The sequence below is a fragment of the Lysobacter spongiicola DSM 21749 genome, from assembly GCF_900167055.1.
In the GTDB taxonomy this organism is placed as follows: domain Bacteria; phylum Pseudomonadota; class Gammaproteobacteria; order Xanthomonadales; family Xanthomonadaceae; genus Novilysobacter; species Novilysobacter spongiicola.
Map to the genome: position 1 here is coordinate 1 of NZ_FUXP01000017.1, position 41,752 is coordinate 41,752.

Genomic DNA, 41,752 nt, shown 5'->3' on the forward strand with positions numbered 1-41,752 from the left:
ATACCCCGCGTACCAACGGCAAGGCCGAGCGGCTGGTCCAGACCTGCCTGCGCGAATGGGCCTACGCACGCTCCTATGCCAACTCCGAACAGCGCGCAGGCGCCCTCCCGGGCTGGCTGCACCACTACAACTGGCATCGGCTACACGCCAGTCTTGGCTACAAGCCGCCCATTACCCGCATCCCGCTGAACAACGTGCTGGGTTTACACAACTAGCCGTCTCGCACGGGAGCCTGTTGCTCCCGTGCGTCGCTCCAGCTTGATGCTTTGCCTATGCATGACCGTGGCTCTCGCGGCCTGCGACGCTTCGGAGGGCCCGACGGGCGTGGCAGCGAGCCCCGAGATATCCGACGAGGGCCCGGGTACTGCGGAACCGCCGGCCGCGCCGATTGCGGAGCAGGCCACGGCGCCGGCCACACCCACCAGCGCCGCTGGCGACACCGTCGGCGGTGACGGATCGCAGATCGTGCTGGAAGGCCTGGCGCCGGAGCACCTGGAGAGCGTGGAGCTCGCGGGCGAGTTGGCCTGCGGCTTCGCCGATACGGAAGGCAGGTCGCTGCTGGTGGCGAAAGCCGATGTGGTGCCGGACGGCGCGGTGCGGGCCGTGGTGAACCACAACGGCTATGTCGAACTGCTGGGCAACGGGCGTGCCGGCGGCTTCAATGACCTCTCCGACGGAATCACCCTGTCCGGCAAGGGCTTGACCCTCGTACTCGAGCGGGGCGAGCGCGTGCCCACCGGCAACGAAAGCACGGAGCATGCGGCGACGCTCAAGGTGCAGCGGGCGGATGGCGCCGAGCGGGTCTATCCTGGCAAATGGACCTGCGGTCCCTGAAAGATGCGCAATGGCCGGCTGAACCATTCAGTGCCGGTCGGCCCCACTCCGGACTCCGTCTCACAGGTTGAGACGGCTCTCCGGAAGATGGCCCCATGCAACTGAGCGAGAAACTGGGGCTGCTTGCGGATGCGGCCAAATATGACGCGTCCTGCTCGTCCAGCGGCGGCCGAAAGCGCGACTCCCGCGGCACGGGAGGCATCGGCTCCAACGAGGGCATGGGTATCTGCCATGCCTACGCCCCGGACGGTCGCTGCATCTCGCTGCTGAAGATCCTGTTGACCAACTTCTGCATCTACGACTGCGCCTATTGCATCAACCGGCGCAGCTCCAACGTGCGCCGCGCCCGTTTCAGCGTGGAAGAAGTGGTCCGGCTGACGATGGACTTCTACCGTCGCAACTACATCGAAGGCTTGTTCCTCTCATCGGGGATCATCCGCTCCGGCGACTACACCATGGAGCAGCTGGTCGAAGTGGCTCGGCGGCTTCGCCAGGAAGAGCGCTTCGCCGGGTATATCCACCTCAAGACCATCCCCGATGCCTCCCCCGAGCTGCTTGCCGCCGCAGGCCGCTGGGCCGACCGCCTGAGCATCAACGTGGAGCTGCCGACCGAATCCGGCCTGAAGGCGCTCGCACCGGAAAAGGACCAGCGCGACATCCGCAGGGCGATGGGCCGGTTGCGGCTGGGCATCGACGAGGCGAAGGCCGAGCGCAAGGCACCGCGCTTCGCGCCGGCGGGGCAGAGCACGCAGATGATCGTCGGCGCCGATGACGCCAGCGACCGCGATGTGCTCGAGGCCAGCGGCACGCTCTACGCGAACTACCGCTTGAAGCGCGTGTACTTCTCGGCGTTCAGCCCGATTCCCGACGCCTCCCGGGCGCTGCCACTGCGGGCGCCACCACTGGTGCGAGAGCATCGCCTCTACCAGGCGGACTGGCTGATGAGGTTCTACGGGTTCGACGTGGGCGAGATCGCGCCGGCGGGTACGGATGGGATGCTCGACCTGGAGGTCGACCCCAAGCTTGCCTGGGCACTGCGGCACCGGGAGCGGTTCCCGGTCGATCTCAACACGGCGCCGCGCGAGACTCTGTTGCGGGTGCCCGGCCTCGGCGTCGCGACGGTGAAGAAGTTGCTCGCGATGCGGGTGCAGCGCCGCGTGCGGTTCGACGACCTTGCAAAGCTCGGCGTGTCGGTACGCAAGGTGGGGCCGTTCGTGGTGACCGCCGACCATCGGCCGCGCGGCGACGTTGAAAGCGCGAGACTGCGGGCGGTGCTGGTCGACAGCGCGCCGCCGCGCCAGCCTGATCTGTTCGGCCACTGATGCACGCGGTGTTCCTGGCGGACGGCGCCGACCTCGCCGAGTGGCGGGCCCAGGCGCGTGCGCTGCTGGCGGCGGCGGTGCCACCCGACGCGGTGCAGTGGCAGGCCGGGGCACAGGGCGACCTGTTGGGCGCGGGGGCGGGGGAAGGTGCGCCATCGCCGTCTTCCACGGGAGCCGTGGCGCGCGTACCGCGCGATTTCGTCGCCCTTGCAACGCTGGTACTTGCGCACTCCGACCCCCGGCGACACGCGGTGCTCTACCGGTTGCTGTGGCGAATTACCCATGGAGAGCGCGCGCTGTTGCGCATCGCCACCGACGACGACGTGGCCTGGGCCGAACGTGCCGCCCGCGCGGTGCGTCGCGAGAAACACAAGATGAAGGCCTTCGTGCGCTTCCGCGAAGTCGCCGGAGCGCATGGGCCGGTGTTCATCGCGTGGTTCGAACCCGAGCACGACGTGCTCCCCCAGGTGGCGCCGTTCTTCTCCCGCCGCTTCGCCGGCATGCGCTGGTCGATCCTCACGCCACTGCGCAGCGTCCACTGGGACGGGAGCGTCCTGGTCAACGGTCCCGGCGCGCAGCGAAGCGATGCCCCCGGCGCCGATGAACTGGAAAATCTCTGGCGCACCTACTACGCGAACATCTTCAACCCGGCGCGGCTGAAGGTGGGTGCCATGGTGCGGGAGATGCCGGTGCGGTACTGGAAGAACCTGCCGGAGGCCGAGTTGATCCCGGGCCTCATCCGCCGTGCCGGCGCACGCATGTACGCGATGGTGGGCGCCGCGCCGACCCGGCCACGCAAGATGTTCCCGGCGCCCAGCGTGGAGGCCGCCGCCCCCGCCAGCGTCGGCACGCTGGAGGCGTTGAGGGACGAGGTCCTCGGGTGCCGCGCCTGCCCGCTCTGGGAGCCGGCGACGCAGGCCGTGTTCGGCGAAGGGCCCGCCGATGCCCGGGCAATGGTGGTGGGCGAGCAACCGGGGGACCAGGAGGACCTGCACGGACGGCCGTTCGTCGGCCCCGCCGGACAGCTGTTCAACCGAGCACTGGCGGAGGTGGGCATCGACCGCGGCACGCTCTACATCACCAATGCCGTGAAGCACTTCAAGTTCACCCCGCGCGGAAAGCGCCGGCTGCATGAGCGCCCGTCGGCGCAGGAGCAGGCGGCATGCCGGCCATGGCTGGAGGCCGAATTGGCGCGCGTGCGGCCCCGGTTCGTGTTGTGCCTGGGGGCCACCGCGGCCCGGGCGGTGCTTGGGCCGGGCTTCCGGCTGATGGAGCACAGGGGGCGCTGGCAACCCATGGGCGAAGGCGTGCAGGCACTTGCCACGGTCCATCCGTCCTGGCTCCTGCGGCTTCCCGCCGGAGAGCGGGAGGCCGCATGGCCCGCGTTCGTCGCCGACCTGGCACACCTGCGCGATGCAATGGAGCAGGCGCGGTCCGCTTAGCTGACGCAAGCAAGCTGACGGCTGCCGGATCGACCATTGGCGTGCCGATCCTCAGGAAGCGACAACCTCCCTCTCGAGCGTGTCACTCAGCCGTTGCTCGATCCGGCCCACGGCGGCATCCAACTGCTGGTGCAGCAAGTCGCTGAGTTGCAGGCACCACGTGTCCATCTCTTCCACCAGGTTGCGGTCCTCCCCCGAAAGCGTCGGGGAGGTGCGCAACAGGTACAGAGAGGTCAGGATCGGCTGGAACACATCCCGGATATCCCGCTCGGTCTCGGTGACCAGTGCCTGCCGGAACTGCACGTTGCGCAGGCGCGTGCGGGCGGCATCCAGGTCGTCGATGAGCTCCAGTTGCATGCCGATCATCTCCGCGAACAGCTGCAGCGACTTCAACACCCGGGTGTTGTCCACTGCCGCCGGACGGCTGTCGATGGCGCACAGGGTGCCGAAGAACTCGCCGCTGCCGCGGAAAATGGGCACGGACACGTAGCTCTCCAGTCCGTACTGGAGCGGGGTGTGGTGCCGGGAGAAGACCGGGTGCTCGCTGGCGTGGTCGAAGGCGACCGGCTGCTGGTGCTGGCGGATCTCGTCGCAGATCGTGGTCTGCAGCTCCAGGTCCCCGCCGGGCTCGAGCCCGAAACCGAGTTCGTCGAGCACCGCGCAGGCGGTCCAGCGTGTTTCCGTCACCCGGGCCACCGCGGCGAAGCGCATGCCGGTGATCTCCGCCACGGCCTTCAGAATGCGGGGCACCGCCTCCATCCGCTGGATACGGTCGACGTCGGCGTTCGTGGTCGTGTGTCCGTGCATGGGGCCGGTCCGGGTGGGGCAGGGGCAAAGATACCCGAACCGCTCTTGGGCGCCCCCTCAGGTGCATGGCCAAGTCCTGGAATTGCCACCTCGCCGGAGCGCCAAGCCTCCGGATCAGACCACTCCACGACGCCGCGTCCACGCGTCTCTGCGACCATGGGCCATGTCCTGGCGCTCGTCCACCCTTCTGTTACTGACCCTGTTTGCGACGATACCCGCGTGTGGCCAGCCGCCGGGCGTGCTTCCGAGCGAGAATGCCGACCGCGTCGCCACCGACCGCGCCGCCACGTCCTCGGTCCCCGCGATACCACGCGAGCCGCGACCGTCGGTCCAGGCGCTGCTTGAAGAAGCCGCCGCCATCGAGCCCCTGAAGGCGGTGGTGGTAGCGCGCGACGGTGAGGTCGTCGCCGAACGCGGCTATGGCGGGACGGAGCCGGGGACTCCCGCCAACATCAAGTCGGCATCGAAGACCGTGATGTCTGCGCTGGTCGGGATCGCGATCGACAAGGGCGTGCTGGAAGGCGTCGACCAGCCGATCGCGCCGTTGCTGCGGGATGAACTGCCGCCCGACCCGGATCCGCGGCTGTCACGCGTGACCATCGGCCACCTGCTGTCCATGCAGGCGGGCCTGGAACGCACGTCAGGGCCTTACTACGGGCGCTGGGTAACAAGCCAGAACTGGGTCCGGTCCGCACTGGCGCGGCCGTTCGTGGACGAGCCGGGTGGGGCGATGCTGTACTCGACCGGTTCGACCCACCTGCTCTCGGCCATCCTCACCCGCGCCTCGGGCCGGTCGACACGGGCACTGGCGCGCGAGTGGCTGGGGCCGCAGGAGGGTTTCCAGATCACCAGCTGGGACCGTGATCCGCAGGGCATTTACTTCGGCGGCAACAACATGGCGATGAGCACGCGCTCGCTGCTGGCTTTTGGGGAGCTGTACCGCAACGGTGGTCGCGCGCGGAACGGCGAGCGCCTGTTGCCCACCCAATGGATCGACGCATCCTGGGAGCCGCGCACGGCGTCGCGCTTCACGGGCGACTCTTACGGTTACGGCTGGTTCCTGCGCGACATCGCAGGCGAGCCGGTGAAATACGCGTGGGGATACGGCGGACAGATGCTCTACGTGGTGCCGTCGCTGCAACTGACGGTCGCCATGACATCGGACGACAGTGAAGCGTCGGCACGGACCGGCCACCGGGACGACCTGCACCGGCTGATGGCCGGGATCATCGAATCGGTGCGGGCGGAGGCCGCCACAGGCTGAGCGGCCGCGGCAATGGTCCGGCGAGGCCTACGCCCGCCGCTTGTGGAAGTACACCTTCTCGGCCGCCCAGCGCAGCGGGGGCGAATGCAGCAGCAGGTCGAACGGCCAGTCGAACTGCAGGCGGTCGTAGGCCCAGCGCAACGCGCGCTTGGCGCGGAAGCGGGGGGCGGCGTCGATGGCGAGGGGTTCCGCCGGTGGCCCCCCGTCCCTCAGGTGGCCTGCGATGGCACGGCCGACGGTCCAGCCATGCTCCCAGGCCGAATGGATGCCGCCGGCGGTGACCGGGGAGACGATGCCGGCGGCATCGCCGATGAGGATCACCCGGTCGCGAGCCATGTCGAACACCGGCCCTCCGCACGGGATAAGCCCGGCACGGGTGTGGCCGGGCTTCAGCCGGCGCGGCAGTCCGCCGGCCTGGCCGACGCGCAACAGGAAGCCATCGATGTCCGGCACGCGTGCGTTTTCGGGGTCGTGCCGCAGGGCGAGCCCGGCCTGGATCCCGGTAGGGCTCTGGGCGATCCATCCGATGTAGCCGGGCGCATAGCGCTTGCTGATGAAGCAGTGCAGGGCACCAGGGTGCTCCAGGGTGGCGCCGGGGAACTCGTATTCGATGCCGTAGAGGAACTGGCGTACCTCGCCCAGGCCGCAGCGTTTCGCCACGCGGGACCTGGCGCCGTCGGCGCCGACGAGATAGCGGGTGGCACCGACCCCCGCGACCTGCCAACCGTTCGGCGTGGGCTCGGCACTGGTGAACGAAGTGCCGAGCCGGAGGTCCACCCCATGGCTGCGCATCTGCCCGGCCAGCCATCGCATCACCGCGGGGGTGTCGGTGGTGAGGAAGTAGTAGCCCGGTGCGGCCAGCGCCACCTGCTTCAGGCTCGGCGCGTACAGGCGCACTTCCTCGATGCGCCGTGTCATCGATGACGGCACCTGGTTGAGCAGGGTCTGCTCGGCGGCCTCCTTGACGATGATCCCGGTGGTGCGGAGCTTCTCTCCCGGGTCCTGCTTGCGCTCGAGCACGCACACGCGCAGGCCGCGCTGTACAGCAGCGATCGCGCAGGCCGCGCCAGCGAAGCTGGCACCAACGATGACGACGTCGAAGTCTGGGGATGGGTCCGGGTTATGCATGGCGTCCGCGTGTCCTGGAGTGCCACGACGATGACGACGGCATGCGGGGCGACGATGGCGCCAATGTGAAGCGAGGGCGAAGTGGATGCCGTCGCCGCGGCGAGGCGTCGGCCTACCCGGCGGCAACCAGGGCGGAAGTCGGGCACGCCGGTTGTTCCAGCCACTCGACGATGGCCGGCGTCAGCAGGTCGAGCCGCATCGGCAGGCTGAGGTGATCCTCGCCGGGGATTTCGAGGTAGCGGGCATGCGGAGCAGCGGCCGCGAGGGCGCGCCCGTGGCTCACCGGCACGTGGCGATCGGCGTCACCGTGGACCAGGAGCGGGCAGGGCACCCGGGCGAGCGCGGCGCCGACGTCCACCTCGTCGAGTGGCAGCTCCAGACTCCGGCCCGCCTGGGCCACGGCCTCGTCCAGCACGTCGGCGTCCAGCCGCCAATGCATCCATTGCCGCGCCAGCCAGCCGGAAGGGGGGGCGGGTGCCTCCGTGAGCATGTAAGGAACCATGTCCCGGATCGCAGTGCCGGCCGCCGAGAACGACTCGAGAGCGACGATACGCCGGGCGTTCAGGCGTGGGTCGGCGCCAGCGAAGATCGCGGTCGCCGCACCATAGGACACTCCGAGCACGTGCAGTGGGCCGACGATCTCGCCGCGTTCGCGCAGCGCCACCACGACATCGACCACGTCCGCGGCTTCGCGCGTGCCATAGCCTGCCGGAGCCTCTCCCGAGCGACCGTGGTTCCGCAGGTCGATCGAGATGGTGCGGTAGCCCGCTTCGCCCAGGCGCAGGGCCCAGGGCAGCATCGAATCGCCGTGCATCATCCAGCCGTGCAGGAGCACCACCGTGCCACGGGGGGCAGGGGGCTGTCCGGCGGGAACGTTGAACTGCAGGTCCGGGAATCCATCGGCTGCGGACTGTCCTGCCGGCCATGACATGCGCAGGCCGTAGTCGCCCGGATCGATCGCGCGCCAGAACACATCGACACCCGCTCGCGTGGAGACGTGGCCGCCACGATCTGGCAAGCGTGCGAGGGCCGCATCGATCGGGCCGGATGGCAACAGGGGCGATGTGCCTCCCGGCGCTACCAGGTGGCCGGCGAGGGCACCGGCAAGCCCGGGCCAGGCAGAGAATCCCGCCACGAGCAGGCAGGCGGCAAGCAGGAAGGCAACGCGCAGCATGGAAGGTATGTCTGGGATGGCCGGGCAGGCTATCGGCGTGGCGCGCGAGCGCGCTACCGCATCATGATGACATTGGCATGACAGGAGGGCGTCGGTTCAGGGACAGCCTCGCGCGCGCCAATGCCCGTGTGCGGTCTACGGTGTCCTGACGTGCCGCCCACGGGCGGTACCCCAGTCTTGGGCGCGCCCTGTCTTGATCGCGAGTTGTACATGCCCCCGAGGATCCGCACGTCCGGTTGCCTGATCAGCATCGTCGCTTCGATTGTCCTGACCGTGGCGTTGAACCTGTTGCTGCGGGCGTGCACGGGATGATGGCTCCAGGGGAGCGACGCGCCCCTCGGGTCCGCATCGGTTGCGCCGGCTGGTCCATACCTTCGCGTCACCGGTATCTCTTCGGAGAAGGCGACAGCCATCTCTCGCGCTACGCCACGCGATTCGACGTCACCGAAATCAACTCGACGTTCTATCGGCCACACCAGTCGCGCACGTTCGAGCGATGGGCCGCAAGCGTTCCCGCACGGTTCCGCTTTTCGCTGAAGTTGCCCCGGCAGATCACGCACGAGGCGCGGCTCCTGCAGACCGGCGACGCACTGACCCGGTTCTTCGACGATGTCTCGGGGCTTGGCAAGAAGCTGGGTGGGGTGCTGGTCCAGCTGCCGCCGAGCCTGGCTTTCGATGCGCGGGTCGCCGACCGGTTCTTCGGCATGGTGCGGCGCCGCTGCGATGCACCGGTGGCGTGTGAGCCGCGCCATGCCAGCTGGTTCGAACCGGGCGTCGATGCACTGTGGGATCGCTATCGGGTGGCACGTGTTGCCGCTGATCCGGCCCGATTGCCGGCTGCGGCCTTGCCGGCTGGCGCCCGCGGCCCGGCGCGCTGGAGCTACTGGCGCTGGCATGGATCGCCGCGCATCTACTACAGCCGCTACGACGACGAGACCCTGCAGTCGCTGGCCCACGACCTGTGCGGGCAGGGAAGGCCGCGGTCACCGGCGTGGTGCATCCTCGACAACACGGCGCATGGACACGCGATCGAGGATGCCGCCCGCCTGCAGGACCTGATCCACGGCATCATGGCTGCCTCGAGCCCGTAAGGCCATTCGGATGCCGTTGATCCTGTTGTTGCCACTTTTCTTGCCCTTGCTGCTCGCGCTGGCGGTGCTGCTGATGCCGCTGTCGATGGTCCAGCGCTATCGCCGCGGGCGTGCCCGGCGCCGCGTGCAGCCGTGGGTAGTCTCGGCGAACGCGTGGCTGCTTGCGGTCTCGGTGCTGGTATTCCTGGCCGGTGCCGCGGCAATCGGCTATTGGGTGGCCGATGCGTTGAGGGATGCGGCGGTGGGGCTGCTGGTGGGCATCCTGGTGGGCATGGCTGGCCTGAGGCTGGACAGGTTCGAGATCCAACCGGAGGGGCTGTTCCGTACGCCCAACCGCTGGCTGGTCCTCGGGCTGTCGCTGCTGTTGGTGCTGCGCATCGTGCTGGGGATCTGGCTCGCCTGGGGTGACGCGCAGGCCGACACCGGCGCACTTGCGTTGATCACCCGCGGTGGCTTGCTGGCGGTCGGTGGCGTCCTGTTGGGGTTTGCGCTGGCGACAGCATGGGGGCTGCGTGCACGGGTCTCCCGGCTGCGGCGCTGAAGGACGCGCGACAGGCACTCGTTTGCGGCATGGGCCAGGCGGATAATGTCCGGCCCCGCGCCACGGCACTCCCATGTCCGATCCAGCCACCCCCGCCGTCGTGACGACTCCGGCCCCCGAATCGCCATGGTTCGAGCCGCGGATACTCATCCCGCTCGCGCTGCTGACGCTCTACCTGGTGTGGGGCTCCACCTACCTGGGCATCATCATTGCGCTGGAAAGCTATCCGCCGTTCCTGCTGGCGGGGGTGCGCTTCATATGCGCCGGCGTGGTGCTGTACGGGTTCCTCCGCTGGCGGGGACACGCGCCGCCGACCCGGTTGCAGTGGCGCAACGCGGCCATTACCGGCGTGCTGCTGCTGGGCTTCGGCAACGGGCTGGTCTGTTTCGCGGAAGAGCGGGTGAGCTCCGGCATCGCCGCCGTGGCGGTGTCGAGCATGCCCCTGTTCGCGGCCTCCTTCGGGGCGATGTATGGGCAGTGGCCAACGCGACGGGAGATGGTCGGCCTGCTGGTGGGGTTCGCGGGCGTCATCGTGCTCAACCTGGGCAGCGGGCTGTCGGGGGAAACCATCGGCGCCATCGCGTTGCTGACGGCGGCGATGTGCTGGGCCTTCGGCTCGGTCTGGAGCAAGCGCCAGGACATGCCGTCGGGGCCGATGAACACCGCTGCGCAGATGCTGTGCGCCAGTGTTGCGCTGCTGGGGGTCGGTTTCGCCACGGGCGAGGAGCTGCCGTCGGATCCGACCCTGCGGGCCACGTTGGCCCTGGCTTACCTGGCGGTGTTCGGGTCGATCCTGGCGTTCAGCGCGTATCTGTACGTGCTCAGGCACGCCCGGCCGGCGGTCGCGACCAGCTATGCCTATGTCAATCCACCGGTAGCGGTGTTGCTGGGCGTCGTGCTGTTGGGGGAGACCGTCGGGCCGTTCGATCTGGCGGGCATGGCGATCATCCTGGTGGGCGTCGCCGTGATCACGCTCGCCCGGCAAAAGAAGGGCGCTCCTCCAGGGAGCGCCCCGCGTGTCTCCTGAGCACCCGGAAGTGCTGCGGCCGCAGTGCTATCCGACCTGGATCGAGCCGCGCATGACCGCCCAGTGGCCCGGGAAGCTGCAGAAGAACTCGTACGGGCCATCGCCCTGAATGTCGCTGACCGGGAACGTGACCGAGGTGCTCTCGCCGCCACCGATCAGCTCGGTGTGGGCGATGACTCGCTCGTCGTTCGGATCCACGTAGTCGCCGTCCACGCCTGCCGACATGCCGGCCTGGGCAACGGCCTCGCGGTCGGCAGCCTTCGAGATCACCACGTTGTGACCCATCGCGGCCACCGGCATCTGTCCGGTGTGCTCGAGGGTGATGGTGAACTCGCTGCACGACGAGGGCACGGTGATCGACCCGACGTCGAACTGCATGGCGTCGTTGCCTTCGATGGTGGTGCTGCAGTCGTTGACCACGGCGGCGGGCTTGCCGTTGTCGGCCGGCGCCGGGGCGCTGGCGGCAGGCGTTGCGGTGCCAGCATCCGCTGGAGTGGCAGCGGTCGGCGGCGCGTCCGTGGATGCCGTGTCCGGGGCCGTGGTGGTGGCCGGTGCAACCGGCGGATCGGAAGCCGGCGGCGCGTCGTTCCCACAGGCGGCCAGTCCGAACAGGCAGGCGGCGGCAAGAGCGGTGATCTGGGTGTTGTTCATGTGGAAGTGCCTCCATCAGGTCTTCAGGTGGTGCCGGGCGCCTGGAGTCAGGCCCGCCCGGCGGCGAAGCGGGTCCGTTGTAACGTCGTGGCTGTAAGGCCGAGGTGAGCGCTGCGCATGTGTCGCGCGCGTGTTTTGCGGGGCAGTGGCTTGGCCGCGGCGTTGGCCCCCTTCATCATGGGCGGCCCTCGATACCGCGGAACCTTGACCATGGCCCACGCATCACCGTATCCGATCGGCACCCCCGGCACCCCTTGGGGTGGTGCCGAGTGCGCGGAATGGCTGTCGCGCCAGAGCCGCCAGCGCAGCTACAGGGAAGATGTCCTGGCGCCGCTGGAGCAACTGGAAGGGCGCTTCGAGGTGCTGGAGTACGGCCAGCTCGACTATCCGCCCGAATCGTTGCCGCTGGTCGCGGTGAGGAGCCTGGAATGGCGCGACGACCTGCCGATCGCACTGGTGACGGGTGGCGTACACGGCTATGAAACCAGCGGCGTGCATGGTGCGTTGCAGTTCCTCCGGGATCGGGCCGCAGGCTATGCCGGCCGCCTCAACCTGCTGGTCGCGCCTTGCGTCAGTCCATGGGCTTACGAGCGCATCCACCGTTGGAACATGCACGCGGTGGATCCGAACCGCTCCTTCGTCACCGACAGCCCGGCCATGGAGTCCGCCGCGTTGATGGCACTGGTAGCGCCGCTGCAGGATCGGGTGCTGGTGCACGTGGACCTGCACGAGACCACCGACAGCGACGAATCCGAGTTCCGGCCGGCGCTGGCAGCCCGGGATGGCAAGCCCTACGAGCCGGGGGAGATTCCCGACGGCTTCTACCTGGTGGGCGACAGCGTGGACCCGCAGCCGGAATTCCAGCAGGCAGTGATCGATGCGGTGGCGAAGGTGACACACATCGCTCCTGCCGATGCCAACGGGGAGATCATCGGCTCGCCGGTGGTCGGGCGTGGCGTCATCAACTATCCGGTCAAGCAGCTGGGGCTGTGCGCAAGCCTGACGGATGCGCCCTACAGGACCACCACCGAGGTCTACCCCGACAGCCCGAAGGCGACGCCACGGCAGTGCAACGACGCGCAGGTCGCGGCCATCTGTGCCGCGCTCGACTTCGCATTGGCCCATCCGCGCGGTAGATGACCACGCTGCGTGGACGCCTGCTGGCGTAACAGGGGCTGCTCAGGTCTTTGGGCAAGGAGCTCCCCATGTACTCCGGACAACGTTCCCCCGCGCTGATGGTGACAGCGGCCCTGATGGTCGCCATTGGCCTTGTCCTGCTCGTCGGGGGCATCCAGTTGATCGCGCTCGGGGGTTCCTGGTACTACGCGATCGCAGGTGCCGGTTTCCTGGCAACCGGCGTGCTGTTGCTGGTGCGCAAGCCCGCCGCACTGTGGCTTTACGCCGTATTGCTGCTCGGCTCGCTGGCGTGGGCGTACTGGGAGGCCGGGCTGGACTGGTGGCCGCTGGCCGCGCGCCTGGGCGTGCCGTTCCTGCTGGGCTGTTGGCTGCTGACACCGTGGCCGCGAAGGGGCCTGTTCGACAGGCGCAATAGTCCGGAGCCGGTGCAGCATCGTGCGAGGTCGAAGGGCGGTTGGGGCGCGGTGTTGGTTGCCGCCGGGCTGGTGCTCGCAGTATCGATCGCCTCATGGTTCAACGACCCGCATCGCATCGAAGGCGTCGTGCCGCAGGTCGCCGACGGCCCGCCCGCCGTTACCGAAGGGGTGCCGGCGGGGGAGTGGCACGCCTACGGCAGGACCGGCCATGGCCAGCGCTACTCGCCGCTCGACCAGATCACGCCGGAAAACGTGGACGAGCTCGAAGTCGCCTGGGAATACCGCACCGGAGATGTCCGCGGACAGCCGGGCGACCCGGTGGAGACGACCTTCGAGGTCACTCCGCTGAAGATCGGTGATCGCCTGTACCTGTGCACGCCGCACCAGTCGATCATCGCGCTGGATGCCACCACCGGCGAGGAAGTCTGGCGGGTCGACCCGCAGATCCAGGGCGAGCTGGCATTGCAGCACCTGACCTGCCGCGGGTTGTCCTACCACCCGGGGCCGACGAGCGACGCCTTGGCGGCGGGCGAGGAGCCCAGCGTGAACGCAGCCACGCCCCAGGACGCTGCACCGACCAGAGCGGTCGAAGACGCTCCGGCCGCGGCCACCACCCGCCAGACGCCCTCCGGCGCGCCGGTTGCCGCCTTCGACCTGCCCACCACCGACGATTGCACCGCCCGCCTGTTCATGCCGACCGCGGACGGACGCGTGATTGCGCTGAACCCGGACGACGGCCGCATCTGCCGCGGGTTCGGCAACGGCACGGGGCAGATCGACCTGTGGGCGAACATGCCGCACGTGAACCCCGGTTCGTACTACTCGACCTCGCCGGCGGTGGTCACCGAGTCGCTGCTGATCATCGGCGGCACGGTGCTCGACAACGTATCCACCACCGAGCCCTCCGGCGTCATCCGTGCATTCGACGTGGATACCGGCGAGCTGGTGTGGAACTGGGATCCGGCCAATCCCGGCCAGACCGACCCGCTGCCGGACGGCCAGACCTACACGCCCACCTCGCCCAACAGCTGGTCCATCTCCAGCGTCGACGAGAAACTGGGCCTGGTCTACGTGCCGATGGGTAACCAGCCGCCCGACCAGTGGGGCGGCAACCGCAGCCCCGAGGTCGAGCGGATTTCGTCCTCGGTGGTGGCCCTGGACCTGGAAACCGGCGCGCTGCGCTGGGTCTTCCAGACCGTGCACCACGACCTCTGGGACTACGACGTGCCCTCGCAACCGTCCCTGATCGACCTCACCATCGACGGACGGCAGGTGCCTGCGCTGGTGCAACCGACCAAGCAGGGCGAAGTCTTCGTCCTCGATCGCCGCAGTGGAGAACCGCTGCTGCCGGTGACGGAAAGGCCGGTGCCGCAGGGCGCGGCGGAGGGTGACTGGGCGGCGCCGACCCAGCCGGTCTCCGCGCTGTCCTACGATCCGCCACCACTCCAGGGCCGTGACATGTTCGGCGCCAGCCTGTTCGACCAGATGGCCTGCCGCATCTCGCTGCACAAGCTGCGCTATGAAGGTCGCTACACGCCGCCCAGCGTGGAAGGTTCGCTGATCTACCCGGGCAACTTCGGTGTGTTCAACTGGGGCAGCGTGGCGGTCGATCCGGTGCGGCAAGTGACGTTCACCACGCCGGCGCGGCTGGCATTCGTGTCCAGGCTGATCCCGCGCGAGGACGACTCGACGCTGTACGTCAACGAGCCGGCGGATGCCAAGGACGCGCCGCCGCATAGTGCGCTGCCCAACCTCAACGAGAACTTCGGTGCGCCCTTCGCGGTGGAGATGGGACCCTTCACCTCGATGCTCGGGCTGCCCTGCCAGGAGCCACCGTGGGGTTTCGTGGCGGTATCGGACCTCACCACCGGCGAGCACATCTGGCGCCACAAGAACGGCACCGTGCGTGACGCGTCGCCGCTGCCGCTCCCCTTCGAGATGGGCGTGCCCAGCCTGGGCGGCCCGATCATGACCGCAGGTGGGGTCGCCTTCCTTTCCGGCACGCTCGACTACTACGTGCGTGGCTATGACGTCGATAACGGCGAGGAGCTGTGGCGTGCACGCCTGCCGGCTGGCGGACAAGCAACGCCGATGACCTACCTGGGCAGTGACGGCCGGCAATACCTGCTGGTCATCGCCGGTGGCCACGGGTCCATCGATACCAGGGCGGGGGACCACGTGATCGCGTACGCCCTACCATCGGTCCAACGTTGAGCGGGAATCGAACATGAAGAAGGCGACCGGCGTCATGTTGGTACTTGCGGCGGTGTCGGCGTTACTCGCCGGCGCGTCGTTATGGTGGTGGATCCAGCTGATGCAGGCGGACCTGCCGGCCTGCATGGCCGAGGCGACACCCATCGGCGTGGACTGCACGCACGCCCCGCAGCTGCTGGCGGCACTGGTTTTCACCGTGTTGTGCCTGAGCCTGCTGCTGGCGCTGTTCATCCGCCACGTGCGCGTGCGGATGGCGCGGATGCGGGAGGAGAACCGCCTATGAAGATCGAAGGTTCCTGCCACTGCGGACAAGTCCGCTTCAGATGCGAGGCGTACGCGCCCGTGCCGTTCATGCAGTGCTACTGCTCGATCTGCCGCAAGACGGCAGGCGGCAGCGGTAGCGCGATCAACCTGGGTGCCTACGCCGACACCTTGCAGGTCGAGGGGAAGAAGCACCTGGGCGTCTACCACGCCCGAATCCCGGAAGAGGACGGGGGCTGCCGTATCAGCTCGGGCCAGCGGCACTTCTGCACCGGATGCGGCAGCGCGCTTTGGCTGTACGACCCGGAATGGCCGGAGCTGGTGCACCCGCATGCCTCGGCCATCGACACGCCGTTGCCGGCGGCCCCTGAACGCGTGCACATGCTGCTCGACTCGAAAGCGAACTGGGTGCTGGTGCCTGACGGGGAGGATGACCGGCATTTCGATCACTTCCCGGAGGAGTCGCTGGAACAATGGCATCGCCGCCAGGGCCTGCTGGACGCGCGTGGCGGGGACGGAAAGCCGGGGCCGTGACTGTCCGGGTTCACTACGCTTGAACCCCGCGCTCCCTAGGGTGTGGCCTCCCCCGCAACAGGAGCATCCACATGGCTGGATCCAAGCGAATCGCCATCCTCGCCACCGACGGTTTCGAGCAGTCCGAGCTGATGGAGCCGCGCAAGCGCCTCAAGGACGCAGGCTTCGATGTCGATGTCATCTCACCCAAGTCCGGCGAGATCCGCGGCTGGAAGGAGAAGAACTGGGGCGACACCGTGCCGGTGGACGTGGAGCTGTCAAAGGCCTCGCCCGGCGACTACGACGCGCTGGTGCTGCCCGGCGGCCAGATCAATCCGGACCTGCTGCGCATGGAGTCTGCTGCCGTGGATTTTGTCCGCGCTTTCGACAAGGCCGGGAAGCCGCTGGCCGCCATCTGCCATGGTCCGTGGTTGCTGGTGGAGGCGGGTGCCGCCAAAGGGCGCGAGGTGACGTCGTGGCCGTCGGTCAGGACGGATCTGGAGAACGCCGGCGCCCGCTGGAAGGATGCGGAGGTGGTGACGGACGGTCACCTGATCACCAGCCGCAAGCCCGACGATATCCCGGCTTTCAGCGACGCGGTCGCCAACGCACTGCGCTAGGTGGCCACGGGCGGCAGCGGCTAGCGACGCAGCTGCCGCCGCGCACGCGCACCTGGGTCGACACCTGCTAACGTTGCCGACCGGATAACAAGGAATCGCCCGTGCACGAACCCATCCAGAACCAGTTCGACATCACCGAGCTCGACCTGCCCGACATCCTCGGCACCATCCACGAGGAGGTCCGGGCGCGGTTCGGCGAGGGCAAGGTGGCCAACTACATCGATGCGCTGGCCCATGTTCCGCTCGACCAGTTCGGCATGGCGCTGGTGACGCGCGAAGGTCACGTGTTCGAGGTCGGCGACTCGCGCGAGGCGTTCTCGATCCAGAGCATCTCCAAGGTGCATACGCTGACGATGGCGCTGGATGCGGTCGGCGACGCGCTGTGGGAGCGGGTGGACCGCGAACCGTCCGGCGACCCGTTCAATTCGCTGATCCAGCTCGAGTACGAGAAGGGCATCCCGCGCAATCCCTTCATCAACGCCGGTGCACTGGTGGTGGCCGACGTGATCCTGTCGAACTACGACAAGCCCGAGGAGGCGCTGCTGAAGTTCATGCGTGCGCGTTCCGGCAGCGAAGACGTGGGCGGCGATGAAGTGGTGGCGAAGTCCGAGCGGGAGAGCGGCTATCGCAACATCGCCACCGCCAACTTCATCCGCAGCTACGGCAACATCAAGAACGATGTCGATGCGGTGCTGGACCTGTACTTCCTGCAGTGCTCGTTGCGCATGAACTGCGTGGAGCTGGCCCGCAGCGTGAGCTACCTGGCCGGCAAGGGGCGCTGCAACGTGTCGGGTGAGCAGGTGGTGAGCTGGCAGCTTGCCACCCGCATCAACTCGCTGATGATGACCGCCGGCACCTATGACGCGGCTGGCGATTTCGCCTTCTATGTCGGGCTGCCCGCCAAGAGCGGCGTCGGTGGCGGCATCGTTGCCGTGGTGCCACACGTCATGAGCCTTTGCGTGTGGTACCCGGGGCTGGATGATCAGGGCAATTCGATACTTGGGCGCTTCGCGCTGCATCGTTTCGCCCAGATGACCGGGTTGTCGGTGTTCTGAGCCGGGTCAACAGCCGAGCGCTGCGCCGACGCGCGCGTGTGCGGCCTTGATGTCCGGCAGGCTGCCTCCACCATCGACCAGTTCGAACGGGCGGCCGATGATGCACAAATGGGCCAGCAGCGACTCCGGTGATTCGCCACCGACATCAAGGAGCGTGGTCTCTGCGGTCTCCGCCACCAGCACGCCGCACCACTCGGGGATCGCCGCGGCGAGCTCTTCCACGCCACCCTGCAGCCGCACGGTGATGCGGTGGTCGAATGGTGACCAGGCGACGGCGCGGCGGATGTGCGTCAGGAAATCGTAGCCGGCATCGCGAGATGTGAAAGCCGGGCCGATGGTGATCGGCGCGGCGATGCGATCGGTGCGGAAGGTGCGCCAGTCGTCGCGGTCGCAATCCCACGCGGCCAAGTACCAGCGTCGCCCGTAGTTGATCAGCCGGGCCGGCTCGACCTTGCGGTCGCTCTCGCTGCCGTCGTGGCTGCGGTATCGGAACCGCAACTGGAGGTGGTCGCGACAGGCGGCGGCGATGGTGGCGAGCACGTCGGCATTCACGAGCGGCCCCGACACGTCGACCGACATCGTCACTTCATGCAACGCGCTGGCACGACGGCGCACGCGCGCGGGCAGCCACTGGTCGAGCTTGGCCAGCAACTCGCGGGCCGGCTCTTCGATGCCGGCCATCGTCGCGCTTGCCGCACGCAGGGCGACCGCGAGCGTCACGGCTTCGGTGTCATCCAGCGTCAACGGTGGCAGGATGGCACCGCGGCCGAGCGAATAGCCACCGCCACGGCCGGACGAGGCTTCGAGCGGGTAGCCGAGGCTGCGCAGGCGGTCGATGTCACGCCGCAACGTGCGGGCGTCGATCCCGAGGCGCGCGGCCAGCTCCGGGCCGGGCCAGTGGCACCGGGACTGGAGGAGTGAGGCAAGCCGGAGCAGGCGGGCAGAGGTGGACAGCATGGGATCGCTTCGGTCGGTTCCGACGACTATGGAGGACAGTATCTGTCCTTGATGGCCGATAGGGTGGCGTCATCCAACCCACCACCGCAAGGAGCACCACATGGCACTGACCCTCTACCACCACCCGCACTCCCGCTCTGCCGGTATCCGCGTGATGCTGGAAGAGCTGGGCGTCGATTACGAAGCAAAGCTCGTGGACCTGCAGGCGGGCGAGCAGCGCAGGCCTGAATTCCTCGCGCTCAACCCGCTCGGCAAGCTGCCGACGCTGGTGGACGGCGACACCGTGGTGACCGAGCAGGTGGCGGTCTACCTGCACCTGGCCGATCGCTTTCCGGAAGCCGGTCTCGCGCCCGCCATCGGCGATCCCGAACGCGGGAGCTACCTGCGCTGGTTGGTGTACTACGCCTCCTGCTTCGAGCCCGCCGTGGTCGATCGCTCACTCAAGCGGGGCCCGGCCGAGCCCAGCGTGTCCCCGTACCGTGACTTCGACTCGATGCTCGGCGCGATCGAAGCACAGATCGAACGCGGGCCATGGGTACTGGGCGAGCGCTTCAGCGCGGCGGACGTGCTCTGGGGTACCGCCCTGAACTGGACGACGCAGTTCGGGCTGGTGCCGGAAACGCCCGTCATCAAGGACTACATCCAGCGCACCCAGGCGCGTCCGGCATTCCAGCGGGCGAAGGAGCTGGATGCCGCGTTGCTGGCGGCGGCATAGGCAATTTTCCGGCGTGGCCAATGCCACGCCGGCTGCATCGGCCGCCGGTGCTGCGAATCAGAACCGCGAAGCCACGAGCTCCACGTCAGCATTCGACCACGCCGTTTCGAACTCGGTGGTGGCGCCGTCCGCCTCACGCCGGCGCCCCTGCGCCTCCAGGCTTCGGGCCAGTCCCTGCAATGACCATCCATTGCCGGGATTGCGCCGCAGCTCCTCGCGGTAGACCACTTCGGCCTGCGCGGCTTCGCCGGCATCAAGCAATGCGGCCCCCAGCGCATGGCGGGTGGGAGCATGCCATCCCGGGGGTTCGTCGTAGGGGATGCGGTCTTCTATCGTCACCGCTTCGCGCAGCGCGGCGATTTCCTTGTTGGCATCCCCCGTGGCCCGCGCCAGGCCCGCGGTCAGGCTGCGTTCGGCGATCCGTACCGCATGCGCGAGCGGGTAGCGCTCCCACACCATCATCCGGTCCATCGCGGGATCCGCGGCCAAGGGCCGCAGGGCCGAAAGGTGCGCACGCGCGTCGTCAGTGCGCCCCTGTCGGGCAGCCGCGGTGCCCTGCGCGTAGTGCCAGATCGCGGTGACGTAGGGCAGGTCCGGTGCTGGATTGGGCATGGCCGCGATCTCCTCCCAGCGTCCGAAGCGCACGTGGTCGAACACCGGTGTCATCCAGTAGTGCTGCAGGCCCTCGAAGCCGGGTTCGCGCAGCATCCCCGTGCCGATGATGCGTTCGGCGGTGGTGGTCGCGGCGCCGCGCGCGATGCCGCTGGCCCCTTCCATGCTGGCCGCGAACCACAGGAAGTGGTGGTTGTGCGGCACGTAGCCGAGCGGGTACACGCCGCGCGCATTGGCACCGCATAGCGCGAGGTAGGCGTCGTCCGCTTCCACCGCCCGCTGGTTGGCGATGACCGCATCGTGCCAGCGGCCGACGCGCGCGTAGATGTGCGCGGGCATGTGCACCAGGTGTCCCGATCCAGGTACCAGGTCCCGCAGCCGGTCTGCGGCCGCTGCTCCACGTTCCGGGGCGTCGGAGGCCTCGACTGCATGCACGTAGAGATGCAGCGCGCCGGGATGGTCCGGATTGCGTGCCATGACCGACTCGAGCGTCGAGACGATCTCCCTGGTGTGGCCGACCGGCTGGTGCTGTTCGTCGTAATAGGACCAGGGCTGCAGATCCATCAGGGCTTCGGCGTGCAGCACCGCGGCATCGAGGTCGTCCGGGCGGGAGGCGGTCAGCTGGCGGGTCGCGTCGGCCCACGCACGGTCGAGTGCGGTGCGGTCATCGGGTGGCGCATCGGCATAGCGCGCGGCCAGGGCCTGGATGAACGCCTGTGCCCGCGCATCCGCCTTCGGCACCAGCTCCAGGGCCTTCTGCGTGCGCTGCCAGGCGTCGTCGTTGTCGACGGGGTCCATGCCCGCGTTGACATGGGGACCGAGCACGTAGGCCGCGCCCCACCAACACATCGCACATTCCGGGTCGAGCTCGGTGGCCCTGACGAACGCGCGTTCGGCGGCGTCGTGGTTGAAGCCGTACGCCAGCATCAGTCCCTGGTCGAACCATCGCTGTACCTGCGGGTGGTCGCTGTCGATGGGGAAGGAGTGGTCGCCGAGGCCATCCAGAAGGGTGGTGAGCAGTGCCGCTTCCGGCGGCGACACCGATGGTTGGGTGGCCGCGACGTCGTCGCGGGTGGTGCAGGCGGTGGCGGCAAGGCATGTCGCGACGGCAGTCGCGAGCATCGTGGTTCGGGTGGTGGCACGGGACATCGGGGACCTCCTTGGGAAGTCCGGGGCTCCCGTTGTGGACCTGCCCCATGGCCCCGTCAAGTGCCATGTGTTGATACCGTAGGCGACCTTCTGCAGGAGTCCCGGGTGCGCATGTCCCTTACCGTCCGTTGGCTGCGACTTTGCGCGTTTGCATGTCTGGTGGTGCTCTCCGGCTGTGCCACGGTGGCGCCTCCACCAAGTGGACCCGGCCCCGGCGTGGTGAGGGCGGACATCGCCAGGCGGATGCCCGCGCACGTGGATGACCGGGCGGGCTGGGCAGCGGACATCCAGATGGCCTTCCAGGCGCTGGAGATCACTCCCAATCCCGAGAACATCTGCGCCGTGCTGGCGGTGACAGAGCAGGAGTCCGGCTACAAGGCCGATCCGCCGGTAGCGAACCTGCCTGCCATTGCGCGAAGGGAGATCGAACGCAGGGCCGCCGAGGTGCACGTTCCGCGGTTCGTGGTGGGGCAGGCACTGAAGCTCAAATCCTCTGACCGCCGCAGCTACGAGGAGCGGCTCGCCACGGTGCGAACCGAGCGCGAGCTCAGCGAGCTCTACGAGGATCTGATCGGCAAGGTGCCGCTGGGCGGCAGGCTGTTCGACGGGTTCAACCCGGTGGAAACCGGCGGGCCGATGCAAGTGAGCATTCCGTTTGCCGAGGCCAATGCGGACCGCTATCCGTACCCCGTGCACGCCAGCATCCGCCAGGAAGTGTTCACCCGGCGCGGCGGAATGTACTTCGGGATCGCCCACCTGCTGGGCTACCAGACGCCGTATACCCGCAAGGTGCATCGCTTTGCCGACTTCAATGCCGGCTGGTACGCCAGTCGCAATGCCGCCTTCCAGAATGCGGTGGCGGTGGCTACCGGGCGGGAGCTCGCGTTGGATGGCGACCTGCTGGTGCCGGGGGCACCGATGGAGCGGCCGGGCGAAACCGAACGCGCGGTGCGCTCGCTGGCGAATGAGCTGGGCATGGACGAACGCAGCATCCGCTCGGCGCTCGAGGGTGCCGACCGGCTGGACTTCAACGACTCGTGGCTGTTCAAGCGTGTGTTCGAGCTGGCCGAAGCCCGCGGTGGCCGGCCGCTGCCGCGGGCGATGATCCCGGGCATCAAGCTCGACAGCCCCAAGATCACACGCGAGCTCACGACGGAGTGGTTCGCCACGCGAGTGGATGCGCGCTACCGCCGCTGCATGGCGCAGTAGCGTCTCCGCTCCCGCTGTAGGAGCGACTTCAGTCGCGACCGCGCAACCTCATCTCCCGACCGTGGTCGCGACTGAAGTCGCTCCTACAAAGGCGCTAGCCGGAGCGGCGCTGCTCCACCCGTTCCTTCACCAGCAGCTTGCGGCGGATGAACTCGCTGTGGGGGACGTGCAGCAGATCCGCCACGCGGCGGACCAGGTGTTCCTCGTGCATGTCCAGCCGGGCATCGGCGAACGCCACTTCCCATAGCCACTCCACCAGCTCCGCCCGCTGATCCGCGTCCAGACCGGCACGCAGGTCCTTGGTGAGGTCGTAGGTGGACACCGCCTGTCGGCGCGCATCGTGCGCCTCATGCAGCAGGTCTTCGCGCTCTTCGGGCGAAATGCCGAATGCCTTGCCAATGGCCTCATGGACGATGGCCATCTCCACCTGCTCGCCGCCCTCGTCGGTGACCGACATCTCCAGCAGCAATGCGGCGGCTGCGCGGGGCAGGGCATGTGGATCGTCGGATGGCTCGTACCGGTTGACGATGCTCTTGAGGTTCTCGAACCAGGAGGTCATGTTCAGGTTCCTGTCGCGCGGTGAGCACTTGGAACTGGGGGCGCAGGGCGCGGTGTCAACCCGCCGGCCGCCCGAGTCCGCACTGCAGGCGGTTCCGGACTGGGGTACAAATAAAGGGTTGCCCCGAGGGGCCGACCGACTGAACCGGAGAACCAAGCCTTGAAGAAGACCCTGCTCTGCGTCGCGACCGCCGTCGCGCTTTCCGTGGCGGCCCCGCTGGCCGCCCGCGATATCGACCGCTGCCAGGATGGCGCCTGCGATCTCCAGCCCCTGTTCCAGGCCGACACCGACGCCGCGGGCGGCGGCGATGCCATTCCTGCCGCACGCATGGGCGAGTGGGGCATCGACACCGACGGCATGGACACCACCGTCGACCCCGGCGACGACTTCTTCGCCTACGTCAGCGGCAACTGGGCCGAGAACACCGAGATCCCCTCCGACCGCTCCATGTACGGCTCCTTCCTGGTCCTGCGGGACCTGTCCGAGGCGCGCCTGCGCCAGTTGGTCGAGAGCTACCCGGCAGGCGATCCCGCCACCGGCGGCGATGCCGCGAAGATCGGCTCGCTCTACCAGGCATTCATGGACGAGGCGACCATCGAATCGCTGGGCGCCAAGCCGCTGCAGCCGCACCTTGACGCCATTGCCGCAGCGGAAAGCAAGGAAGACATGGCCCGCCTGATGGGCGAGGCACATGGCGGCTTCGGTGCCAGCCTGTTCGGCGCCTACGTCTCAGACGACCAGCGCAACCCGGACAGCTACGCGCTGTACCTGAGCCAGTCCGGCATCGGCCTGGGTGACCGCGCCATGTACCTGGACGAGAAGTTCGAGCCGCAGCGCGAGCGCTATGTCGAGTACATCGCCCAGATGCTCGAGCTGGCCGGCTGGGAGGAGCCGCAGCAACGCGCGGAAGACGTGATGCGCATGGAGACCCGCATCGCCGAGGCGCACTGGACCCGCGCCGACAGCCGCGACCGTTCCAAGACCTACAATCCGGTCGCGCTGGAAGAATTCGATACCACCGCGCCGGGCTTCCCCTGGTCGACCTTCTTCAACGCCGCCGGCGTCGACTACGCCGAGCAGGCCGTGGTGCGGCAGGACAGCGCATTCCCGGAGATGGCGAAGGTCTTTGCCGACACCGATCTCGACACGCTCAAGGCCTGGCAGGCCTTCCACGTGGTGGATGAAGTCGCACCGCTCCTGTCGAAGGAGTTCGTCGACGCCGAGTACGAGTTCCGTGCCAAGTTCCTGTCCGGCCAGCCCGAGCAGCGCCCGCGCTGGAAGCGGGGCGTCGGCTTTGCCCAGGATGCGATGGGCGAGGCGATCGGCCGCGACTTCGTCGAGCTGTATTTCCCGCCCGACGCCAAGGCCAAGATGGACGAGCTTGTCGCGAACGTGAAGGCGGCCATGGGTGCGCGGCTCGACCAGCTCGACTGGATGGGGACGGAGACCAAGAAGGAGGCCCGCGCCAAGCTGGAGAACTTCGGCCTGAAGATCGGCCATCCCGACAAGTGGCGTGACTACGCCGACCTGCAGGTCGTGGCGGGAGACGTGGTCGGCAATGCCGAACGTTCGCGTGGATTCGAGTGGGATTACGACCGCGTGCGCATCGGCAAGCCGGTGGACAAGGACGAGTGGGGCATGACGCCGCAGACGGTCAACGCCTACTACTCCTCGGTCAAGAACGAGATCGTGTTCCCGGCCGCGATCCTGCAGCCGCCGTTCTTCGATCCCGATGCCGACCCGGCGGTGAACTATGGCGCTATCGGCGGCGTGATCGGCCACGAGATCATCCACGGCTTCGACGACCAGGGCCGCAAGTCCGACGGCACCGGCCTGCTGCGTGACTGGTGGACCGCAGAGGACGCGGAGCAGTTCGAGGCTGAAGCTGCAAAGCTCGGTGCGCAGTACGAGAGCTATGAGTTCTCGCAGCTGCCGGACATGCACATCAACGGCGCCGTCGCGATGGGCGAGAACATCGGCGATCTCGGCGGCCTGACCATCGCGCTGGAGGCCTATCGCCGCTCTCTGGATGGCAAGCCGGCACCGGTGATCGACGGCTTCACCGGCGAGCAGCGCCTGTTCATGGGCTGGGCGCAGGTCTGGCGCACCCTGTGGCGCGACGACGCACTGCGCCAGCAACTGGTGAACGGCACCCACTCGCCGGGGCACATCCGCGCCTTCGCACCGCTGCGCAACATCGATGCCTGGTACGACGCCTTCGAAGTGACCGAAGACGACAAGCTGTGGATCGCCCCGGAAGACCGCGTCCGCATCTGGTAACAAGTCGTCCGCTCCACAAAAGCCCCCCGGCTACCCGGGGGGTTTTCTTCTCAGTGAGCCCCTGTAGGAGCGGCTTCAGCCGCGACCAGAAACCGTCCTTCCGCGGCATTCCCCAATCGCGGCTGAAGCCGCTCCTACAACCGCATCACGTCTTCCAAAGGCACTGGGCACGGCGATGCAGCCGGCTTCGGCCACATACAACAGCCCGCCGAAGCGGGCTCATCGCCAAGGCGTTGCCGCGACCTATTCGAGGACCGCGACGGCCAATGCAATGACGAACACCGCCATGGCGGGTGATCCGACGGCGATCAATTCCAGTCGTCGCGGTAGCGGGCGCGGTGCCGTCAGCTGCAAGTAGCTCAGAATCCCTGTGATCCCTGCAAACAGTGACAACGCGAAGCAAACCGCGAAGCAGAGCATTATCGCGCCGAGCAACGGCATCCCGCAGAACTCGGCGTCCCGGGACGGATTTGGATGCAGGAATTCGACGCGCATATAGGTGAAGAACGCGGCCGGAACGAGAACCGACATCGCGCCCAAGGTCAGCGAGGCCGTGCGCCATCCGCCGTGCGCTCTGGAGTCAATGGTCACAGGCACCAGGAATCACTCGCCGCACGCGCGCGCTTCGGCGCCGCCTGTTGGTGAACCGGCACCAGCACCCGCACCGCCACCGGCATCCACGAGCGCGGCCGGCTGGCCATCAATGTCCGTAAAGGGTGATCCGCTGACCACCCGGCCGCCGCTCGAGGTGGCGTCTCCGAGTACAACCCACATCCTTGTCATGTTTTCTCCGTGTCCTTCGACCTGTGAAGTCTAGCGGAGTCGCGGATCGGCGCTGTTGGTCCGGAGCTCCTTCTCGCATAACCTGCAGATTGCAGTACGCACTCCGGGGATGGAGCCTGCGTGTCATCGATGCCAAAGAGGTTGTCTGATGCGAAATGCACGACTCGTTCTCGCCCTGGTTGTTGCAACGCTCGCCCCCATTGCCGCATGCACGCAACCGACCCCGGGTGAGGCGGACGTGTTGCTGCCCAAGCTGCCGCCGCTGCCGCCGGGAGCGGATGACGCGAGGTTTGCAGCCCTGCTTATCGGTCGCCCCGTGGTGCACGACGGGTGCGTGAAGGTCCGGGATTCGACTGGTGGACTGCGTACCGTCCTCTGGCATCCGGAAACCGAGCTGGAAGAACGGGAAGGGAAGTTCTTCCTCAGGAACACGCTTTCCGGGAAAGCCTACGCGTTCGGGGAGCAGTTGCGCGGCGGCGGTGGCGAAGTGCCTGCGGCCAACGTGGCGCAGCAGTACCCCGAGATTGCGGCCCGCTGCGGCCCGCCGTACTGGATTGGTTATCTTCCGTATCCAATCCAGACGCCGCCCAAGTAAGCACGCACGCCGCGGATACCGTCGTGGCTGGTCAATCCGTCGCGGGCGGGGAGTGTTCTGCCCGGTGCGTACGGAGCCATGCCAACCCGGACCTTGGATCGCTGGCAGGGCCAGTCAGGCTGCACCGCCCGGCATGCAGTTCCCCTTGGTGCTCGGTCGCATACACCACGTACTGCTGGCCCCTTTTGAAACGATAGCCGCACGATGCCCCGTCGGCTGCGGAAACGACAACCACGGTGTCCGCGTGTGCACCCGTGAAGGGCTCCAGAACACGGAACGTGTAATCAATGGGACGGGCACTGCTCATGGTCGTGGGGTCAGGCCGACCCCCAAACGCCACAGAAGCCGGTTCCACCACGTATTGGGCGGCTGCGAATCCTCGACGCGGATGACTTCGCCCATGAACACATCCGATGCCCGCGCAGCCTCTTCCGCCGGACTACCAGGGGGCGCGCAGGAGCAGGCAGTCGCATGAAAGGGATGGAGCGCTGCGAGGACCAGCAGAGCGGCGATGCTGATTTTCATGAAGACCTTCATTCGGGCAGTAGATCACGGCCTCCCGTCAACGCCCCGTATCGGACGGCTGCGCCAGTGTTCTTCCTCAAACCGGCGACCGGCTGACGTATCCTGCAGCCTGCATCACGCGCAGCAGGGCAGGGGGCTCAAACGTGGCCGACGCAGACACCAAGTCCCTTCTTCCGTCTGGGGGAGAAGGTGCCCGAACGACGAATCAGGGCAGCCCGGGCGACACAGCCGAGGCCAACGCCGCTGCCGATGCCTTCATCGAAAAGTGGCGAGGCGTCAAAGCGTCGGAGCTCTCCACCTCCCAATCCTTCCTGATCGACCTCTGCCACCTGCTGGGCGCCGAGACGCCGCATCCCACGGCCGATCAGGACTACATGTTCGAACGGCCGATCACCTTTGCCCACGGCGACGGCAGCAGCAGCGCCGGGCGCATCGACCTGTACCGCCGCGGCGCTTTCGTCCTCGAATCCAAGAAGCTCAAGCAGGCCGCTCACACCAAGGGCTTCGACGATGCCCTGCTGCGCGCCCGCAGCCAGGCCGAGAACTACGCCCGTGCGCTGCCCGCCGCCGAGGGCCGGCCGCCGTTTGTGGTGGTGGTCGATGTCGGCCACCGCAGACCCTGACCGGCATGTACAACGTGCTGGAGAAGCTGCGCAGCGGCGAACCTCTCACAGCCAAGGAGCGCACCGTCCACGAACAGGGCCTCGTCTCCGTCCTGCGCCAACTACACGACGAGCTCGACGAAGCCGTCCTCCACGCCTACGGCTGGGGCGACCTGCTGCCCGCGCTGCGCATCGCCCACGGCAATGACCAGCCAGCCGAAGGCCAGACCCGCGACGACGCCAAGCGCGCCTTCGACGAAGCCATCCTCGAACGCCTCGTCGCCCTCAACGCCGAGCGCGCCGCCGAAGAAGCCCGCGGCGAAATCCGCTGGCTGCGCCCCGAGTTCCAGAACCCCGACGCCGCCCGCGACCGCGCGCCCGAGCAGACCCGCCTCGCCACCGACACCGCCGGCGAGGAGCAAGCCGACCCCGACGCCACCCCCGTACCGCTGCCGCCCAATACCAAACCGCAACCCTGGCCGAAGGACACCGTTGACCAGGTCCGCGCCGTCGCCGACCTCCTCGCCGCCAGCCCTGTTCCCCTGTCCATTGACGAGATTGGCGCTCGGTTTACCGCCCGCGGCCCATGGAAGAAGCGGTTGCCCAAGCTGGTGGAAATGCTCGTTGCGTTGGGCAGGGCACAGGAGCAGGACGGGAAGATCGGATCGGCTTGATGTGGTATTTCGTATTCCCGATCGGCAACAGGTGGAGCGGGTGTAGATGAAGCTTTTCGGGAGCCTTGTTTTCATGTTGTTCGCCGCTGCCGGCTGTGCGACACCAGGCGGGTCGGGCGATCCTTTCCTGCCGCTTCTGGATCAGGTACCCGAGGGGCAAGACGAGGTTTTCCTGACGGCGGCGTTGGGCGGAGTCCCCGTCATCGAGCACGGCTGCGTCCGGATTGCCAGCATTGATGGCGAAACCCGGACTGTACTGTGGCATCGAGGCACAGAACTCGGCCGGGACGCCACCGGCTATTTCCTGCGCAACACCGTGACCGGCACGGCCTACCACTTTGGCCAGCAGATGGTTTTTGGCGGCGGAGAAATGCCCAAGAACTGGGCTGAGCGCGGCTATCCGGAAATAGCCAAGCGTTGCGGCCCGCCCTATGCCTCAGGCTGGCTGCCGCGGTGACTCGGGTGGCGGGTGAGGCAGTCGAAAAGGCCACGAGGACGAGATCACGCGCATCTGCTTGCCGCAATTGGCGCCAAGCGCTTCTTGTGCTTGCAGTGTTGGGAAGCGCGGCCTGCAGCCAGTCCACGCGGCCGTCCCGGTCTTTTGATGGCGCCATCTCCGCGGAGGAAGTTGTTGCCAGCGCCCGGCCCGCTGACACTATCGCGACCGCGAGTCTGGAAGACGTGCGCTACGAGAAGTATGCAGACACGATGGACGGCACCATGGTGTGGAGGATTGCGCAGTGCCACGCCGGGGCATGCGTTGTGGGGGAACAGCTGAAGACACGTTTCAGTGCTCCGTTCTCAACGAGCGGAGAATTCTGCGCCGCGCGCGAGGGATGTCTGAAGCGCGATTCGCTGGCGAGCTACCGCGGTGAGATGTTCCTGACCACCTTCACGCGCGCGCCGTATCTGGGGCAGGTGGCAGCCAGACGGGGAGTTCCCCTGGAGGGGTATTCCAGCCTGAATCGTGGGTACTACCTCATATACCGAGGCACGCTCTTCCATAACGATAGACACAGGTTGGTTGATGCCGATTACGAGGAGGTAACGCGGCTGCTGAAGCAAGAGTAGGAGTGCGACTGGCCCCGTTGGATATCTTCCGCTCCTTTGACTCCGGTTTAATGCGGCGCCGTTCTATCACACTGGCATGGCGTTCGAAGGCTACGAGCCCGCCCTCAAGCTCGGAATCGATAGTTTTCTACAGCACGGAAAGCAAGAATCCCTCACCGATCTCGCACCGTATCTTTGCGAGGGCTACGCGCGAACCCGCGAGGAGAGCCCCCTTGATTGGCCCGAGGCCAGCGATGTCGTGGCCGCCGCTTGTGGCGCCTTCACGATCGGAGCTGACCTGCGATTTCAGGATGGGCTCCTCATAGCGGCGCGTGCCCGGTTAGGGGGCAACAATCCAGTAGGGCCCTTCGCATCGCCCCATGTCGGTAACCTCGTTCACTGGAATTGCTTCGAGTTCCCCACCGCCGATATTTCGCGGCGATGTAGTGGCGCCCCAACGCCTCCCGCGGTCGTCAAGCACCACGAAGCCCTCGTCAGCCGCCTCAATGGCGAATCCATAGGGGAAAACGCCCAGATATCCGACTCTGGTCTCTGAATCCGGAACCACGCGCACGCAGCCATCGATCACAGACAGGCGGGCTTGGCTGAGGAGGGCGGTCATGTGCACGACTTCGCCTTCAGGCGGCCGCTTTATCGTCACCAGCAAAGGCTTGTCCTGTTGCCCACACGCGGCCAGCAGACAAGTTGCCGCCGCCAGAAGTCCGGCCTTGAAGCTGCCCATCGGGTTGCGCCATCCGTTCCAAAGTCCAAGCGAGCATAGCGACGCGACGTGGACAACATCTATCCGTGGGAACAGCCCGGTGGTCCGAAGCTTGCCCGCTGAGTCCGGAGAATGATGGGCGGTACCGTCTCCGGCTAGCCGCGATCGATCGGTAGCGGTCACGCCGGTTCCGCGTACCATCCTTAGCCGGCGCTGCGACAGGGACGTCGGCTGAACGTCACAAGGAGAACTGGCATGACAAGGATGTGGGCGGTATTGGGAGACAGTACGTCGAGTGGCGGAAAGGTCGTCACTGGCAGCGCGTTTACAGACGTTGACGGTAAACCGGTGGCGCGGGTGACCGACAAAGCGACCTGTCCGAAGCACCAGGGCACCTTCCCGATCGTGGACGGCGATCCGACCACGATCATCGACGGCCACCCGGTGGCCCTGCATGGGAGCAGGTTGGCGTGTGGGTGCGCGGTGCTGGCGGTGCAGCAAGTGCGCGTGGCGTTGCAGGCGGGTGTCGGCTCAGGCGCGCCGGCTGCCGCCGCCTCAGCCACCACCCCGATGGCGTGGAATGGTGCCGGCAGCGTTGCCGAGAGTCGCGCCGACAATGGAAGCGACGCGGGTATCACCCATGTCCATTCCGATGATCCGTACCGCCGCCCGCCGGATCCCGAAAAGGCGCGTGAAGTGGTACGGGTGTCGGACGAGGCGCTGCTTCGTGCAGGTGCCTTTCGTCCCTACGGAACAGAGTTGGAGGCGGCGCAGGCATGGGCTGCCATCGTCGAACCGATTGCCAATTCGGTCGCGTTCGAAGTCGAGGTAGGTTCAAACATCAGCCGGGTCTGGCGCCGATACCTCGAACTTCAGCATGCCGCGGCGGGTGCGAGCTCCCTGGGTTCCGGCTCGGCCGTTGAACTCGGAGCAGCGGAGACACGGCATTGAGGCGCTTGGCATTCATCGCATTGATGGTGTGCGCGGGTTGCGTAAAGAACTCACCCGTCACCCCCGGATCAGCCGCCACGAGTCCGACCGACCCTTTGCCGTGCGCCGAGGAGGACCGTAGGAGAATCGACCCCTGCCGCGTTGGCATTGCGGATCTTCCGCGCGTGAGCGGCCACGACGAGCGCATCGTGCAGGTTACCGGCGGACTGCTGGTGCGGCGCGATGGCCTTCTGCTGGTGATGGCCGGTGACCAGCCCGAAGCGCCATTTGTCGTGCTCGATCCGACGCCGGCACTGGCGCAATGGCCGGGCATGGACGTGGACGACTTTGTGGACTATCGGGTCCAGATCACTGGCCGTTACACCTCCGTCGATGTTCGGGCGCCTGCGGTGCAGGGGGCCGGTGGAACACTGTCAGCGGAGCGCATCGGGCGTCATGCGCTTCTGACGCCGTATGTCGGTAAGGACGATCCCCGTTATCCCAATGGGAAATCTCCCTACGAGAGGGCCTGTTTCCCTTGGGCCGGAGCGGCAGACGAGATCTGCCGATACGAGATCAGCGGGGTAGTTCAAATGGGCGATTACGCGCCGCGTAACGTCCAGACCATCGGGTTCGTGCGGCTGGTTGATGGTCGGCCGGTGATCTCCGAATGCGAAGGCTGGCCTGCCGCCGCCGCATGGATCGAGGGCGACCCGGCCGTCACCGCGGAACTGGCCACGAGGGCGGGGCAGTGGGTCGAGGTCACCGGCCGCTACGAGAGCAATCAGCGCGGCGATCGTGTCCCTCCCAACGTCATGGGATGGCTCGCAACGGAATCGGCTGATACCGCACAGAGGCCCGCGACTCTGTCCAGCTATTGCGCGGAGCTGGACTGAACGAGCTCCTCCGTCAGTACAACCCGACATCCTTTGTATGGCCGGAATCACCGCGGATTCAGAATGCCGGCGACGGCGAGACGTTCAGCTTGAGGCGGCCGTCTCGACGCCGGCACGACGGGCCGCCGCCTATCGTGCGGGCTCCGGGTTGATTGACCCCAATGGCAGTAGCGCATGTCCCGTACGACCTCCGCTTGTCCCGTCACGCTTGATCCTGCTACTTCGGCCACCGCGCCGGGCGCCAACAACGAGGCGCTGTCCGACTCGCTCGCAGAGCACATCAAGGCCGCCGAATTTCCGTGTGTAGGCGCCAAGGCCGCACTGTCCCAGGGCGGACTGCGCTGCGTGACCCTCGGCCGTCTCGGCGATCGCGCCAACGATGCATTGCTGCTGGATGCCTTGGAGGGCTTTGCGGCAGAGCTGGACCAGTTGGATGGGGAAGACCTGACCCTGCATTCGCTGGCCGCGGTATTCGACGGTCCCGGCGACACTGACGAGCAGCGTTTCGAAGCCCTTCTCTGGTCGCAACTGCAGCGCTTGCACGCGCTGGACGTGCGGCGAGGCCAGGGCTGGTCGCCGGACGTTGGCCGTGACCCGGACGCTCCCGATTTCAGCCTGAGCCTGGCCGGGCATCCGTTCTTCGTGATCGGGCTGCACTCTGGCGCCTCGCGCATTGCACGGCGGCTGCCGAACCCTGCGATGGTGTTCAATTCGCATAGCCAGTTCGACCGGCTCCGCGCGGACGGTCGTTACGCACGGATGCAGAAGGCCATCCGCCAGCGAGACACCGAATTGCAGGGCTCGATCAACCCCAATCTCGCCGATTTCGGCACCGCGCCAGAGACGCGCCAGTACAGTGGCCGGGCCGTGGAGAAGGACTGGCGCTGCCCCTTCCACGCCATGCAACCGACGAGGAAGAAGTGACCCGGATGACTACGAAAGACACCGAGGCGACCCGCATCGATCCATGTTCGGCACGGTCGGTTGACCTGGAGGCCGGCGACGAGCTGGTCATCATCGACCCGGAAGGACAGCAGGTCAGCGACCTGGTCGCCTTCGCGCGCGACGACACGCGGGAGTACCTCTCCTCCGGCCGCTCCATCGACTATGCCTCCAGACTGTGGCTCACCACCGGCGATCTGCTGTACTCGAATCGCAGCCGGCCCATGTTCGAGATCATCGAAGACACTTGCGGCCGCCACGACTTCACCCTCACTCCCTGTTCGAAGGACACGTTCTCGATCATCTATGGCGAGACGGAGGGAAGGCCCGGCTGCGAGGGCAACTTGGCGTCGGCACTGGCACCCTATGGCATCGGGGTGGACCAGGTGCCGATCGCTTTCAACGTGTTCATGCACGTGGCCGTGGACGCCGGCACCGGCCGCATCACCGTGGAGCCGCCGTTGAGCAAGGCGGGCGACCACGTGCGCCTGCGTGCGTTGATGCCAATGGTCGCGGCGATGACGGCGTGTTCGGCGGGGCAGTCGAACAATTTCCGATACAAGCCCATCGACTTCCGCGTCGAACGGGCGGCAAGGGAGAACAAGTGATGACGCTGCGCAAGGAACTCGTAAGGGCATCGACCGTGCTGCTCGCTGCCGGAGTGCTGGGCGGCTGCGGTGGGCAGGAAGCACCGACCGCGTCGGCGGATCCCGTTGGCGCGCCCGCTCCGCAGGAGGCAATGCCTGGCGACAACGACCCCGGCGACATCAAGGGGCAGGTCCCGACGGACCTGATCGTCTCCACCAACGAACCGTTCTGGCAGGCACGCGCCGAAGACGGCGTGGTCGTGCTGGAGGGGGCTGGCGTAGAAGGACGGCGCATGCCGATCCACGCCTCGGACATCGATACGTCGACCGACCCCCAGACACGGCTGATCCGTGCCGGCGACGACGCGGGCAAGGTCGAGTTGCGCATCACGGACGCTGCCTGCCAGGACGACATGTCCGGCGCGAGCTTCCCGATGACGGGGACCTTGTCCATCGATGGCGGCGAACCGATCCGGGGCTGCGCGCGCCCGGCATCGATGCCGCCCCCGCGCCCACCGGGTGAGGATGCAGTTGCCGAATCAATCCCCGCACGTTTCACCGGCTACTGGGCGCCCGAAGATGCCAACTGCGACCGCCAGAGCGTCGGTGGCCTGGAGATCACCGAACGTGAGCTGCGTTTTCACGAAAGCGTCGCGGTTCCGCAGTACTTGGAACTGCTGGACGACGACACGCTAGTGGTCACCGCCAGTTACAGCGGGGAAGGTCAGCAGTGGACCGAAGAGCGCACGCTGACGTTGTCTGGCGACGGGCAGCTGACCATCGAGGGGCCGGAAGGGGACGCCTTCACCCGGGTCCGTTGCCCGGGCGGCGGCTGACGAGCGTCTGACAGCCGGTGAGGGCGCGGGCCTACCGCGGTGACACATCCCGGCGCCGGCGGACGCCGGGATGTGCGATCCATGGTCAGCGCAGGTCGACCTCCCCGACCTTGTCCTGGTAGTCCTTCTTAGGGTCGACGCCCAGCAGCATCTTCACGCCCGCCAGCAGGCTGTGCTCGTTGAGCCAGACCTCGGCTTCGGTGGCGTCGAAGCGCAACAGCCTCAGCTTGGGGTCGTCCTTGCCACCTTCGAACCAGGCGGCGGTGAAGCGGTTCCACAAGCGGTCCACCACCGCGCGGTCGGTGTGGACCTGCAGGGTCCCGTGCATGGTGGCGAACAGTTCGTGGTCCTTGGAGGCGAAGGTGGCGAAGCCTTTGCGGGGGCTCGCCAGTTGCCGGGCCAGCTCGGTATCGCTGGAGGTGAAGAACCAGATCGGCGCGTGGTGGTCCTCCGACATGGCCGTCATCGGATGGATGTGGCCGCCGTCGTTGCCTTCGAGGCCCAGCATGACGGTGCGGTCGTCTTCGAGCGCATCCCAGAGCTTGGCTTCCAGTTCCTTCGGGCTGGTCATCGTTGTTTCTCCTGGTATGGGGGGAATGGCATGCCAAAGGCAGCGCCCCATTTACTAACCGAAGCCCCCTTAGAGGCGTGTGAGAGGTGCGTGCGGGTAATATCGGCGGGCGAGCCATGGGGCGTGGCCGGAATCCCGGATCCGCGGGCCGCTTTGTTCTGGGGGAAGGCAATGGCGACATCATTTCTTGTGCTCGGCACCCTGGTGCTGGTGGCGGCCGGTTGCGCGGCGTGGCTGTTCCGGCGCCGCGGGCGTTCGCCGGGCCGGGTGTCCGGAACCAATGCGGCATCCCGCGTGGACGCGAGCGGCACCGTCGATGCAGTGGCTCAAGACGGGTACGCGCCGGCAGGGGAGATACCCGTTTCCACGGATCTGTTGCCGGACGCCCTGCCGCATCGGCTGTATGCGCTGGCATTCGAGCAGCCGATGCTTGCGCGCCCCCCGGCAGCGCCAGGTTCCGCGCACGCCGAGGTGGCTGCAGCGGCGGCGGACCTGTTGTCCCGTATCGACACCCAGCGCAGGTACACACCTCGCAGGCCGCTCCTGCTGCCGCAACTGATGCGGACCATCAATGATCCGAGCGCGTCCGCACAGGCCATCGCGGCGATCATCGGGCAGGATCCGGCGCTGGCAGCGAACCTGCTGCGGATCGCCGGCAGTCCGCTGTACCGGGTGCAGTCCAAGCCGGTGGACAGCATCGACCGGGCCGTGGCGATGGTGGGTACTGACGGGCTGCGGCAGATCATCTCCGCGGCGCTGGTACAGCCGGTGATGGGGTCCGGCAGTGGGGCGTTCGCCGGCTTTCCCGGCACGATGTGGGAGCACGCGCTGATGTCCGCGGTGGCCGCGGCCGACCACGCCAAGCTCGTGGAGCGTGGCGACGCCTTTGCCGCGCAACTGGGCGGGCTCCTGCAGGGCTTGGCCGCGATCATCGTGGTCCAGGTGGTGCGGGACCAGTACGCCAAGCGGCCCGGCGTCGCGCCGCAGGTGGGGGTTGCCGTCGCCCTGCTGGACCGATGGACGGATCCGGTGGCGCGTCGCATTGCCGCGAAGTGGGAGCTGTCGGACGCGATCGCACAGGCGCTGGCGGAGCAGGGTGCCGCGGCACCGAAGCAGGGGGCACTGGCGAGGTCGCTCTGCTTTGGACGCAGCGCGGCGACCCTGGCGATGCTCTGCGCCCGCGACGCGGTGGCGGAACATGATGCCCTCCAGGCGCTGCACCTGATCGAAGGCAGGGGCGGCACGGCAGTGGATGGCATCTGGAGGCGCCTGCGGCGTGAAGTGGACGCCCAGGAGGCCGGCTGAGCACACTCGCCGGTTGCCCGGGAGCGCTTGCTGCTGCGGGCTTCGCCGTGCCCCACTCACCTCAGGTTAAGTAAAATCAATCACTTGCACGCGGTTTTTACGGGCGCCCTGAGAAACTACGGGCGTTCCGTTGGAACCACGAACCCGGACTGCGCGCCTCCGACGGAGTGAATGGCGCACCCGGATCAAGCGCAAGGAGAATTGCATGAACAACAACATCCGAGAACAGAAGATCGAGACCCTCAACGAGCTGCTGGCCGTGACGCGCGACAGCGCCGAGTTCTACGAGGATGCCTCCACCAAGGCGAAGAACCCGCAACTGCAGACGCTGTTTGCCGACATGGCGCAGTCGAAGAACTCGCTTGTCGGCGCGCTTTCCAGCGAGGTGAAGCTGGAGGGGGCGAAGCCGGATACCGACGGTACCTTCCGCGGCACGCTGCATCGCATGTACGGCGACGTACGCGGGAAGATGGGCAGCGACGACTACGGTTACGTGGCCCAGCTGGAGGAATCCGAGGACCGGATGCTCCACGCGTTCAAGGACGTGCTGGAGGACGACGACGCCCCGGCCACCGTCAAGCAGGCCGTGCAGTCCTACCTGCCGACGGTGAAGCAGCAGCACGACACCATGCGTGACCGGAAGTGGGCGATGGAGTCCACCCGCCACTGATCGCGATGCCACATCGTGAGCACGAAAAGACGCCGGTCCCACCGGCGTCTTTTTTTGGCTGGTTTATGGCTCCGGCACGTGCATCTGGGCGGAGCGGCGAGGCCAGTGGCGAAGTCAGTCCGATTTCCCGGCAGGGGTGCCGGCATCCGGATCGAGGGCCGCGTAGTCGGGGTCCTCGTTGTCGTGGACGTGGCCTAGCGCCTCGCACAGCCGGCGGTCCAGGCGATCGAGATCCAGGATGACCTTCTTGGAGTGCACGTCCCTGACGGCAGTTAACGGCACCACGAAATCGCCGGCGTTCTGGACGTTGATCACCATCTCCTGGTCGCGGACCTCGCGGACGGCCGCGACGCCCATTTCTCCATCGGCTACGAAGACCATGAATCCCGCTTCGATATCCTGCTGCATGTCGGCTCCGGTGCTTTGGGTGGATAGCGATCATCGGGCGTCGCCGGTTCGGGACCGGTGAAGTCGTGCGGTTCGATCAATGCCGGGCTTCGATGTCCCCGGCGGGCAGGCGCGCCGAGCGGCCACTGATTCGTTCGAACTCCAGTACATCGTGCGAGCAGAACAGGTCGAGCCTCGTGTCGGCACGATGGCGCAGTTCGCGCAGCCGGGCCTGGTTCCGCAGGCGCGCCTCCCGGTCTTTCTCCATCATCCACTGGTAGAGCCGCAGTCCGGGCGTGCAGCGCGGGTGGCCCGGGTCCATTTCGTCGCGATGGAAATAGGCGTCCCCGGCGAGGAGCCTCCAGCCTTCGCCGGTCTGGATGGCCACCCCTGCATGGCCGTGGGTATGACCCGGCAGCGGGACCAGCAGGATCTCGGGCGGAAGACCGTCCAGTCCGCGTACCGCACCGAACCCCATCCATTCCTCCCCGCGTGGGCCGTCGTAGACCTTCCAGTGCGGGCGAGTCGACCACTGCTGCGGACGGAACCGCTGCCGGTCCAGCCAGGTCTCCTGCAGCAGTGCATGGTCACGCTCCCGCGCCATCATGTGCACCTGGGCCCGCGGGAAGTCGTCAAGGCCGCCAGCGTGGTCGAAGTCGAGGTGGGTCAGCACGATGTGGCTCACGTCCGCCGGGTCGAAGCCCAAATGCTGTATCTGTCTCACCGCTGTCATCTGCTCACGGAAGTCCGGTCGTACCAGCGCCAGGAAGAAGCGGCTCAGGCGCGAGTACGGATCGGCGACATCCCGCAGCCCGAGGCCGGTGTCGACCAGCACCAGCGACTCCGGGGTTTCCACCAGGATGCAGTGGCAAGCCAGGTGCCCGCGTTCGAACACGCCCGGTGTGAAGCCATCCTTGAGGCGACCGCCCAAAGGGCATGTGGAGATGCAGTTGAGGTGATGGAGACGCATGACGACGGCCCGGGCCGGGAACCCGGATTCTCCCGGGCCAGCGGTCCAAGCTACGTGATGTGCGGACTGTGTCGGCTGCGTCCCGCAAGGGTATCCATGGGTCCGCACCTTGACCGGTTTCACGGAACCTCCCGCGCGCGCGCCATAGGGTGGATCCGTCACGCGGTCCGCGCCGGAAGGCGCGGTCACTGCCTACCAGGGACGGGAAGCGGCGGGGCGTGCAATGTCAGGGACAGGGGTGCCGATGAAAGAAGCTGCGTGGATGCTGGCTGGCCTCGAGCATGTCGAGGAGGCAGTGATGGTCACTGATGCGGACCTGCTCAACGGTCCGCGCATTCTTTACGTCAACAGTGCATTCGAATGCACGACCGGCTGGCATCGTGCAGATGTCCTGGGCCGATCCTCAAGCATCCTCCATGGGCCGGACACCGACAGGCTCGAGCTCCAGCGCGTGCGCGACACCCTCGCCAAAGGCCGCGCAGTAAGGGCAACGCTGCTCCAGTACGCGCGCGACGGGCGCACGTACTGGAGTCGGTCGCGCATCCACCCGATAGCCGGGGAGGGAGGCGCATTCGAGGCATTCGTTTCCTTGCAGACCGACCTGACCGTCGAGCATCGGCTCAATGCCGAGCGGGGCCGGCTGGCGGAGTGGTTTGAACGCGGAGCGTCGGGCGCGCTCAGTGCGCTCTACATGCTGTCGCCGAGGCGCGACGGTGAGGGTCGGATCGTCGACTTCACCTGCGAATACTGCAACCCGATGGGTGGCCTACTGATGCGCCGCGATCCGCGCGCACTGGTGGGGCGAAGCGTTCGCGAAGCCGTGCCCGGCAGCCGGATCGAAAAGCTGGTCGCGCTGTGTCGGGAGGTGATGGATGACCAGCAGCCCAGGATCGAGGAGTACGAGGTGCCGGAGTACCCGGCCAGCATGCGCTGGCTCCGCCACCAGATCGTGCCCCTGAGCGATGGCGTGACCATCTCCGCCGAAAACATCACCGCGCGGAAGACCGCCGAGATCGAGCTGCGGCAGCGGGAAGGGATGCTGCACGCATTCCTGGAAAACTGCCCCGGGCTGGCGTGGATCGCCGACGACAAGGGAAACATGCTGGCGGCCAATGCCGCCTACATCGAGCTGCTGCAGAGCATGGGCAGCCGCCCGCTTCCTGCGACGCTGTGGGAGTTGTATCCGAAGGAGCAGGCCGACCTCTACCTGCAGAACACCATCCGCGTGGCCGATTCCGGGCAACCGGAGCGGGTGCTCGAACCCAGCGTCAGGAGCGATGGCTCGATGGGTCTGTTCGAGACGTTCAAGTTCCCGCTGGGGCCGCGGGGCGAGGTGCGCCTCGTGGGTGGCATCGCGATCGACATCACCGATCGCGAGGGCGAGCACCGCATTGCGGAGCGCCTGGCCAGCATCGTCCGGTCTTCCGGTGATGCCATCATTTCCCTGGATCCTGCGGGGCACATCCTGAGCTGGAACCGGGGTGCGGACGAGTTGTATGGGCATGCGGCAGAGGAGGCCATCGGATCGCACCTGTCGCTGTTGGTGCCGCCCGACCGGATCGCCGAGTCGGAGACGATGATCGACCGCGTGCTGGCGGGCGAATCGCTGGTACGGTTCGAGACCGTCCGCATGCGCCGGAACGGCGGGCTGGCGCACGTGCAACTCTCGCTGTCGTCGATCGCCGACCGGGACGGGCGCTGCGTCGGGATTTCCGAGATCGCCACCGATATCGGCGAACGCCACCGGCAGGAGGCGCAGAGCCGCTACTTCGCCGAGCACGACCCGGTTACCGGCGCGCTCAACGAGCACGGGCTTCTGCTGGCCACTGCCCGGCGCATCCGCGAGCGGCCGGGCGACTGCGCGGTGATGTTGCGGCTTTCAATGGACCGCTATTTCGAGTTCCGCGATGTATTTGGTGCGACCCACGCCGCCGAGATGATGCGCCAGGTCATCAGGCGCCTGGAGCAGGCGGGGGATGTCCAGCCGCAGGAGGTCGCGCTGGTCGGTCCGAATGAATTCGCGATGCTAGCCGGCTGTTGGGGCGGGGGCGAAGCCGAGTTGGCCGAACGGCTGGAGGCGTTGCAGGCGCACATGGGCCGGCCGCTGGAGGTAAAGGGGATCGAGGTCAGCCTGCGCGCTCAATGCGGAGGCGCGATGTTCCCGCGCCACGCCGACAACGCGGAGGAGTTGCTGCGCTGTGCCGACCTCGCGCTGGGCATCTCGCGGCGGCGGGCCGATCGGCGTCCGGTGGTGTACGACCCGGCGATGGGCACCGATGTCGCCTACCAGGTCCGGTTGCAGCATGAGCTGCGGCGCGCCGTCGAGCGCGGGCAACTGCGCGTGGTGCTGCAGCCCATCTACGACAGCCGCGGACCCGCGGCCCGGATCATCGGCATGGAGGCGCTCGCACGATGGACCCACCCGGAGCTGGGCGTCGTTCCACCGCAGCAGTTCATCCCGGTAGCCGAGGAATCCGGGCTCATCTGCGAGATCGGATCGTTCGTATTGAAGGAAGCCTGTCGACTCAAGGCCGCCGTGGACGCAGCCGGCCACGAGGAACTGTTCCTCAGCGTCAACGTCTCCCGCGACCAGTTCCGCGCCGGTGGACTGCCGGAGGAGGTCGCCGCAGCGCTCGAGGCGAGTGGCGTGGCCGGGGACCGGCTGGAGCTGGAGATCACCGAGAGCCTGTTGATGGAACACACCGCCGAGGGTGAGCAGCAACTGGCGCGGCTGGGGCGCATGGGCGTGGGCCTCGTGGTGGACGACTTCGGGACGGGCTACTCCAGCCTCGCCTACCTGCAGCGTTTTCCGCTCACCAAGCTCAAGATCGATCGCAGCTTCGTCTCTGGACTACCGCAAGACCGCGGCGCCAACGAGATCGTGCGGACGATCCTCGCGCTGGCCGGATCCCTCGGGCTGAAGGCCGTGGCCGAAGGGGTGGAGACTGCCGAGCAGCACGATGCGCTGCAGCAGCTCGGGTGTCGCCAGTACCAGGGTTACCTGTTCAGCCACCCGCTCGAAGCCGGCGAGTTCAAGTCTTTGCTGGTTCGCCGCAACCAGGGCGGCGCTCCCAGCCAGGCTTGACCGGGGCAGGCTTGACCCGGATCAGGGCAGCACGGAAGGGGCGGGGCGAAGATGGCATCGTCCCCGCTGGAGCAGGTGCATGGAATACCACATCGACATGGGCCGGCAGGTCCCGGACCTGGACCTCCTTGAGGATGCGGTCCTCGCCGAGGATCCGGCCGCCGTGGTCGACCTCGACCCCTCCGGCCAGGTGCTGCGCGTATCGACGTCCAGCGATACACAGGACCTGGTGCGGGTGCTGGTCGACGCCGGATACGCCGTCGGCCGCCGCAACGTCACCACCATCCCCTCCGTCTGCTGCGGGGGGTGCAGCGGCTAGCTGTGATCTCTCAGTAGGTTGTTCATCCGGGGTGGTCCCGGAAGACTGGAGGTGCGAATCAGCCACCCCTCCAGGAGCCCCGGATGAACCTGCATAAACATGCCCGCCTTAGCCCTCGCGGTCGAGCCCTGCTCGTGGACCGCATCTTGATTCAGGGCCTGCGCGTGGAAGAAGCCGCACACGCCGCCGGCGTGAGCGTTCGAACAGCGTACAAGTGGCTGAAACGGTTCAAGGAAGAAGGTTCGGGCGGGTTAACCGATCGATCCTCGAGACCGCGGCACTGTCCCCACGCGACAGCGCCACGGATCGTGGATCAGGTGCTGGAG

The 41,752-nt window shown here is 67.3% G+C and carries 45 protein-coding genes; 32 read left to right on the forward strand and 13 right to left on the reverse strand.

Annotated elements, in window-relative coordinates:
• The 4 genes from B5D37_RS13755 to B5D37_RS13770 all read left to right on the forward strand — a co-directional run.
• On the forward strand, positions 1 to 215 hold a 215-nt coding region (locus B5D37_RS13755; RefSeq protein ID WP_143814335.1), incomplete at its 5' end, for an integrase core domain-containing protein.
• 61 nt (positions 216 to 276) lie between these two features.
• Positions 277 to 834, forward strand: coding sequence for a hypothetical protein (locus tag B5D37_RS13760; RefSeq protein ID WP_078759311.1), 558 nt, complete (start codon positions 277 to 279; stop codon positions 832 to 834).
• A gap of 95 nt (positions 835 to 929) precedes the next feature.
• Positions 930 to 2,156, forward strand: a complete 1,227-nt coding sequence (locus tag B5D37_RS13765) for a putative DNA modification/repair radical SAM protein (RefSeq protein WP_078759312.1) — start codon at positions 930 to 932, stop codon at positions 2,154 to 2,156.
• Complete coding sequence (locus B5D37_RS13770) at positions 2,156 to 3,598, forward strand: UdgX family uracil-DNA binding protein (protein WP_078759313.1); 1,443 nt, start codon at positions 2,156 to 2,158, stop codon at positions 3,596 to 3,598. The genes B5D37_RS13765 and B5D37_RS13770 overlap by 1 nt, the downstream gene beginning before the upstream one ends.
• Before the next feature lie 51 nt (positions 3,599 to 3,649).
• Here the strand turns inward: B5D37_RS13770 and B5D37_RS13775 are convergent, their stop codons facing one another.
• Positions 3,650 to 4,405, reverse strand: a complete 756-nt coding sequence (locus B5D37_RS13775) for a GAF domain-containing protein (RefSeq protein WP_078759314.1) — start codon at positions 4,403 to 4,405, stop codon at positions 3,650 to 3,652.
• 238 nt (positions 4,406 to 4,643) lie between these two features.
• On the opposite strand from B5D37_RS13775, the gene B5D37_RS13780 reads away from it, so the two are divergent.
• Entirely contained in the window at positions 4,644 to 5,669 is a 1,026-nt protein-coding gene (locus tag B5D37_RS13780; RefSeq protein WP_200809257.1) for a serine hydrolase domain-containing protein, read from the forward strand.
• A gap of 27 nt (positions 5,670 to 5,696) precedes the next feature.
• On the opposite strand, the gene B5D37_RS13785 is transcribed toward B5D37_RS13780, so the two are convergent.
• Positions 5,697 to 6,797, reverse strand: coding sequence for an NAD(P)/FAD-dependent oxidoreductase (locus tag B5D37_RS13785; RefSeq protein WP_078759316.1), 1,101 nt, complete (start codon positions 6,795 to 6,797; stop codon positions 5,697 to 5,699).
• A gap of 112 nt (positions 6,798 to 6,909) precedes the next feature.
• The gene (locus B5D37_RS13790) at positions 6,910 to 7,971 is read right to left on the reverse strand and encodes an alpha/beta hydrolase (RefSeq protein ID WP_078759317.1); all 1,062 of its coding nucleotides are present in this window, start codon (positions 7,969 to 7,971) and stop codon (positions 6,910 to 6,912) included.
• 308 nt (positions 7,972 to 8,279) lie between these two features.
• On the opposite strand from B5D37_RS13790, the gene B5D37_RS13795 reads away from it, so the two are divergent.
• The 3 genes from B5D37_RS13795 (at position 8,280) to yedA (ending at position 10,630) form a co-directional block, all read left to right on the forward strand.
• Positions 8,280 to 9,062: a DUF72 domain-containing protein gene (locus B5D37_RS13795; protein ID WP_078759318.1), complete on the forward strand. Its 783-nt coding sequence runs from the start codon at positions 8,280 to 8,282 to the stop codon at positions 9,060 to 9,062.
• A 10-nt stretch (positions 9,063 to 9,072) separates the two neighbouring features.
• Positions 9,073 to 9,603, forward strand: coding sequence for a DUF1453 family protein (locus B5D37_RS13800; protein WP_078759319.1), 531 nt, complete (start codon positions 9,073 to 9,075; stop codon positions 9,601 to 9,603).
• A 73-nt stretch (positions 9,604 to 9,676) separates the two neighbouring features.
• The gene (yedA, locus tag B5D37_RS13805) at positions 9,677 to 10,630 is read left to right on the forward strand and encodes a drug/metabolite exporter YedA (RefSeq protein ID WP_078759320.1); all 954 of its coding nucleotides are present in this window, start codon (positions 9,677 to 9,679) and stop codon (positions 10,628 to 10,630) included.
• A gap of 27 nt (positions 10,631 to 10,657) precedes the next feature.
• Here yedA and azu read toward each other — a convergent pair whose 3' ends face one another.
• On the reverse strand, positions 10,658 to 11,281 hold the full coding sequence (gene azu / locus B5D37_RS13810; protein ID WP_078759321.1) for an azurin: 624 nt from the start codon (positions 11,279 to 11,281) through the stop codon (positions 10,658 to 10,660).
• Positions 11,282 to 11,491: 210 nt separating this feature from the next.
• On the opposite strand from azu, the gene B5D37_RS13815 reads away from it, so the two are divergent.
• From B5D37_RS13815 to B5D37_RS13840, 6 genes are all read left to right on the forward strand, one after another.
• A complete protein-coding gene (locus B5D37_RS13815) occupies positions 11,492 to 12,421 on the forward strand; it encodes a M14 family metallopeptidase (protein WP_078759322.1) in 930 nt (309 codons plus the stop codon).
• 65 nt (positions 12,422 to 12,486) lie between these two features.
• Positions 12,487 to 15,048 carry a glucose/quinate/shikimate family membrane-bound PQQ-dependent dehydrogenase gene (locus tag B5D37_RS13820; protein ID WP_078759323.1) on the forward strand — a complete coding sequence of 854 codons (2,562 nt, stop codon included), beginning with the start codon at positions 12,487 to 12,489 and terminating at the stop codon, positions 15,046 to 15,048.
• Positions 15,049 to 15,061: 13 nt separating this feature from the next.
• Positions 15,062 to 15,331 carry a hypothetical protein gene (locus B5D37_RS13825; RefSeq protein WP_078759324.1) on the forward strand — a complete coding sequence of 90 codons (270 nt, stop codon included), beginning with the start codon at positions 15,062 to 15,064 and terminating at the stop codon, positions 15,329 to 15,331.
• On the forward strand, positions 15,328 to 15,843 hold the full coding sequence (locus B5D37_RS13830; RefSeq protein WP_078759325.1) for a GFA family protein: 516 nt from the start codon (positions 15,328 to 15,330) through the stop codon (positions 15,841 to 15,843). Before B5D37_RS13825 ends, B5D37_RS13830 begins: the two co-directional genes overlap by 4 nt.
• Before the next feature lie 71 nt (positions 15,844 to 15,914).
• On the forward strand, positions 15,915 to 16,442 hold the full coding sequence (locus B5D37_RS13835; RefSeq protein ID WP_078759326.1) for a type 1 glutamine amidotransferase domain-containing protein: 528 nt from the start codon (positions 15,915 to 15,917) through the stop codon (positions 16,440 to 16,442).
• Positions 16,443 to 16,543: 101 nt separating this feature from the next.
• Positions 16,544 to 17,497: a glutaminase gene (locus B5D37_RS13840; RefSeq protein ID WP_234987910.1), complete on the forward strand. Its 954-nt coding sequence runs from the start codon at positions 16,544 to 16,546 to the stop codon at positions 17,495 to 17,497.
• 6 nt (positions 17,498 to 17,503) lie between these two features.
• On the opposite strand, the gene B5D37_RS13845 is transcribed toward B5D37_RS13840, so the two are convergent.
• Positions 17,504 to 18,454, reverse strand: coding sequence for a helix-turn-helix transcriptional regulator (locus B5D37_RS13845; RefSeq protein ID WP_078759327.1), 951 nt, complete (start codon positions 18,452 to 18,454; stop codon positions 17,504 to 17,506).
• Between the two features lie 100 nt (positions 18,455 to 18,554).
• Between B5D37_RS13845 and B5D37_RS13850 the strand changes: the two genes are divergently transcribed.
• Positions 18,555 to 19,169: a glutathione S-transferase family protein gene (locus B5D37_RS13850; RefSeq protein ID WP_078759328.1), complete on the forward strand. Its 615-nt coding sequence runs from the start codon at positions 18,555 to 18,557 to the stop codon at positions 19,167 to 19,169.
• A 57-nt stretch (positions 19,170 to 19,226) separates the two neighbouring features.
• On the opposite strand, the gene B5D37_RS13855 is transcribed toward B5D37_RS13850, so the two are convergent.
• Positions 19,227 to 20,930 (reverse strand): tetratricopeptide repeat protein, encoded by a 1,704-nt coding sequence (locus B5D37_RS13855; RefSeq protein WP_078759329.1) that lies wholly within the window; start codon positions 20,928 to 20,930, stop codon positions 19,227 to 19,229.
• A 111-nt stretch (positions 20,931 to 21,041) separates the two neighbouring features.
• Between B5D37_RS13855 and B5D37_RS13860 the strand changes: the two genes are divergently transcribed.
• On the forward strand, positions 21,042 to 22,139 hold the full coding sequence (locus B5D37_RS13860) for a DUF1615 domain-containing protein (RefSeq protein ID WP_078759330.1): 1,098 nt from the start codon (positions 21,042 to 21,044) through the stop codon (positions 22,137 to 22,139).
• 94 nt (positions 22,140 to 22,233) lie between these two features.
• Here B5D37_RS13860 and B5D37_RS13865 read toward each other — a convergent pair whose 3' ends face one another.
• On the reverse strand, positions 22,234 to 22,698 hold the full coding sequence (locus B5D37_RS13865; protein WP_078759331.1) for a tellurite resistance TerB family protein: 465 nt from the start codon (positions 22,696 to 22,698) through the stop codon (positions 22,234 to 22,236).
• A 159-nt stretch (positions 22,699 to 22,857) separates the two neighbouring features.
• Here B5D37_RS13865 and B5D37_RS13870 point away from each other — a divergent pair, with 159 nt between their 5' ends.
• Complete coding sequence (locus B5D37_RS13870; RefSeq protein ID WP_078759332.1) at positions 22,858 to 24,978, forward strand: M13 family metallopeptidase; 2,121 nt, start codon at positions 22,858 to 22,860, stop codon at positions 24,976 to 24,978.
• A 243-nt stretch (positions 24,979 to 25,221) separates the two neighbouring features.
• Here the strand turns inward: B5D37_RS13870 and B5D37_RS13875 are convergent, their stop codons facing one another.
• The gene (locus B5D37_RS13875; protein WP_143814336.1) at positions 25,222 to 25,575 is read right to left on the reverse strand and encodes a hypothetical protein; all 354 of its coding nucleotides are present in this window, start codon (positions 25,573 to 25,575) and stop codon (positions 25,222 to 25,224) included.
• A gap of 334 nt (positions 25,576 to 25,909) precedes the next feature.
• Here B5D37_RS13875 and B5D37_RS13880 point away from each other — a divergent pair, with 334 nt between their 5' ends.
• The gene (locus tag B5D37_RS13880; protein ID WP_159447409.1) at positions 25,910 to 26,356 is read left to right on the forward strand and encodes a hypothetical protein; all 447 of its coding nucleotides are present in this window, start codon (positions 25,910 to 25,912) and stop codon (positions 26,354 to 26,356) included.
• Between the two features lie 303 nt (positions 26,357 to 26,659).
• Here B5D37_RS13880 and B5D37_RS15125 read toward each other — a convergent pair whose 3' ends face one another.
• On the reverse strand, positions 26,660 to 26,881 hold the full coding sequence (locus B5D37_RS15125; protein ID WP_234987912.1) for a hypothetical protein: 222 nt from the start codon (positions 26,879 to 26,881) through the stop codon (positions 26,660 to 26,662).
• Positions 26,882 to 27,024: 143 nt separating this feature from the next.
• On the opposite strand from B5D37_RS15125, the gene B5D37_RS13885 reads away from it, so the two are divergent.
• The 4 genes from B5D37_RS13885 (at position 27,025) to B5D37_RS13900 (ending at position 29,228) form a co-directional block, all read left to right on the forward strand.
• Positions 27,025 to 27,504: a type IIL restriction-modification enzyme MmeI gene (locus tag B5D37_RS13885; protein WP_078759335.1), complete on the forward strand. Its 480-nt coding sequence runs from the start codon at positions 27,025 to 27,027 to the stop codon at positions 27,502 to 27,504.
• Positions 27,505 to 27,509: 5 nt separating this feature from the next.
• Positions 27,510 to 28,157, forward strand: coding sequence for a hypothetical protein (locus tag B5D37_RS14745; RefSeq protein ID WP_200809258.1), 648 nt, complete (start codon positions 27,510 to 27,512; stop codon positions 28,155 to 28,157).
• A gap of 46 nt (positions 28,158 to 28,203) precedes the next feature.
• Complete coding sequence (locus tag B5D37_RS13895) at positions 28,204 to 28,614, forward strand: hypothetical protein (RefSeq protein WP_143814339.1); 411 nt, start codon at positions 28,204 to 28,206, stop codon at positions 28,612 to 28,614.
• A gap of 224 nt (positions 28,615 to 28,838) precedes the next feature.
• A complete protein-coding gene (locus B5D37_RS13900) occupies positions 28,839 to 29,228 on the forward strand; it encodes a hypothetical protein (protein ID WP_143814340.1) in 390 nt (129 codons plus the stop codon).
• A 319-nt stretch (positions 29,229 to 29,547) separates the two neighbouring features.
• On the opposite strand, the gene B5D37_RS13905 is transcribed toward B5D37_RS13900, so the two are convergent.
• The gene (locus B5D37_RS13905) at positions 29,548 to 29,949 is read right to left on the reverse strand and encodes a hypothetical protein (protein ID WP_078759338.1); all 402 of its coding nucleotides are present in this window, start codon (positions 29,947 to 29,949) and stop codon (positions 29,548 to 29,550) included.
• Positions 29,950 to 30,183: 234 nt separating this feature from the next.
• Here B5D37_RS13905 and B5D37_RS13910 point away from each other — a divergent pair, with 234 nt between their 5' ends.
• The 5 genes from B5D37_RS13910 (at position 30,184) to B5D37_RS13930 (ending at position 34,119) form a co-directional block, all read left to right on the forward strand.
• Entirely contained in the window at positions 30,184 to 30,879 is a 696-nt protein-coding gene (locus tag B5D37_RS13910) for a PAAR domain-containing protein (protein ID WP_078759339.1), read from the forward strand.
• A gap of 164 nt (positions 30,880 to 31,043) precedes the next feature.
• Positions 31,044 to 31,754 carry a hypothetical protein gene (locus tag B5D37_RS13915; RefSeq protein ID WP_078759340.1) on the forward strand — a complete coding sequence of 237 codons (711 nt, stop codon included), beginning with the start codon at positions 31,044 to 31,046 and terminating at the stop codon, positions 31,752 to 31,754.
• A gap of 174 nt (positions 31,755 to 31,928) precedes the next feature.
• A complete protein-coding gene (gntA, locus tag B5D37_RS13920; protein WP_078759341.1) occupies positions 31,929 to 32,678 on the forward strand; it encodes a guanitoxin biosynthesis heme-dependent pre-guanitoxin N-hydroxylase GntA in 750 nt (249 codons plus the stop codon).
• A 5-nt stretch (positions 32,679 to 32,683) separates the two neighbouring features.
• Positions 32,684 to 33,304 carry a DUF1989 domain-containing protein gene (locus B5D37_RS13925; protein ID WP_078759342.1) on the forward strand — a complete coding sequence of 207 codons (621 nt, stop codon included), beginning with the start codon at positions 32,684 to 32,686 and terminating at the stop codon, positions 33,302 to 33,304.
• Complete coding sequence (locus tag B5D37_RS13930; RefSeq protein WP_078759343.1) at positions 33,304 to 34,119, forward strand: hypothetical protein; 816 nt, start codon at positions 33,304 to 33,306, stop codon at positions 34,117 to 34,119. Before B5D37_RS13925 ends, B5D37_RS13930 begins: the two co-directional genes overlap by 1 nt.
• Positions 34,120 to 34,204: 85 nt before the next feature.
• On the opposite strand, the gene B5D37_RS13935 is transcribed toward B5D37_RS13930, so the two are convergent.
• Positions 34,205 to 34,690 (reverse strand): pyridoxamine 5'-phosphate oxidase family protein, encoded by a 486-nt coding sequence (locus tag B5D37_RS13935; protein WP_078759344.1) that lies wholly within the window; start codon positions 34,688 to 34,690, stop codon positions 34,205 to 34,207.
• A gap of 171 nt (positions 34,691 to 34,861) precedes the next feature.
• Here B5D37_RS13935 and B5D37_RS13940 point away from each other — a divergent pair, with 171 nt between their 5' ends.
• Both B5D37_RS13940 and B5D37_RS13945 read left to right on the forward strand, forming a co-directional pair.
• A complete protein-coding gene (locus B5D37_RS13940) occupies positions 34,862 to 35,995 on the forward strand; it encodes an HDOD domain-containing protein (RefSeq protein WP_159447410.1) in 1,134 nt (377 codons plus the stop codon).
• 205 nt (positions 35,996 to 36,200) lie between these two features.
• Entirely contained in the window at positions 36,201 to 36,665 is a 465-nt protein-coding gene (locus B5D37_RS13945; protein ID WP_078759346.1) for a PA2169 family four-helix-bundle protein, read from the forward strand.
• Positions 36,666 to 36,779: 114 nt separating this feature from the next.
• On the opposite strand, the gene B5D37_RS13950 is transcribed toward B5D37_RS13945, so the two are convergent.
• Both B5D37_RS13950 and B5D37_RS13955 read right to left on the reverse strand, forming a co-directional pair.
• Complete coding sequence (locus B5D37_RS13950; RefSeq protein WP_078759347.1) at positions 36,780 to 37,073, reverse strand: hypothetical protein; 294 nt, start codon at positions 37,071 to 37,073, stop codon at positions 36,780 to 36,782.
• A 76-nt stretch (positions 37,074 to 37,149) separates the two neighbouring features.
• Positions 37,150 to 38,022, reverse strand: coding sequence for an MBL fold metallo-hydrolase (locus B5D37_RS13955; protein ID WP_078759348.1), 873 nt, complete (start codon positions 38,020 to 38,022; stop codon positions 37,150 to 37,152).
• Positions 38,023 to 38,266: 244 nt separating this feature from the next.
• Between B5D37_RS13955 and B5D37_RS13960 the strand changes: the two genes are divergently transcribed.
• The 3 genes from B5D37_RS13960 to B5D37_RS13970 form a co-directional block, all read left to right on the forward strand.
• Positions 38,267 to 41,107 (forward strand): sensor domain-containing protein, encoded by a 2,841-nt coding sequence (locus B5D37_RS13960; RefSeq protein WP_159447411.1) that lies wholly within the window; start codon positions 38,267 to 38,269, stop codon positions 41,105 to 41,107.
• Positions 41,108 to 41,186: 79 nt separating this feature from the next.
• Positions 41,187 to 41,426 (forward strand): hypothetical protein, encoded by a 240-nt coding sequence (locus B5D37_RS13965; RefSeq protein ID WP_078759350.1) that lies wholly within the window; start codon positions 41,187 to 41,189, stop codon positions 41,424 to 41,426.
• 83 nt (positions 41,427 to 41,509) lie between these two features.
• The coding region (locus tag B5D37_RS13970; RefSeq protein ID WP_143814141.1) for a leucine zipper domain-containing protein at positions 41,510 to 41,752 on the forward strand (243 nt) is incomplete at its 3' end.

What these genes read in the sequence shown, in the direction of transcription:
- B5D37_RS13760 (WP_078759311.1), top strand. Translation starts at nt 277, where the DNA reads ATGACCGTGGCTCTCGCGGCCTGCGACGCTTCGGAGGGCCCGACGGGC.
- B5D37_RS13765 (WP_078759312.1), top strand. Translation starts at nt 930, where the DNA reads ATGCAACTGAGCGAGAAACTGGGGCTGCTTGCGGATGCGGCCAAATAT.
- B5D37_RS13770 (WP_078759313.1), top strand. Translation starts at nt 2,156, where the DNA reads ATGCACGCGGTGTTCCTGGCGGACGGCGCCGACCTCGCCGAGTGGCGG.
- B5D37_RS13775 (WP_078759314.1), bottom strand. Translation starts at nt 4,405, where the DNA reads ATGCACGGACACACGACCACGAACGCCGACGTCGACCGTATCCAGCGG.
- B5D37_RS13785 (WP_078759316.1), bottom strand. Translation starts at nt 6,797, where the DNA reads ATGCATAACCCGGACCCATCCCCAGACTTCGACGTCGTCATCGTTGGT.
- B5D37_RS13790 (WP_078759317.1), bottom strand. Translation starts at nt 7,971, where the DNA reads ATGCTGCGCGTTGCCTTCCTGCTTGCCGCCTGCCTGCTCGTGGCGGGA.
- B5D37_RS13795 (WP_078759318.1), top strand. Translation starts at nt 8,280, where the DNA reads ATGATGGCTCCAGGGGAGCGACGCGCCCCTCGGGTCCGCATCGGTTGC.
- B5D37_RS13800 (WP_078759319.1), top strand. Translation starts at nt 9,073, where the DNA reads ATGCCGTTGATCCTGTTGTTGCCACTTTTCTTGCCCTTGCTGCTCGCG.
- yedA (WP_078759320.1), top strand. Translation starts at nt 9,677, where the DNA reads ATGTCCGATCCAGCCACCCCCGCCGTCGTGACGACTCCGGCCCCCGAA.
- azu (WP_078759321.1), bottom strand. Translation starts at nt 11,281, where the DNA reads ATGAACAACACCCAGATCACCGCTCTTGCCGCCGCCTGCCTGTTCGGA.
- B5D37_RS13815 (WP_078759322.1), top strand. Translation starts at nt 11,492, where the DNA reads ATGGCCCACGCATCACCGTATCCGATCGGCACCCCCGGCACCCCTTGG.
- B5D37_RS13820 (WP_078759323.1), top strand. Translation starts at nt 12,487, where the DNA reads ATGTACTCCGGACAACGTTCCCCCGCGCTGATGGTGACAGCGGCCCTG.
- B5D37_RS13825 (WP_078759324.1), top strand. Translation starts at nt 15,062, where the DNA reads ATGAAGAAGGCGACCGGCGTCATGTTGGTACTTGCGGCGGTGTCGGCG.
- B5D37_RS13830 (WP_078759325.1), top strand. Translation starts at nt 15,328, where the DNA reads ATGAAGATCGAAGGTTCCTGCCACTGCGGACAAGTCCGCTTCAGATGC.
- B5D37_RS13835 (WP_078759326.1), top strand. Translation starts at nt 15,915, where the DNA reads ATGGCTGGATCCAAGCGAATCGCCATCCTCGCCACCGACGGTTTCGAG.
- B5D37_RS13845 (WP_078759327.1), bottom strand. Translation starts at nt 18,454, where the DNA reads ATGCTGTCCACCTCTGCCCGCCTGCTCCGGCTTGCCTCACTCCTCCAG.
- B5D37_RS13850 (WP_078759328.1), top strand. Translation starts at nt 18,555, where the DNA reads ATGGCACTGACCCTCTACCACCACCCGCACTCCCGCTCTGCCGGTATC.
- B5D37_RS13855 (WP_078759329.1), bottom strand. Translation starts at nt 20,930, where the DNA reads ATGTCCCGTGCCACCACCCGAACCACGATGCTCGCGACTGCCGTCGCG.
- B5D37_RS13860 (WP_078759330.1), top strand. Translation starts at nt 21,042, where the DNA reads ATGTCCCTTACCGTCCGTTGGCTGCGACTTTGCGCGTTTGCATGTCTG.
- B5D37_RS13865 (WP_078759331.1), bottom strand. Translation starts at nt 22,698, where the DNA reads ATGACCTCCTGGTTCGAGAACCTCAAGAGCATCGTCAACCGGTACGAG.
- B5D37_RS13880 (WP_159447409.1), top strand. Translation starts at nt 25,910, where the DNA reads ATGCGAAATGCACGACTCGTTCTCGCCCTGGTTGTTGCAACGCTCGCC.
- B5D37_RS15125 (WP_234987912.1), bottom strand. Translation starts at nt 26,881, where the DNA reads ATGAAAATCAGCATCGCCGCTCTGCTGGTCCTCGCAGCGCTCCATCCC.
- B5D37_RS14745 (WP_200809258.1), top strand. Translation starts at nt 27,510, where the DNA reads ATGTACAACGTGCTGGAGAAGCTGCGCAGCGGCGAACCTCTCACAGCC.
- B5D37_RS13895 (WP_143814339.1), top strand. Translation starts at nt 28,204, where the DNA reads ATGAAGCTTTTCGGGAGCCTTGTTTTCATGTTGTTCGCCGCTGCCGGC.
- B5D37_RS13905 (WP_078759338.1), bottom strand. Translation starts at nt 29,949, where the DNA reads ATGGGCAGCTTCAAGGCCGGACTTCTGGCGGCGGCAACTTGTCTGCTG.
- B5D37_RS13910 (WP_078759339.1), top strand. Translation starts at nt 30,184, where the DNA reads ATGACAAGGATGTGGGCGGTATTGGGAGACAGTACGTCGAGTGGCGGA.
- gntA (WP_078759341.1), top strand. Translation starts at nt 31,929, where the DNA reads ATGTCCCGTACGACCTCCGCTTGTCCCGTCACGCTTGATCCTGCTACT.
- B5D37_RS13925 (WP_078759342.1), top strand. Translation starts at nt 32,684, where the DNA reads ATGACTACGAAAGACACCGAGGCGACCCGCATCGATCCATGTTCGGCA.
- B5D37_RS13930 (WP_078759343.1), top strand. Translation starts at nt 33,304, where the DNA reads ATGACGCTGCGCAAGGAACTCGTAAGGGCATCGACCGTGCTGCTCGCT.
- B5D37_RS13935 (WP_078759344.1), bottom strand. Translation starts at nt 34,690, where the DNA reads ATGACCAGCCCGAAGGAACTGGAAGCCAAGCTCTGGGATGCGCTCGAA.
- B5D37_RS13940 (WP_159447410.1), top strand. Translation starts at nt 34,862, where the DNA reads ATGGCGACATCATTTCTTGTGCTCGGCACCCTGGTGCTGGTGGCGGCC.
- B5D37_RS13945 (WP_078759346.1), top strand. Translation starts at nt 36,201, where the DNA reads ATGAACAACAACATCCGAGAACAGAAGATCGAGACCCTCAACGAGCTG.
- B5D37_RS13950 (WP_078759347.1), bottom strand. Translation starts at nt 37,073, where the DNA reads ATGCAGCAGGATATCGAAGCGGGATTCATGGTCTTCGTAGCCGATGGA.
- B5D37_RS13955 (WP_078759348.1), bottom strand. Translation starts at nt 38,022, where the DNA reads ATGCGTCTCCATCACCTCAACTGCATCTCCACATGCCCTTTGGGCGGT.
- B5D37_RS13960 (WP_159447411.1), top strand. Translation starts at nt 38,267, where the DNA reads ATGAAAGAAGCTGCGTGGATGCTGGCTGGCCTCGAGCATGTCGAGGAG.
- B5D37_RS13965 (WP_078759350.1), top strand. Translation starts at nt 41,187, where the DNA reads ATGGAATACCACATCGACATGGGCCGGCAGGTCCCGGACCTGGACCTC.